Raw genomic sequence first — 57,671 nt, forward strand, 5'->3', positions numbered from 1 at the left:
CCCCCCCCCCCCCCCCCCCCCCCCCCCCCCCCCCCCCCCCCCCCCCCCCCCCCCCCGGTTCACTGTTGCACTTCCGGCGCTCTGCCGTTATCATCTTGTAAAACAACGCTGCGCGCCGAACGGGTTTTTGTTACATGTTACCGGTCTTTTGTGTCGAGGCGTCTTGCAATGACGTGAGCCTATGGTTAAATAGAGCGCGCTTTACAAACGAGTAACGGTTAGGGTACAAGTTTATGGGCTTTCCGGCTTCAACATATCGCTTCATCGATGAGCATGCAAGCTCGTCGACGGAGCAGTGCGCCCTGGCTCGCCCTGCTTCTGCAATCTGCGATGACATGCTGACCCAAAAACCGTCCGGGGGGGGGGCAGTCTGAGAAAGACTGTCGCGAGCCGCATCGAATAGGCGGCGTCGCTCGCGCCGCGTCCGTCGGATGCGTCGTTCGAGAACCCCGCGTCATCAGGATCTCTCCAACTGAATCGATCGAGCCGCCCGTGCCTTCGCGCGGTCGGGCTCGCTATGTGCTGCAGGTGGTGCCGGGCAGGGAGCGCGCCGTGGCCGAGCGCGTCAAGGCGCTTGCCGGTCCGGAGCTGGTGCGCGACTGCTTCGCGCTGAGCTACTGCATCCTCAAGAAGAACCAGGGCGTTTGGCGTCTGCTCACGGAGACCATGTTCCCGGGTTACCTGTTCGTAGCTTCCGACGACATCGAGGCTTTCGAGAAAACCATCAAACGTTCCACTGCGTTCGCGCGCCTTCTGGGCGCCGAGCGGCGCGCTTTCGCGCTGCGGCCCGAGGAGGCCTCGTTCGTGCATGATTTCGGCGGGCCGAGCCACGTGGTGGGCTTTTCCCGCGGCACGATAGACAACGGCCGCACCATCATCGACGAAGGGCCGCTACGCGGTCACGTCGACCGCATCAAGAAGATCGACCGTCACAAGCGCATCGCCTACCTGGACATCGGCCTGCTCGATCAGAAGCAGGTGAGGGTGGGACTTGAGATCGTGCGCAAAACCTGACCTCGCCCTTCGCAGCTTGAACCAGCTTGCTGCGAGGAGCTCGACGGATAGGCGCCGACGGCGAAACCCCTCCTTCGATCTCCCCGCAGGAAACTGCATGCGCCTTTACGGGCGCGACCGAACATACTTCGATGCGCGAAAACGATGCCGCGTGTGCGTTTCGCCAGCTTCGAAGGGATGAATACCCCCGTCATACGTGCGCGTCGGCGGCGCAGCCGAAGGGCGAAGCCATGCCGTCGCGCGTTGAGGAGCCGTGCATGTGGTACGTGGTGCAGACGGTGGCAGGGCGCGAGTTCGCCGTATGCCGCCTGATAGAGAGCTTGGTCGAGGACGATGTGCTGCAGGAGTGCTTCGTGCCGCGCTACGAGGTGCAAAAGCAGTTCCGCGGCCAGTGGCGCACCTGTACGGCCACGCTGTTCCCCGGCTACCTGATCGTGGTGACCGACCGCGTGGACGAGCTGGAATCGCAGCTTCGGCGCGTGCCGGCGTTCGCCTGGGTGCTGAGCAACGACGGGGGTTTCGTTCCTTTGGAGCGCGACGAGGTGGCGTGGATCGACGCGTTCACCGAGAAGGGGCATCGGACGGTGGGCGTGTCCGAGGGTGTGATCGAGGGCGACCGGATCATCGTGCTGAAGGGCCCGCTGGTGGGCCGCGAGGGCTGGATCAGGAAGATCAACCGTCGCAAGCGCACCGCGTATCTGGAGATCGATATGTTCGGGCGAACCATCCAAACGAAAATCGGATTGGGAATTGTCAGAAAACGAACTTGAAAACGGAATAACGGCAGTGGACGCCGGGGGAGCGGTTGCCCTGGACGACGGCTGCTGCCCTGAGCGTGGAGCTGCCGCCCCCGGTCATCCTAAAAAAGCGACCGGAGGGGTCCGCCAGGCTGTCATCCTGAGCGAAGCGACCGTAGGGAGCGAAGTCGAAGGATCCCGAGCGGCGCCGGCCGAAAGCGTACGCGAGTACGAACCGCTGGCTGTCGAGGGGCGGCTGGGGTACCACTTCGTGAAGCGGGCGTTCGATATCGTGTTCTCGGCGTGCGCGACGATCGTAGGGTTGATTCCGGTCGCTCTTCTTTGCCTGGTTATCCGCCTGGAATCCCCCGGCTCCCCAATATACCTCCAAGAGCGCGTCGGCTATCGCGGCAAGCCGCTTCGCATCCTCAAGCTGCGCACCATGGTGGCCGACTCCGACGACGTGGAGAAGCACCTGAGTCCCGAGCAGCTAACGCAATGGGAGCGCGAGCGCAAGGTGGACGACGACCCCCGCGTCACGCGTGTCGGGCGCTTTCTGCGCAAGACCTCCCTCGACGAGCTCCCTCAGTTTCTGAACGTACTCGCCGGCCAGATGAGCGTGATCGGCCCGCGCCCTGTCGTCGAGGAGGAGCTCGCGGCCTACGGCGACGATGCGGGCGAGCTCCTCTCCGCGAAGCCCGGCATCACCGGCTGGTGGCAGGTGCAGGCCCGAAACGACGCGACCTACGGGGACGGCAGCCGCCAGGAGCTGGAGCTGTCGCGAGGAGGGGTTTCCGGCGCTCCGCGACGTTTCGCCCAACCGCTCCGCGGGGAGGGGCTACCAGCACCTCGCCTAGCGGGAGCCTCCGGCACCTCGCGGCGCCTCGCAGCTCCTCCGGCGCCCCGAACCCCCGTCTCCTCAATCCCCACCGCCTCCATGTGGATTTACCGCGCAATCGCTTCGATCGTCAAAGTTTTACTTGCGACGTCGTGAAGCTGGAGTATACTTACCCGCAACAAGTTCATAGACGAAATGCGTTGACGAGGACAGTAGGGACGAACCCATCTTCAGAGAGCCGGCGGATGCTGCGAGCCGGCGGTGGGCGGCCTGAACGCCACCTCCGAGCAGTTCGGCTCGAACGCGACGGCACGCAGCGGACGACCTCCGCGTGCAGCCGGGGCAAGTAGGCTGAACCGGCGACTCCGTTATCAGTCCGATCGAGAGCGACCGCGGCGCGCAGGGATGCGTGCAGCCGGGCGCATCTCCCTTCCTTCTGAGGTCCTGGTGCAGCTTGCTTGCAACGGGATTTTTTTATGCCACGAAACCGGCAACGCCAGGAAGGAAGGGATCGGACATGCAGCTACGCAGCGATGCCGTGCGGTGCGGCACGGCGCGCGCCCCGCACCGCAGCCTGCTCAAGGCCGACGGCATCACCGACGAGGAGATGGAGCGGCCGCTCGTCGCCGTCTTCAACTCCCGCAACGACATCATCCCCGGCCACAACAACCTCGACAAGATCGCCGAAGCCGTGAAGGCGGGCATCTACATGGCCGGCGGCGTGCCGTTCGAGATATCCACCATCGGCGTGTGCGACGGCATCGCCATGAACCACGACGGCATGCACTACTCGCTCGTGTCGCGCGAAGCCATCGCCGACTCGCTGGAATGCGCGGTGCAGGGCCATGCCTTCGACGCGCTCGTGTGCATCCCGAACTGCGACAAGATCGTGCCGGGCATGCTGCTGGGCGCGCTGCGCGTGAACATCCCCACGGTGTTCGTGTCGGGCGGCCCCATGCTTCCCGGCAAGCAGCCGGGCGGGTGCGGGCCCACCACCGACCTCAACACGCTGTTCGACGGCGCGGCGCAGGTGATGAACGACGACATGTCCGAGGCCGAGCTCAAGTACTACGAGGACACCGCGTGCCCCACCTGCGGCAGCTGTTCGGGCATGTTCACGGCGAACTCCATGAACTGCCTGTGCGAGGCCCTGGGCATCGCGCTTCCCGGCAACGGCACCGTGCCCGCGGTGTACTCCGAGCGCATCCGCTTGGCGAAGCATGCGGGCATGAAGGTGATGGAGCTGCTGGAGAAGGGCATCTGCGCGCGCGACATCGTGAACGCGGCCGCCTTGCACAACGCCATGGAATGCGACATGGCCTTCGGCGGCTCCACGAACACGGTGCTGCACCTCACGGCCATCGCGCGCGAGGCGGGACACCCCATCACGATGGACGACTGGGACGCCGCGAGCGCGCGCACGCCGCACCTCGTGAAGCTGCAGCCCTCCGGCCCGCGCCCGCTGTCCGACCTGTACGAGGTCGGGGGCGTGCCCGTGGTCATGCACGAGCTGGCAGAGCTCGACCTGCTCGACCGCAGCGCCGTCACGTGCATGGGCACGCTCGACGAGTACCTGCAGGCCTGCACGAAACCGGCCGACGGCGAGGTGTGCCGCGCGCACGACAACCCCTTCTCCCCTTCAGGCGCGCTCAAGGTGCTGCACGGCAACATCGCGCCCGACGGCGCCATCGTGAAGAAGTCGGCCGTCGATCCGTCCATGCTCGTCCACACCGGCCCCGCGCGCTGCTTCGACAGCGAGGAGGAGGCCTGCGCGGCCATCAACGCCGGCAAGATCGCGGCGGGCGACGTGGTAGTCATCCGCTACGAGGGCCCCAAGGGCGGCCCGGGCATGCGCGAGATGCTGACGCCCACGTCCTCCATCGTGGGGATGGGTCTGTCCACCAGCGTGGCCCTGATCACCGACGGGCGCTTCTCGGGCGCCACGAAGGGCCCGGCCGTGGGGCACGTGAGCCCCGAGGCGGCGGCCGGCGGCCCCATCGCGCTCATCGAGGAAGGCGACCCGGTGACGGTCGATATCGAAGGCGGCGCGCTCACGCTGGGCGTGGACGACGCCGAACTGGAACGCCGTCGCGCGGCCTGGCGGCCGCCGGCGCCGAAGCACGACCACGGCGTGCTCGCGAAGTACGCGAAGCTCGTCTCGTCGGCAGACAAGGGGGCGTACGTATCATGACGAACGCACGGAGCACCGCAACCGACGGCCGCGCGCCGCGCCCGAACCAGGCGAACGCCACCGAGGCCGGCGCCCCGCGCGGCCTGGGCAGCAAGACGCCGAAGCAGGGCAAGACGATGAAGGGCGCCGAGGCCGTGGTGGCCTCGCTCGAAGCCGAGGGCGTCGACCTCGTGTTCGGCTATCCCGGCGGCCAAGCCATCAAAATATACGACGCGTTGTACGACTCGGACCAGATCAAGCACGTGCTGGCGCGCCACGAACAGGGCGCCGTGCACGAGGCCGACGGCTACGCGCGCGCCACGGGCAACGTGGGCGTGGTCATCGTCACCAGCGGCCCGGGCGCCACGAACACGGTGACGGGCATTGCGACGGCCTACATGGACAGCGTGCCGCTCGTGGTGATCACGGGCCAGGTGCCGCGCGGCGTCATCGGCACGGACTCGTTCCAGGAATCCGATATCGTGGGCATCACCATGCCGGTGGTGAAGCACAGCTACCTTTTGCAGTCCACCGACGAGTTGACGACTACGTTCCGCGAGGCGTTCCACATCGCCAAGACCGGCCGTCCCGGCCCCGTGCTCATCGACGTCCCGTCGGATCTGGCCAGCGAGCTCATGACGTTCGAGTACCCCGACGACGTGAACCTGCCGTCGTACAAGCCCACCTACCGCGGCAACGCCAAGCAGATCAAACAGGCCGTGTCCCGTATCAAGCAAGCAGAACGTCCCGTGCTGTACGTGGGCGGCGGCACCGTGTCCTCTGGCGCGTCCGAAGAGCTGAAGGCGCTGGCCGAGCTCATGCAGATTCCCGTGGTCACCACGCTCATGGGCAAGGGCGCGTTCCCCGCGTCCCACGAGCTGAACCTGGGGCCCGTCGGGATGCACGGCTCGAAGTACGCGAACCTCGCCATGACGGAAAGCGACCTTATCATCGCGGCGGGAGCGCGCTTCTCCGACCGCGTCACCGGCAAGCTGGACGAGTTCGCGCCGCACGCCGACGTCATCCACATCGACATCGACCCGGCCGAGATCGGCAAGGTGCGCGAGGTGCAGGTGCCCATCGTAGGCGACCTCAAGGGCGTGCTGGCCGGCATCGTGTCGACGTTGGAGAAGGAAGGCGCGCGCCCCGGCACGGGCACATGGGTGGAGCAGATCTCCGCCTGGCGCACGCGCTACCCGTTCTACCATCCCGGCGTGGGGGACGACCCCGACGAGATCGTCCCCGAGGTGGTGCTGAAGAAGCTGTCGGAGTCGCTCGATCCTCAGAACAGCGTCGTCGTGACCGAGGTGGGGCAGCACCAGATGTGGGCGGCCCAGAGCGTGGACCGTGAGGCGCCGCGCAGCTTCCTGTCGTCGGGCGGCCTGGGCACGATGGGCTTCGGCTTCCCGGCCGCCATCGGCGCGGCCATCGGCTGTCCGGAGAAGCAGGTGGTGTGCGTGGCGGGCGACGGGTCGTTCCAGATGAACAGCCAGGAGATGGCCACGGCCAGCATCCACCGCGTGCCGGTGAAGGTGCTCATCCTGGACAACCGCTGCCTCGGCATGGTGCACCAGTGGCAGAAGCTGTTCTACGACGAGCGCTACTCCTCGACGCTGCTGGACGCCAGCCCCGACTTCGTGAAGCTGGCCGAAGCGTACGGCTGGCGGGGCGAGCGGGTGGAGAAGCCCGCTGACGTGGACGCGGCGCTGGCGCGCATGCTGGCAAGCGACGGGCCGTACCTGCTGGACGTGGCCATCTCGCGCGATCAGAACGTGTATCCCATGGTGGCGCCGGGCCGCGCGCTCGACGAGGTGATCGGCGCCATCGACGTGGCCGTGGGAGCCGTGCGCACCGACGTGCCCGAAGGCGACGAAGCCGATGGAAGCGACGTGGAGGGGAGCGACCGATGAAGCACATCCTGTCCGTTCTGGTGGAGAACAAGCCCGGCGTGCTGTCGCGCGTCACCGGCCTCATCTCGCGGCGCGGCTTCAACATCGAGTCGCTGTCGGTGGGCCCCACCGAAGATCCCACCATGTCGCGCGTCACGGCCATCGTGAAGGCCGACGACGTGGCCTACGAGCAGATCACGAAGCAGCTGCACAAGCTGATCAGCGTGCACAAGATCACCGACCTCACCAACGACGCGGCCATCGAGCGCGAGCTGGTGCTGTTCAAGGTGAACGCCCAGCCCGACCGTCGCAACGAGATCATCGAGATCGCCAACGTGTTCCGTGCGAAGATCGTGGACGTGGGCCGCAGCTCGCTGACCATCGAGGCCACGGGCGACGAGAGCAAGCTCAAGGGCATGGAGGACCTCTTCCGCGCCTACGGCATCAAGGAGATCACCCGCACCGGCAAAATCGCCATGTCCCGCAATTCGAAGGACGTGTGAGGCTCGCGCGGCGCATCCCGAACACCAGGTAACCTCAGCCAATAGAAAGGAAAAACGAACATGGCTGTCACGATCTATCACGAGAAAGACGCGAACCCCCAGCTCATCCAGGACAAGAAGGTGGCCATCATCGGCTACGGCAGCCAGGGCCACGCCCATGCGCTCAACCTGCTGGACTCGGGCGTGGACGTGCGCGTGGGCCTGCGCGAGGACTCGCGCTCGCGGGCCAAGGCCGAGGAGGCGGGCCTCAAGGTGATGAGCGTCGCCGACGCTGCCGAGGAAGCCGACTTCATCATGATCCTCACGCCCGACGAGACCCAGGCCGCCACGTACGAAGCGGACATCGCCCCGCATCTCAAGGCCGGCGACACGCTGGCGTTCGCGCACGGCTTCAACATCCACTTCGGCTACATCGAGCCGCCCGCGGAGGTCGACGTGGTCATGATCGCGCCGAAGGGCCCGGGCCACATGGTGCGCCGCGTGTTCACCGAAGGCGCGGGCGTGCCGTGCCTCATCTGCGTGAACCAGGACGCGTCGGGCCAGGCCAAGGATGTGGCGCTGTCGTACGCGTGGGGCATCGGCGGCGCGCGCGCCGGCGTCATCGAGACCACGTTCAAGAACGAGACCGAAACCGACCTGTTCGGCGAGCAGGCCGTGCTGTGCGGCGGCGTGACGGCGCTCATCAACGCCGGCTTCGAGACGCTGGTGGAGGCGGGCTATCCGCCCGAGATGGCCTACTTCGAGTGCTTCCACGAGATGAAGCTCATCGTGGACCTCATGTACGAGGGCGGCATGTCGAACATGCGCTACTCCATCTCGAACACGGCCGAGTACGGCGACTACTACGCCGGCCCGCAGGTGATTACCGACGAGACGAAAGCCGCGATGAAGACCGTGCTGGCGCGCATCCAGGACGGCAGCTTCGCCCACGAGTTCATGGAGGACTCGAAGAACGGCCAGAAGTGGCTCAAAGAGCAGCGCATGGAGCATGGCAACGCCCAGATCGAGGAAGTGGGCGCCAACATCCGCTCGATGTTCAGCTTCGTGAGGAGGTAGGACTGCGGTCCGTCGCCCGCGCAGACGGAGAAGCGCGGGCAGACGGGTTCGATTCGCCGGAGACGGCTTCGCACAAAGAAGGGGCCCGACGTTGAACTGCGCCCCGGTTCTTGGACAAGGAAAATAAAGGTGGCTATGCTGCTAAGGACTGGTTCCGGAATTCCTCCGGGGTCAGTCCTTTCAGTTTAACCTGCCTTCGCCTCGTGTTCCAGTGGACGATGTACGCCTCGAGCCTCTCCTTGAACTCCTCGAAGCTCTCGAAGCTCTGCCCGCGGAAGAACTCGTCCTTGATATGGCCGAAGACCTGCTCGGTCGCGCCGTTGTCGATGCAGTTGCCCTTTCTCGACATGCTCTGGACGATGCCCGCCTCCTCGAGCGTCTTGCAATAACCGTCGTGCTGGTACTGCCATCCCATGTCGGAGTGCATGACCGGGCTCGCGGCCTCCGGCATCTTCGCCAGCAGGCCTTCCAGCATCTCCTTTTGCTGCGCCATGTTCGCAGACCGCGATATGCTCCAGGACACGATCTCCTTGCTGCCGAAGTCGTACGCTGGGGCAAAGTAGGCCCTGCCCCACGGGGCCTTGAACTCGGTGACGTCCGTGCCGAGCTTCTGCCAGGGTTCGTCGGCTGAGAAGTCCCTGTCCAGGACGTTGTCGAACGCCCTGCCGACAACGCCTTTGAACGAGTTGTACCTGTGGTAGTCGCTCTCGCGCCGGATGCCGCAGCTGATGCCCATCTCGTGCATGATCTTCAGTGCGGTCTTGTCGGCTATCGCCACGTCCTCCTCGGCGCGCAGGGCCATGGCGACCTGCCTGTGTCCGCAGCCGTTGGCCGTGCGGGAGAACACCTCCGCCACCTTCTCCCATAGCTCCGGCCTCGTCGGCCTCGGCGGGTGCGAGCGGGCGCGGTAGTAAGTCGATCTCGGGAGCCCGGCGGCTGCCAACAGGTCGGAAAGAGCGTGGCCTTGCCCTGAAAGCATCTCGATCACTTGGGACTTCTCCCAGCTCGAGACTTCTCCGCCTCCAGGGCGCGGACTTTTTTTAAGTAGGCGTTCTCGGCTTCGAGCCTGCGCACGCGCGCCTCGAGCTCTTGCTCGCGCGTCTTGGGCGCGCTTTGAGCCGCAGATCCCTTCGGCCTGCCCTTGGGCTTGGGCCTGAGAGCGTCGGCCCCGCCTTCGCGGTAGAGCCGGCACCAGGAGTCGAGCGGGGTCCTCGACGCGATGCCGAAGGCGGCCATGGCCTCGGGCTTGCCCATCCCCTCGTCCACGACGGCCCGAGCTGCGGCGACCTTCGTCTCCCAAGCGTATCTCGTTTTCCGGCTACCCATGCAGAGCAGCACCTCGCTTCCGACCGACCTGTACGTCAGAAGCCATTTTTCCACGATGCTGGCCGACATGCAAAGCCTCGCGGCGACGATGTCCCTGCCGTACCCCTCGTCGAACAGCTCGACCGCTAGTTCGCGCATCTTCCTGTCATGCTTCGGCGGCATAAAGAAGCCTCCCATCTCTCGAACTTTACTTTCTTGTCCAAGAAATGGGAGGCAGTTCACGTCGGGCCCCTTCTTTCACGTGCGGGAACGAAGCTGCGGGCCGCTACAGGTTGTTCTCCTTCTTGATGTTGTAGGCCAAAAGCACGCAGACGAGGGGCAGGACGAGGCCGAAGAGGGCGCTGGCGATGTCGCCGCCGTCCGCGCTGCCGCCGAAGAAGGTGCCGAGCGCGCTCAGCACGGCGAACGCGAGCCCGATGATGGCCAGCGCGTAGAACGCGCCGATCTTGCGCGGGTCGTTGGCTCCGCGCAGGCCGAAGATGCCGATGGCCAGGTTGATGGCGCCTCCGAGGAGGATGACGAAGCCGGCGACGGCTGCCACGCCTCCGACGAGGGCGGCGCTTCCGGCGTCGCCGATGCCCGCGCCCAGGATGCCGAGGGCTCCGCCGGTGACGATGCCGCCGATGCCGAGGAGCAGCGTGAGCGCCGCGAACACGATCATGATGATGGAGATGACCTTGAGGGCTTTCTGCGAGGTGGTCTTCTGCATGGCGTTCCCTTCTCTTTTCGGTACGTCGGAATAGGATACCCGACGGGAGGTGCGGGAACGTCTACAATACCGCACCAAAGCAGCCGTGCGGTCGCTTTTCGCCGTGCTTGCCGAGTCGGACGCGCGTTTTCGCAATTCATCGGGAATTTCGCAGCCCGTGCATCTATCCATGGGGTTTTTCCGTATCATAAGGACGTTTGCTCGATCGGCGTGAACGCGTGCGGCCGGCGCCGGGCGGGACTGTTTCCCTGACATCCATAAGGCAAGAGGTGGTTTTCGTTATGACGAAGAAGGTGCTGGTTACCGAAAGGCTGGCCGAGGCGGGTCTCGCAGTGCTCCGCGACAAGGGGTGCGAGGTCGACGTCAAGCTGAAGATGACGCCCGAGGAGCTGATCGAGACCGTTCCCGGCTACGATGCGCTCATCGTGCGCTCGGCCACGAAGGTCACGGCCGAGGTCGTCGAAGCCGCCGATCGTCTGCGCATCATCGGGCGCGCCGGCGTGGGCGTGGACAACGTAGACGTCGAAGCGGCCACCGAGCACGGCATCATCGTGTGCAACGCGCCCACGTCCAACATCGTGTCCGCCGCCGAGCACGCCATCGGCCTCATGCTTGCCTGCGCGCGCAAGGTTCCGCAGGCGAACGCGTCCATGCACGAGGGCGTTTGGGAGCGCGGGAAGTACACCGGCGTGGAGCTGTACGAGAAGACGCTCGCCATCTTCGGCCTCGGCCGCATCGGCGGCCTCGTGGCCGAGCGGGCACGCGCCTTCGGCATGAAACTGATCGGCTACGACCCGTACTGCAGCCCCGAGCGCGCCGAGCAGCTGGGCGTGACGCTGTACGACGACGTGGACGCCCTTGTGCCGTTGGCCGACTTCATCACCGTCCACCTTCCCAAGACGAAGGAGACCATCGGGATGTTCGGGCCCGACCAGTACGCGCGAATGAAGGACGGCGTGATCCTGGTGAACGCCGCGCGCGGCGGCATCTTCGACGAGAAGTCGCTCGCCGACTTCCTGGCCGCCGGCAAGATCGGCGCGGTCGGCATCGACGTGCACGAAAGCGAGCCCTGCACGGACAGCCCCCTGCGCGAGTTCGACAACGCCATCCTCACGCCGCATATCGCGGCGTCCACGCAGGAGGCGCAGCTGCGAGCCGGCGTGCAGACGGCCGAGTACGTGGCGGCGGGCCTCGAGGGATCCATCGTGCCCACGGCTTTGAACATGGCGCCCGTGCCGCCCGAGGTGATGGACGCGGTGGGACCGTACGTGCCCGCTTGCCAGATGATGGGCAGCATGCTCGCGCAGATCGACGGCGAGATCCCCCAGTTCCTGAAGCTGACGACGGCTGGCGCGCTGGCGCACGCCGACGCGTCCATCCTCGTTGCCGGCACGCTCAAGGGCATCCTGTCCTACCAGAGCACGGCCACGGTGACGCCGGTGAACGCCGACGCGGTGGCGAAGCGCCACGGCATCAAGGTGGAGACGCTTTCGTCGCCCGACGCCGGGGGCTACGCTTCCACCGTGTCGGTGGTGGCCGACGGCACCGAAGTGGCCTGCACGCTGGCGGGCGAAGCGCAGGCTGCGCGCCTCGTGTCGCTGTTCGGCTACCAGCTGGACATCGCTCCGGCCGGTCAGTCGCTCGTGTTCGAGTACGTGGACGCGCCGGGGCGCGTGGGCGCCATCGGCACCATCCTGGGCGAGGCGGGCATCAACATCACCACGATGCAGATCGGCACAAAGCCGGCCGAGCAATGCGCGCTCGTGTACATGAACGTGGAGGGCGACGTCGACGACGACGTGCTGTCCAAGCTGCGCGCGGGGCTGGGCGACCTCAAAAACCTCTGGTACGTGAAGCTGTAGCGGCGGCGCGATGTTCGGCCCGCTCATCGTCATCTACCTGTTCTTGGCGGGCGCGGGCTGCGGCACGTTCGTCGCGGCCGTGTACCTGTCGCAGCGGGCGCGCTCGTCCGCTGCGCTGAGGCGCTCGCTCGGGCGGGTGGCCTTGCCGTCGCTCGTCGTCTCGTGCGGCATGGTCGCAGTGGGCGCCGCGTGCCTCATGCTGGATCTGGGAAGGCCCGAGCTCGCGCTCGACGTGTTGGCGAACCCGGCTGGCAGCGTGCTGTCGGTCGGGGCGTGGGCGCTCGTGGCGTTCATGGCCGCCGTGGCGGCGCTCCTCGCGTGCAACCTGCGCGTGCTCGGGCTCGGCCACGGCGCCGTGCTGGCCGTGCAGGCCCTCGGCTGCGCGAGCGCGCTCGTGGTGATGGTGTACTCGGGGCTGTTCCTCTCCACCATCTGGACGCTGCCGCTTCTGGCGTCGCCGCTCGTGCCGGTGCTGTTCACCTGCTCGTCGCTGTCGTGCGGCGCGGCGGTGATGCTCGTGCTGCCGCTTCTGTGCGACGCCGATCCGCAGCCGTTGTTCGCGCGGCTCTCCCGCATCGACGGCGCGCTGCTGGCGCTCGAGGCCGTCGTGCTGACGGCCTTCATGGTTGCGGCGGCCGGTGACGTGCTGTCGAGCGCGGCCGCGCAGCGCCTGCTGACGGGCGATATGGCGCCCGCGTTCTGGGGCGCGCTCGCGGCGGTGGGCATCGCGGCCCCCTTCGCGCTGGAGGCGGCGCTGCGGCGTCCCGACGCGCGCGCCTGCGCCTGCATCGGCGTGCTGGTGCTGATAGGCGGCTTCTTCCTGCGGTACTGCCTGTGCACGGCTCCCTTCATGGACATCGCGTCGTACCTGTGAGACGAAGGGGCGGGGTCGGTGTCCCGCTTCGATCGCAGAATGAGGCAACAACCTCGTCCCCTCGTCTCGCTCCCTCGTCTCGTCGTCTCGCCCTGTCGTCGTTTCGTGCTTGCGAATGCGCGATTCTCGCCGGCGATGCCGACGAAGCGCGCTAGAATATACACGGTTGTATTTGGCTAGAGATGTAGGAAAATCCGCGCCAGCCGACGACGGCGCGAGGAAGCTCGGGGCATGGAGAATTTCAGCATAGACGAACGCAGCGGCGTGCCCATCTGGGTGCAGCTTCGCAACCGCCTCGTCTACCTTATCCAGACCGGGCGCTACCAGCCCGGCGACCAGCTTCCCACCGTGCACGAGATGGCCGTCAACCTCAACATCAACTACAACACCGTGAACAAGGTGTACCGCAGCATGGAGACGTCGGGTCTCATCATGTCGAAGCGCGGGCGCGGAACCTTCGTCGCCGAGAATCCCGCGTTCGACGACGAGGATTCCCTGGAGTCAACCATCGATGCGATGATGGGCGATTTCATCCGCCAGTGCGAGGAGCTGGGCATGACGCGCGAAGAGATAGCGGGTCGCCTTCAGGACAAGATTTCCCGGATGGGATAGGAGCGAGCTATGGTCAAGTTCGGCAAACGCGGCAACGAGCGTGCGAACGACGTGCTGTCAGGCGGGGAGGAGAGCGTCTCCGGCAGGCGCAAGGCATCGCGCCGCGGTGCGGTGGTGCTGGCCGTGACGCTGTTCCTCGTTGCGTTCGCCCTTGTCCTGGCTGCGACGTTCCCCTTCCGCTCGGCGTTCACCGTGGCGCTCGCCGTGGTCGCCGGCCTGGCGCTGGCAGGCAGCGTGCACATCGCCTACGAATGGGAGCGTGCCGTGGTGCTGCGCTTCGGCCGGTTCCACCGCCTCGCCGGGCCGGGTCTGTACGTCACCGTCCCCGTGGTGGATTCGGTGACCATCGTCATCGACCAGCGCATCTCGTCCATCTCGTGTTCGGCCGAGCAGGTGCTCACGGCCGATCTCGTGCCGGTGGATCTCGACGCCGTCGTGTTCTGGATGGTGTGGGATCCGAAGAAGGCGTGCCTGGCTGTGGAAGACTACGAGCACTCGGCGTCGCTCGTGGCGCAGACGGCGCTGCGCGACGCCATCGGCCAGGTGGAGATCGCCGAGCTGTCCATGCAGCGCGCGCATATCGACCACCAACTGAAGAAGAGCATCGAGGAGAAGACTGAGCAGTGGGGCGTCACCATCAACGACGTGGAGATCCGCGACATCCGCATGCCCCAGGAGCTGCAGAACGCCATGAGCGCCGAGGCCCAGGCGCAGCAGGAGCGCAACGCCCGCGTCGTGCTGGCCGAGGTTGAGAAGGACATCTCCGACATGTTCATCGAGGCCGCGCATGCCTACCGCGAGGACGACCTGGCGCTGCAGCTGCGCATGATGAGCCTCGTGAACGAGAGCGTGAAGGAGGGCGGCAACATGGTGGTGGTGCCGAGCCCCTACGCCCAGGGCTTCACAGGCGACATAGCCTCCGCCCTCAAGGGGAAGAAGTAGCCCCTTCTGCGGCAAGCAAGGGCGCCATCCTCTCGGCAGTGCCCGTAAACGTACAAATGTTTCACGTGAAACAATCGTTCGCGCAAACAAATGTTTCACGTGAAACATCAGGGCCGTCGGATGCGGGTCGCCGGCTTGCTGACAGCCCGCCTCTGCCCGCCGCAGGCGCCGCTGCTCTCCTGATCCGTATCTCGCCGATAGCCCGATCGGGCGTCTCCGCTTGTCCGACACCGTCGGCCGCTCGTTCGCGAACGGTTGGTTGCGGGATCGGAAAGGCCAGCTACGCGACGGCGGATTCTGCTATGGTGCGATAGGGGAGCGGACGCTTCCAATGACGGCGCGGCTGCGCTCGGTAAAACATTTTCCAAAAGGTAATATATGATAACTGACATGGGCATACGATGTCGACAAGGCGTCGTTTTCGCAAGGCGAAGGTCGCAAGGGCATCCCGCTCTCGCGACCTTCGCCGCGTTTTCCGCACCGTTCGCAGACGTCTAAATTATTCTTGAAATGAACATATTCAATTTCCTATTTAACTATATTACTATGAAAACAGTTAATTAGAGGTCGAGGAAACGGTCATGAGTCACTGAGAAAGGGGATGCAATGACCACAGACGAGATGAGCGTGACGCGTCGGGGTTTCGTCAAGGGAACCGCCGTCGCGGGCGCCGGCCTGGCGATGTTGGGCGCGGCGGGGGCGATGACCTCCGCTGACGGATGGCTGGTTCCGGCGCATGCCGAGACCGCCGAGGAGTACACGGCATTCACCTACCACCAGTCCCACTGCGGCGGCATGTGCCCGCTGGCGTGCACGGTGCGCGACGGGCGCATGGTGTCGGTTCAGCCGAACCACTGCTGCGACGACCGGTACGAAACCATCTGCGTGAAGGGCATTTCCGAGGTCCAGCACATCTACGGCGACCATCGCGTGCAGACCCCGCTTCGACGCACCGGAGAGCGCGGCGCGGGCGAGTTCGAGCCTATCTCGTGGGACGAAGCGCTCGACGAGGTGTGCGACAAGCTCAAGGAGCTCCAGGGCAAGTACGGAAACGACTGCGTGGCCATCTCGACGGGCGCCGAAGCGAACTTCCCGTGGCTGGCCGCCGTGCTGGGCGCGCAGGTGGATGCCAGCTCCGGCATCGACGTGGGCATCGGCAACGGTTTGGATCCTGCCATCGGTTTCGGCGGCGGCTACGCGATGGCCACCTGCGAGGCTCGCGACTGGGTGAATTCCAAGCTCGTGCTCAACGTGGGCAGCAACTTCCTGGAGTCCAGCCTGCCCAACGTGCGCCTGTTCTTCGAGGCGAAGGAAGCCGGCACCCGCATGGTGACGGTGGATCCCCACTTCTCCACGACGGCCGGCAAATCGGATCAGTGGGTGCCCATCACGCCGGGCACCGATGCCGCATTCTTCCTCGGCATGGCCAGCGTCATCCTCGACGAGCAGCTCTACGACGAGGACTTCGTGCTGAACCACACCTCGCTTCCGTTCCTCGTGGACGTCGCGACGGGCAAGCTCGTGCGCGACCACGCGGAGGATCCTGACGCCGAAGAGCCCGAGACCGGCGAGCAGAACCCCTTCTTCGTGTGGGACACGGCGACGAACGCGAAGGCGGCCTACGACGTCGCGGCCGTGAAGCCCGCTCTCGAGGGCACCTTCGACGTGGACGGCGCATCCTGCACCACGGTGTTCTCGCTCCTCAAGCAGAAGCAGGTCGAGTACACTCCCGAGTGGGCTGAAAGCGTAAGCGGCGTGCCCGCCGCCACCATCCGCCAACTTGCCCGCGAGTACGCCGAGGGTCCTGCCTGCCTGGCGCTGGGCTGGGGCGGCAACGACAAGATGGGCAACGCCGACATCGCCGGCCACGCTGCCGCAACGCTCGTGGCCCTCACGGGCAACGTGGGCAAGGTGGGCGCCGGCGTGGGCGTGTTCGTGGGCGGCAGCTACAACGGCCATGCGGGCACGCTGGGCGCCTGGGAGCTTCCCGAGGACATGACGGCCGGCACGCTGGAGATGCCGCTGTACGATGCCCGCGAGGGTAACGCCAAGGTGCGCGCCTGCATCTTCTGCGGCGATGTGCTCCAGCAGCACATCGGCAACATGAACAAGACCGCCGAGTTCGCGCGCGGCCTCGACTTCATCGTCACCATCGACCCGTACTTCACCGAGGGCGCGAAGTGGGCCGACGTCATCCTGCCCGCCACCACGCGCTTCGAGAACGACGCGGAGGTGGGGAGCGTGAAGATCGGCTACAGCAACATCGTGCTGCAGAACAAGATCATCGAGCCGTTGTTCGAGGCTCGCACCGACTTCTGGATCGGCAAGGAAATCGCCAAGCGTTTCGGCAAAGACCAGTACCTGCCCGCCACGTCCGAGGAATGGGTGGCGAAGGTGCTGTCCTCCTCTGAGGACCCGTACGTCTCCGCGCTCACCATCGACAAGATCAACGCTGCGAACGGCGTGTATCCCCTCGAGGGCATCGAGGAGCCGCGCCGAGAGTTCATGGACCGCGTGTTCGCCACCCCCTCCACGCGCATGGACGTCTACTACGACGCTCTTGTGGAATACGGTCAGGCGCTTCCCGCCTACGAGCCGCCGCTTGAGGCGCACGCCGGCAACAAGCTGGCCGAAACCTACCCGCTGCAGCTGGCGAACGTGCGCACGCGCTACCGCATCCACAACCAGTTCAACGATGCCAAGTGGATCCAGCAGTTCGCCGAGCCGCGCATCGAGCTGAACCCCTCTGAAATGGAGAAGCGCGGCCTGGCCACAGGAGATGCAGTGGAAGTGTTCAACGACCGCGGCTCCTTCAAGTGCCGCGTGAAGGCCAACGAGTCCATCCGTCCCGGAAGCGCGCGCATGTTCGAGGGGCAGACGGCCGACTTCCTCATCGAAGGCAACGTCCAGAACGTCACGAACGACGGCTACGTCGAGCGAGGCTCCGAGCTCATGTGCGGCCCGGTCATCCCGTTCTCCGATACCCTCGTCGAGATCAAGAAAGCGTAGGTGAGCGATCATGACCAAGCTTGGCATCGCCATCAACCTTGAGCGTTGCGTCGGGTGCAACACCTGCGCGAACGCCTGCAAGATGCAGAACAACATACCCATGAACATGCTGTACATCCGCGTGGAGACCGACGGCGTGGACACCGCCGACGGCGCGCAGGGGACGTACCCCGACCTCAGTCGCACCTACATCCCCGTGGCGTGCCAGCACTGCGAGAACCCCGCCTGTCTGAAGGTGTGCCCCGTGGGCGCCACGTACAAAGACGATATGGGTCGCGTGGAAATCCACTACGACAAGTGCATCGGCTGCCGCATCTGCATGGCCGCTTGCCCCTACAACGCCCGCGTGTTCAACTGGAGCGAGCCCGAGCGCGATCCCAACTGGAACTACGGCGACAAGGACGTGCCGGTTCGCCCGAAGGGCGTGGCGGAGAAGTGCACGCTGTGCAAGGAGCGCACCGACCGCGGCGACATCCCCATGTGCGTGCGCGTGTGCCCGGGCCGCGCCCGCGTGTACGGCGACTTGGACGATCCCGAGTCCGAGATCTCGAAGGTCGTGCGCGAGAACCATGCCTATCAGCTGCTCGAGGAGTTCGGCACCCGCCCGCAGCTCCGTTACTACAACGCGTAAGGGGGCCCAGATGGAAACGAAGCGAATCTCCCGTCCGGTCATGGTGGTTCTGGCCGTGATCGCCGCCGCGGGGGCGGCCGCCTGGATCTACCAGACCATGTTCGGTTTGGGCGTGACCGGCATGAACAACGGCACCTCCTGGGGCCTGTACATCGCCGCGTTCATGTTCTTCGTCGGCTTGTCCGCCGGCGGTTTGATCGTGGCCTCATCGGCATCGATCTTCCACGTCACCGAGTTCAAGAAGGTGGCGCTGCCGGCCGTGTGCGTGTCCACGGTGTGCATCTGCTGCGCGGGCCTGCTGGTCATCCTCGACCTCGGCGGCGTGGCGCGCATCTTCAACCTGATCATTTCCCCGAACTTCATCTCGCCTCTGTTCTGGGACATCTGCGTCATCTCGTGCTACCTGGTCATCAACCTGGTCTACCTGTACTTCATGACCTCGAAGAGGGCCGACAAGTCCAAGATCGCCATCGTGTCGCGCTTCGCCCTGCCCATCGCCATCCTCGTGCACACGGTGACGGCGTGGATCTTCGGCCTGCAGATCGCTCGCGAGGGCTGGCATTCGGCCATCATGGGCCCCTTGTTCGTGGCCTCGGCCATGGACTCCGGCCTGGCGCTTTTGCTCATCGCGCTGGCGTGGATGAACCGCCGCGGCATTTGGGAGACGTCGAAGAAGCTCATGGGCATGCTGGCGGGCCTTCTGGCCACCTGCATCGCGGTCGACGGCTACATGGTGGGCTGCGAGCTGCTGACCACGGGCTATCCCGGTTCCGAGGGCGGCTGGCACGTGCTGTCGCAGATGTTCTTCGGCGCCACGGCCCCGTACTTCTGGATCGAGATCATCGTGGGCGTGCTCATCCCGTTCACCATCCTCGTGTTCGCGAAGAACCGCCAGAAGACCGGCCTCATCGTGTTCTCCTCGGCGTGCGTGGTGGTGGGCGTGTTCTGCAAGCGCGTGTGGCTGCTGTTCAGCTCGTTCATCACGCCGAACACCTTCGGCGGCCCGGGTCTCATCGACGGCACGTCGGCCGCTACCTCCGGCATGGACGTGTGGGCGGCGACCAGCTGGTACGCGCCCTCCTGGGTGGAGTATGCGGTGCTTCTCGGCGTCATCGCGCTGGGCGCGCTGGCCTTCCTCATCCTCGTCGAGCGCTTCATCATGAAGGCGAAGCCGACCGACCTCATCGACGCCGACGCGGCTGCCCACGGCGTGGCCGACGCGAAAGCGAGCTCACCCTCCTGCTAGCGTGCGCGACCTCCTCTCCGAGCACGCTGCGGCATCACGGCCCGGCAAGCGATCCCCGCGCTTGCCGGGCCTTTTTCGCGCCAGGCATCTTCCCGTCGTTTTCCCGCTTTTGTTGGTGCGTTCGGGGCGAATTCCGAGAAGAGCGCTTGGGATATTTGCTATGATAGTCAAACTATATCGAGCCGAGAAGGAAGGAACACGCATATGACGCGCAAGATCAACATCTTCGATACGACGCTTCGCGACGGCGAGCAGTCGCCGGGCGCCTCCATGAACACCGAGGAGAAGCTGGTCGTGGCGCGTCAACTTCTCCGGCTCAACGTGGACGTCATCGAGGCGGGCTTCCCCATCTCGAGCCCCGGCGACTTCGAGTCCGTCCGCCGCATCGCGGAGCTCGCAGGCGACCAGGCAACGGTGTGCGGCCTCACGCGCGCGGTGGAGAAGGACATCGACGCCGCGGCCGACGCGCTCAAGTACGCCAAGCGTCCGCGCATCCATACCGGCATCGGCGTGAGCCCGAGCCACCTGCGCGACAAGCTGCGCATTACCGAGGACGAGTGCGTCGAGCGTGCGGTCAAGTGCGTGAAGTACGCCCGCAACTTCGTCGAGGACGTACAGTTCTACGCCGAGGACGCGGGCCGCTCCGACTACGACTTCCTCGTGCGCGTCATCGAAGCCGTCATCAAGGCCGGCGCCACGGTGGTGAACATCCCCGACACCACGGGCTACTCGCTGCCCGAGGAGTTCGGCGCGCGCATCAAGTACCTCATGGACCATGTGGACGGCATCGAGAAGGCCACGGTGTCGGTGCACTGCCACAACGACCTCGGCATGGCCACCGCGCTGTCGCTGGCGGGCGTGAAGAACGGTGCAACCCAGGTGGAATGCACCATCAACGGCTTGGGCGAGCGCGCGGGCAACACGGCCATGGAGGAAGTGGTCATGGGCATCAAGATGCACGGCGACGAGCTGGACGCCTGCACCGAGATCAACACGCGCGAGTTCATCAAGGCGAGCCGCCTCGTGTCGTCCATCACCGGCATGAACGTGCAGGCCAACAAGGCCATCGTGGGCGCGAACGCCTTCGCGCACTCCTCCGGCATCCACCAGGACGGCGTGCTGAAGAAGCGCGACACCTACGAGATCATCGACCCGGCCGACGTGGGCGCGGGCACGAGCCAGATCGTGCTCACGGCGCGCTCGGGGCATGCGGCCTTGAAGCACCGTCTGGAGGAGCTGGGCTACGAGCTGGAGGGCGAGGCGCTCGACCAGGTGTACGAGGCGTTCCTCAACCTGGCCGACAAGAAGAAGGAAGTGTACGACGAGGACCTCGAGAGCCTCGTGAACGAGCGCGACCGCAACGAGAGCGCCCTCTACGCGCTTGAGGGCGTGCAGGTGAGCACGGGCTTCCCGCTGACCCCGACGGCCACGGTCACGCTGCGCAACGCGGCCGACCAGGTGGTCACGGCCTGCGAGTACGGCACGGGCCCGATCGACGCGGTGTACAAGGCCGTGAACAAGATCGTGCAGGTGGACAACGAGCTGACCGAGTTCTCGGTGCAGTCCGTCACGCGCGGCATCGACGCGCTGGGCGAGGTGACCATCCGCGTGACCGCGCCCGACGGCGGCGTGTACACGGGCCGCGGCGCGGACAACGACATCATCGTCTCGTCCACGAAGGCCTACCTCAACGCGCTGAACCGCCTGCTCAACGACAAGCAGGAGCATCGTCGCTAGCGCGCGAAGCGAACCGGCAGCGGCGGCCCGTCCTCGGACGGGCCGCCGTCGTTTCCGGAGGAGCTCGGTGCGAAGCGGCCTTCCATTGAGCTCGGCGCTTGAAAACGGCGTGCGAGCGTGCCTCGGTGCGCTCGATGCTCTCCATGAGGAAGGGGCCTGAACGCGCTGTAACGTTCCTTTCGGGTTGAAGCCATCGCAGCGTGGAAGAAGGCCTGCGGAAGCCGGATGCCGCTTCGCCCGTCTGCTGCCCGTGTTTAACAGGAAAGCCCTTAGCGGAGTCACAAAAGTCACCGCTGTGAAGAGGGATCCGGGCTCTGAAGCGCCCAGGGATGGCATTCGGCATCCTTCCGATCTTGCATGTCGCGCGTTTGCGCAGGTCAGTGATCGCGACGGCGGCGGTTTCCCTTGCATCGAGCTTCACAGCGGTGACTTTTGTGAGTCGGTGTCCGATTCCGCTGCTGAAACGACGTTGGGCTCGCTTGGCGGTGCTCGATTCCGCTGCTGAAGCGAGGTCAGGATCGCACGGCGGCGCGCAACGGCCGATCCGGCGGGTTGCGTCGGCGCCTGCCGAGACGATTGCCGGGGGAGGGCGGCCTTTGGGCTCGATTCCGCTCAGGTACGTTGCGGACCCTCGTTCGACGTTTTCTCGTCTCTACCGTTCGCTCCCTTCCGAATGCCGCTCGCGAACGTCCTCTGTTCCGTAATTGTTACCCATGGTGCACCAATCGAGGAAACAGTACCGTTCGTGTAAACAGTTGGCAACGAGGACGGCGGTTCGACGCGCAAGGGTGTATCTTCATGGCAACGGCCTTAGGGGCCGCGCAGCGGGCATGCGATGCGTCGCCCGCCGCCGGATGCGCGTTGGGAGACGGTGCGAAGGCGGGGGCGGGAAGCGGCATGCAACACTCATGCGAAAGGAAGTACCCATGAACAACCCTGCTCAGAAATCCTATCAGCTCTACATCGGCGGCGAATGGGTCGACGCGTCGGACGGCGGCACGCTCGACGTGTACTGCCCCGCCAACGGTGAACAGCTTTCCGTTATTGCCGATGCCACCAAGGAAGACGTCGACCGCGCGGTCGACGCTGCTTGGGAGGCGTTCGAAACCTGGAGCAAGACCACGAAGGCCGAGCGCGCTATTATCTTGAACAAGGTGGCCGACCTCATCGAAGAGAACGCCGAGAAGCTCGCTTTGTTGGAGTCGCTGGACAACGGCAAGCCCATTCGCGAGACGCGCGCCATCGACGTGGCGTACTCGGTCGATCATTTCCGTTACTTCGCCGGCGTGCTGCTGGCCGATACGGGAGAGGCCGACATGCTTCCGGGCAACATGATGTCGCTCGTGCTGCACGAGCCCATCGGCGTCGTCGGTCAGATCGTGCCGTGGAACTTCCCGTTCCTTATGGCGGCTTGGAAGCTGGCCCCCGTGCTGGCCGCCGGCGACTGCACGGTGTTCAAGCCCTCGTCCACGACCTCGCTTACGGTGCTCGAGCTGGCGAAGCTCACCGAGGGCGTCATCCCGGCCGGCGTGTTCAACGTGGTCACGGGCCGCGGCTCGAAGTCGGGTCAGTACATCCTCGACAACCCGAAGATCAGCAAGCTGGCCTTCACCGGTTCCACCGAAGTGGGCCGCGATGTCGCTCGCGCAGCGGCCGAGCGCCTTATCCCGGCCACGCTGGAGCTGGGCGGCAAGTCCGCCAACATCATCTTCCCCGACGCCAAGTGGGACATGATGCTGGACGGCATCCAGTTGGGCATCCTGTTCAACCAGGGCCAGGTATGCTGCGCCGGCAGCCGCATCTTCGTGCACGAGGACATCTACGACAAGTTCGTGCAGGACGCGTGCGAGGCGTTCGGCAAGGTGAAGGTTGGCATGCCTTGGGAGGATGACACCCAGATGGGCAGCCAGATCGACCAAAACCAGATGAACAAGATTCTCGAGTACGTCGAGATCGCCAAGCAGGAGGGCGGCCGCGTTCTCTGCGGCGGGGAGCGTGCGACCGAGGGCGAGCTCGCCAAGGGCGCGTTCCTGAAGCCGACGCTCATCGAGGTGCCGAACAACTCCTGCCGCGTTGCCCAGGAAGAGATTTTCGGGCCCGTGGCCGTGGTCATCAAGTTCAAGGACGAGCAGGAGGTCATCGACCTGGCCAACGACTCGGTGTACGGTCTGGGCGGCGCTGTCTGGACCCGCGACATCAACCGCGCCTTCCGCGTTGCGCAGGGCGTCAAGACCGGGCGCATGTGGGTGAACACCTACAACCAGATTCCGTCCGGTGCGCCGTTCGGCGGCTACAAGGAGTCCGGCATCGGCCGCGAGACGCACAAGGTGATGCTCGAGCACTACACCCAGACGAAGAACATCATGATCAACCTGGGCGAAGAGCCGAGCGGCTTCTACCCGGCGAAGTAATGCGCATTCGATAGCTCTTACTGTATGCAGGCGGCCTTCGGGTCGCCTGCTTCACGTTCTGTCGTTTATTGCGTGTTCGGTCTACAGCATGCGTCTGAGTTGCTGCTCTTTGATCTCGTTCTCAAGCGATGAGTGAACGATATTGCAAAACGGCCCCACGCCTTCCATGATGTCGTGCTTCTTCGGATTGACCGTCTGGCCGATAAGATAGGACAAAAACGCTCCCGTGTAGAACTCGGCAAGGAAATCAACGCTCTCTTCCCTAAGGTGGCGGTTGCTTAAAATGAAACGCACGTCGTCTTTGAGGGCGGGCACGTAAAGCCGGTACAGGTAGTCTCGAAGGCTGTTCTGCCCGCTGTCGTGTAGCACTTTGGCGTAATAGCTCCTTCGGGCTTCGAAACAGTCGGCCAGCGTCTGAAAAAATCCTGCCTGATCAAGCGATCTCACGCCCTTCTTGTTGAACATATAGTAAGGATGCTGCGCGAGCGGGTCTTTCCCTGTTTCATCGTGTTCGTACACCAACAGGTTCTCGTCGAAGCGTTTACGGAGCAACATTCCTAAATCGCAACGGAATATCCAGGCGATGAGATGATTCTTGTCGACGAAATGATAGTAGAAGGTTTTGCGGTTCTTCCCCGAAGCGGCAACGATATCCGATACGGCTATCTTTTCGGGGGGCTCGTGCTCGGTAAGCGACACGAACGTTTCTGCGATGAGCGACATGGTGTTCATCGAGCCCATGACGACCTCCTTGTACGTGGAGCGCGGTTCTTCCGGTAGGCTCTCTGCGGATTTCCTCGCCGGTTGCCTGTTGTTGATTATACGAGGTTTTTGGTGAAGTGTTAGACAGAAACGACGATATGTTGGTATGCGATGAGTCGTGTTGTACGGGCTTTCTCTATGAATTAGCCGCCTCCCCATAGATTCTCTCTATGTCTCTTCCCTTGTAACTGCAGTTTCCCTTCGCAAAGTCGGACGAAAACGGGTCGATGTCCGTTACGCGACTAAATATTGCAACAGATCGAAGTATTTGGGTATCCATGACGAGTGATGGCGAGCGTATGCTTGCAGCAGGATCCGTCGGGAACGAGTCGACGGTTCAAGAGGCGCCTATGAAACCCTTACGAGGAGGATACCATGGACTTTGCTATGACCGACGAGCAAGAGCTGCTCCTGGAAAGCGTTCGCGAGTTCTGCGATCGGTATTTCACCGAGGACGTCATCAAAGAGATGTACGAGACTGGCGACATGCCTGACGAGATCGCCGAGGCGTATCGCGATGCGGGCTTCGGTCTTATGGGCATCCCCGAGGAATACGGTGGAATTCCCTGCGACAAGGTCACGCTCGGCATGATGATCGAGGAGCTGTATCACTCCAGCGGGTGCAACCATATCCTGTATCAGAACTCCCTCACGGCGTTCGATATCGTCGAATTCGGCACGCCGGAGCAGATTCAAAAGTACATGGACGCGTACATGGAAACCGGATGGCCGCTGTGCTCGCTTTCCATCTCCGAGCCCGGTGCCGGCTCTGACAACCGCAACATGTCGTGCACGGCCAAAAAGCAGGATGACGGGACGTATCGTCTGAACGGGCAGAAGACGTGGGTGACCATGGGGGCCAAGCTTCCGTACACCATCGTCGTGGCCAAAGACGAAGATCCGTCACGAGAGAACGACAAGATGTCGCTGTGGATGATCGAGATGGATCGTCAGGGCGTTTCCACGGCTGGCCTGCATAAGATCGGCCAGCAGTGCATCCCGTTCTGCGAGGTGTATTTCGACGACGTGGTGCTGACGGAAGAGGATCGCGTCGGCACGCCGGGCGAGGGCTTTATGATGGTCATGAAGAATTTCGAGGTGGAGCGTGCTCTGCTGGTTGCCGAGCAGCTTGGCCTCGCTCAGGCCGCCATGGAAGACGCGGTGACGTACGCCAACCAGCGCATCGCCTTCAACAAGCCCATTGCCAATTTCCAGATGACGCAGGAGAAGCTCACTGAAATGGAGATCCGCCTGCAGAACACCCGCAATATGCTGTACAAAACGCTGTGGGAGCTCGACAACGACATTTCAGTGCAGCTCGACTCTGCCCTGTTGAAGCGTTACGGCTGCACGGAGTGCTTTAACGTCGCTGACATGGCGCTGTCTATCTTCGGCGGTATCGGCTATACGACCGAAGTGCGCGTTGGGCGCATCTGGGCTGATTGCCGTGGCAACCTGTTCGGTGGCGGTACGCCTGAAATCATGGCGTACATTGCCGGTCGTCAGGTGGCGAAGAAATACCGCGCATAAGCGCCATCCTCTGAATGTAGAACGAAAGGAAGGTAAGCATGAACATCGTGGTTTGCTGCAAGGTCGTTCCCGACGACCAGGATATCCAGGTTGCCGCCGACGGCACACTGGACTACTCGAAGGCCAAGCCGATCGTGTCCGCCTACGACCTGAACGCCATCGAGGCCGCCGCCCAGCTGGCTGACGGCGGGCGCGTGGTGGCGGTGACGGCGGGCCCTGCCGACATCGACGACTCCAAGCTGAAGAAGAACATCCTCGCCCGCGGCGTCGACGAGCTGTACATGACGGCCGACGACGCGTGCAAGGGCCTTGACGCGCATGCCGCTGCCGCCGCGCTGGCCGACCTGGTGGCGAAGGCGGGCGAGTACGACCTGATCCTGTGCGGCGACGGTTCCGCCGACGACTACGCGCAGCAGGTGGACGTGCAGCTGGCCGCGCGTCTGGGGCTGCCCTCCGTCAACGGCGCGACGAAGATCGAGGCGGGCTCCGGCTCGGTCACGGTCGAGCGCACGCTCGAGGACGTGGTGGAGGTCGTCGAGGCGCCGCTGCCGTGCGTCGTGTCGGTCGCTCCCGACATCGCGCTGCCCCGCATCCCCGGCATGAAGGACATCCTCGCCGCCGGCAAGAAGCCGATGGGCGGGGCCGGCGCCGACGGCGCCTACGAGAGCGCCCTCGAGGTCCTGTCCTGCAAGGCCCCCGAGCAGGCCGAGCGCAAGCTCGAGGTCATGGACGCCTCCGAGGACGGGGCGATCGAGAAGTTCGCGGCGGCCCTCAAAGCGGCCCTGTAGTCGAAAGGTGGAACCACAATGAAAGCACTCGTTATCGCTGAACGCGCGGATGCCGCTCGGGAGCTTTGCGCCGGCGCCCGCACCATGGCCGACGAGGTCGTGCTCGTCTCCTTCGGCGAGGCCCCCGAGGCCGTCGCCGATAAGATCGCCCGCATCTCCGTGCCGGAAGGGACCGTCCTCGACGACGCCGCCGACACCGTGATATCGGTGTTCGACGCCGAGGCTCCGGCCGTGGTGCTCGTGGAACCCACGCGCCACATGAAGACGATCGCCGGCAAGCTGGCCGCCCATGCGAACGCCTCCGTCATCACCGACGTCATGTCCTTCGAGAACGGCGCCGTCAGCCTGTACTTCGGCGGCGTGGCCGAGCGCGTGCAGAAGGCCGCAGGCGACGTGGCCATCTACACGGTGGGCGCGGGCGCGTTCGAGGGTGCCGAGGCCTCCGGCGCGAACGCCGTCGAGGACGTCGCCTGGGTTGCTCCGGCGACGCCCGTGAAGCTGGTCTCCTCCAAGCCCATCGAGAAGAGCGGCGTGGACCTGAACAAGGCCGACGTCGTCGTGGCCGCCGGCCGCGGCTTCGCCGAGGAGTCCGAGCTCGACCTGGCGCGCGCCCTCTGCGACAAGCTGGGCGCAGGCCTTGCCTGCTCGCGTCCCCTCACCGAGGGCGTGAACTGGCTTCCCACCGAGCTGTACGTGGGCGTGTCCGGCCTCATGCTGTCCCCGAAGGCGTACGTCGCCTGCGGCATCTCCGGCCAGATGCAGCACATGGTGGGCTGCAACCGCGCGGGCACGATGTTCGCCATCAACAAGGACAAGAACGCTCCGGTGTTCAAGCAGTGCGACTACGGCATCGTGGGCGACGTCAAGGACGTCCTGCCGAAGCTGGTCGCGGCGCTGTAAGACCGTTAGACCCGCCCGGGAAGGGGTCGGCAACGCCCAGTCGCTCAGACAGTCCTCGCTTCGCTGCGGAACTCGCTTGGTGGGCGCCGCAGGCCCCTTCCCTTCTTCTGCGCCCTTCGACTCCGCGACATGGCGGCAGGGCGCCCTTACCGTGTTGATGAGAAAAGAGAGAGAGGAGAGGAACGTGTCTGAGACCGATTTCGACATCATCGTCGTGGGCTCGGGGTGCGCGGGCGCGGTGGCGGCCTACACGGCGGCCTCGGCGGGCAAGAGCGTGCTCGTGGTCGAGCGCGGCAACTTCGCCGGCGCGAAGAACATGACCGGCGGGCGCATCTACTCGCACAGCCTGAAGGAGGTGTTCCCGGACTTCGAGTCCGAGGCGCCGCTCGAGCGCAAGATCACCCACGAGCGCATCGCGCTCATGGACCCGGCCTCGCAGATGGCCGTCGACTTCACGAGCCCGGAGCTCGCAGAGGAGGGCAAGGACTCCTACAGCGTCCTGCGCGCGCCCTTCGACCAGTGGCTGGCCTCGAAGGCCGAGGACGCCGGCGCCGAGTACATCTGCGGCATCGCCGTCGAGGAGCTCATCCGCGACGAGAGCGGCAGGGTCGTCGGCGTGCGCGCCGGCGAGGACGAGATCACCGCGCAGGTGACGGTGCTCGCCGAGGGCGTGAACCCCATCCTGTCGGAGAAGTGCCTGGGCAACCCCCGCCCGAAGCCCTCGCAGATGGCCGTCGGCGTCAAGCAGGTGTTCGAGCTGCCCGCCTCCCAGATCGAGGACCGCTTCCTGGTCCCGCAAGGCGAGGGCGCCTCGATGTTGTTTGTCGGCGACTGCACGCACGGCAAGGTCGGCGGCGGCTTCCTGTACACGAACAAGGACTCCATCAGCCTGGGCCTCGTGGCCACGATCTCCACGGCCATGGACGCCTCCAACCCCCACCCCGTCTACCAGATGCTCGAGGACTTCAAGAACCATCCGGCGGTCGCGCCCATCATCCGCGGCGCGAAGGTGGTCGAGCACTCGGGCCACATGGTGCCCGAGGGCGGCTACAACATGATCCCGAAGTACGTGTTCGACGGCTGCCTGGTGGCCGGCGAGACGGCGGGCCTCTGCATGAACATGGGCTACCAGGTGCGCGGCATGGACTTCGCCGTGGCGTCGGGCCGCATGGCGGGCGAGGCCGCGGTCGAGGCCATCGACAAGGGCGACGTGAGCGAGGCGGGCCTGTCCTCCTACAGGACGAAGATGGAGGGCTCCTTCGTCATCCAGGACCTCAAGACCTTCTCCAAGTGGCCCCACGTCATGGAGGGCTGGGACCGCATGTTCACCGAGTACCCGGTCATGGTCAAGGACGTCTTCAACACCATGTTCAGCGTGGACGGAAAACCCCAGAAGCCGCTGATGAAGCGCATGATGCCCATCGTGAAGCAGCGCGGGCTGTTCAAGCTCGCCAAGGAAGTGAGAGGCGCGGTGAAGGCCCTATGAGCGGGATTTGCGACATCACGGTCAACGTCGACGAGTTCCTCGCCATCGACAAGTACGAGGTGGACGAGGAGAGCGCGCACATCGAGCTGGCCGACGACCCCGACATCGAGGAGTTCAAGAAGCTCGTGCGCGTGTGCCCGGCGGCGCTCTACAAGATCGACGAGAACGGGGCGACCAGCTTCGACTACGCCGGCTGCCTGGAGTGCGGCACCTGCCGCATAGCCTGCGGAGACACCATCGTGAAGAAGTGGGAGAACCCCCAGCCCACGATGGGCGTGGAGTACCGCTTCGGGTAAGGAACCGCACGCGCTCTGGACGGAGATCGCCTCAATCAGGGCGCTCCTGAGGGTTCCGGCGTTCAGCGTCGTCGGGGCCCTCAGGTAGGAATCGGCAAGATCGAGGAGTTGCAGTTTATGGAACGTTATCTTCGCGAGGGGTGCTTGAACCATCTCAGCGATCTGCGCGGATTCGATGCCGTGCGCAACGACGAGGTTCGCCCCGGGTTCGTGCGCAACGTGGTAACAGTGCCCGACGGTGCTTCAAATCTATACCGTTGCGCGCACGGGGGCTATCTCATGCAGCTCGTCGACGTGGCGGCGTGCATGGCGGCCTGGTCGCTGGGTAAGCGCGTGGTCACCCAGCAGGTCAGTCTTAATTTCACGCGCAGCGTGAAGCTGGGCGGCTCGATCCGTATAGAGGCTTCCGTCGTCCATGCCGGTGCGACCTCTGTGCTGGTGGAAACGTCCATCAAAGACGAGGATGGTCGCACGTGCCTGTTGTCGACCGCGCTTTTGCATGTGACGGGCACGATCGATCCTGGCGATCCTCTGCCTGAGCCTCTCCTTGGGCGCAATTCCGGTGTCGTGTAGTCGCATCCTCGGCGATGGTAATTCGATTCCATGCACCTCTTCTTTGCGTAGATGGCGAGACATTTACCCAATATGGGCTTTTTGATGGGCTTCTTTCGCTGCTTTTCTCTTGTTTCGTCGACGTGATTCAGCGCATAGGCTACACTCTGCCTGATGTGAACCATCATGGACAGCGAAAGGGGCCGCATCATGGATTTCGATCTCGCACCTGAATACGAGAAGCTTATTGCGACGGTGCGCGAATTCGGCGAGCAGCATTTTACATGTGAGGCTGTTCGCCAGTGGCAACACGATGCCGGTTTGCCCGACGAGGTGGTGCGTGATTTCGTGAACCTCGATTTCAATGGCTTCGGCGTTATTCATCGTCGCGACCATGTGACGTACGACACTATGGCGCAGACGCTTGTTCTGGAGGAGCTCGCCCGTGTTTCGGGGGCGGCTCTGCCGTTCCCGAACGACTTTCTGAACCTTCAAATCATGGAGGAGTTCGCCGGGTCCGGGCAGTTTGAGTTCGTTCGAACGGGGTACCAGACCGAAGGGCGGTTGGCGTTCGCCCTTGCTATATCCGAGCCCGAGGGCGGTTCGGACACCATGAGTATGCGCACGTCTGCTCGCACCATCGACGGACGGCTGGTTCTCAACGGAACGAAGACATTCGTGAACAACGGGGAGTACGCGCCTTATTTGCTCGTTGCGGCCATCGATCGGGATGCGTCGACGGGAAAGCATCCGGCGCTGTCGTTTTGGCTCGTTCCTCATGATCTGCCCGGTATCAAGGTGTATCCGGTTCAGAAGATTGGCCAATCCATACTGCCGTTTTCCACCGTCGTGTTCGAGAACGTCCGCTTGGACGAGCCGTACCGTTTGCACGGAAAGCAGGCCGGGTTTCCGCAGCTGTTCCATCTATTCGAGATCGGCAGGCTGTTCTCGTGCGCCACGGCGCTCGGTCTGGCGCAAGCCGCCATGGAGGATGCGGTAGCCTATGCGCGCACGCGCACGGCCTTCGGAACCCAGATCGCGAATTTCCAGCAGATCGAGCAGATGCTCACGGACATGGAGGTCAAGCTAGACAACATGCGCAACTCCGTGTACAAGAACGCGTGGAAACTCGACCGCGGTTGCGGTGACCGCCTGGGCGTGGCTTTGATGAAGCGTTACGTGCCCGAAGCCGCCACGGAGGTTGCGAGCGACGCGATGCAGATATTCGGAGGTCGCGGGTACACGCGAAACGAGCGCGTCTCGTCCATATGGCAGGACTGCCGAGGCTTCCAGATGGCCGAGGGGACCGACCAGATCATGGTGTACGTCGCGGCACCGCTCATCATGGAGAAGTACGCGTAGGGCGCGTTCGCGAAGTCGTTCTTGGCCCCTGCGTCGCAAAACCGAAAAAGAGCCCTGCCGATCACAAGACCCGAAGTCGGCGGGGCTCTTTTTCGTTCGGTCGTCTATCGACTCGCTCTGCACTCATGCAAAGTACGAATGTTTACCCATATAGGTCAAACTGTTGGTCCCATTTTCGTAACCAAGGTCTTATCTTGTGACTCAAGGGTTCGTTCTCAGTGCGTTCATTACCAGATCTCGTTCGGCTGTGTGCACCTGCTTATCGTGGACGTCGCGGAAAGCGATGGCGGGGTGCGGATAGCCGAGCGAACCAAGAAGGAGGATTTCCCTTGAGTACTGCAACGCAAAAGGCCAAGATGAGCTCACGGCATGTGCTGCTCATCATCACCGGCATCATGCTCACCTTCGGGTGCTCGGCGCTCACGTTTTCGACGTGGACGAACTTCCAGCCGGTCGTGTCGGAGGCCATGGGCATGGTTACCTCCACTGGCGCGATCGATACGGCTCCCTTCGCGCTCTACATCACCGTTCTGTATCTGACGATGACCGTGGTGTCCCCGATGGCGGGCAAGCTTATTCAGAAGATGGACATTCGCATCATACTGAGCGTGTCTGCCGCGTTGGTGGGCATCGCGTTCATCCTTATGAGCATTTACACCGAGATCTGGCAGTTCTACATCTCTGGCGTGCTTCTGGGCTTGGGCGAAATCTCCATCCTGTGGCTCGCTATCCCTACGCTCATGAACCGCTGGTTCAAGAAGAGCGCCGGTTTCTTCATCGGTATCTGCATGGCTATGACGGGCGTCGGTGGCGCTATCTGGAACTCGTTGTTCACCGCGCTGAACTCTAGCGGCACGTCGTATCAGACCATCTATCTGATTTGGGGAATCGTGGCGCTGGCTACTTCGCTTCCGTTCACCTTGTTCTGCATCCGCTCTACGCCCGAGGAAGTGGGCCTGCAGCCCTACGGCGCCGAGATCGCCGAGGACGGCACGGTAGAGAAGGCGAAGGGCCTGTCTGCTTCCAAAGCCATGAAGAGCCCCGTGTTCTACGCTGTGTTCATCTATGCGGGCATCATCAACTTCCTGACCATCATCGCGCCGCAGTTCCCGTCCTACATGCGCTCGCTGGGTGCGGCGGGCACTGTTGCCTACGACGTGGCCGTGGTCGGCGGCGTCATGTCCGTTGCCGTCATGGTCGCCCAGGCGATCTCCAAGGTGGCCATGGGCGGTTTCGCTGACAAGAATGCCAAGGTCACGATGATCACCGCGTTCGTCGCGGGCGTTGCGGGCATCTTGCTGGTGTGGCTGGGGGTTCAGTCCGAGATCGCTCTGTACGCCGGTGCCTGCATCTACGGCTTCTTCTTTGCCAGCGCCGTGGTGCTGTGCCCCATCGTGGTGCGCCAGGTGTTCGGCACTCGCGAATACTCCGAGATCTACTCTCGCGTGTCCGTGTTCGTCAACCTCATGGGCGCTTTCGGTGCCACTATCTGGGCGTTCCTCGGTTCGAATTTCGGTTACGACAGCGTGTTCATCGTCGGTATCGTCGGCCAGGTGGTCGTGCTGCTGTGCGGTCTGTACGCCTTCGGCAAGCAGAAGAGCGTCCAGGCTCAGTGGACCGAATAACGGTTCTTGCAATAGCGTGACTCAAGTGCTTCGATCCCGCCTGTCAACAGGCGGGATCGTTTTTTCGGTGATATAATACCGCCAAGGGGTTTTCTTGAATCATGGATACGGGGCCTACTACGGGGAGGTGCGTTTTCGTGTGCGATTTGCTAGGTAGAGCTGTCGGCCGACGAACGGAGCGCGCATGAACCTTTCTCAGCTGTATTACTTCGCCAAGCTGTCCGAGATGCAGCATTACGCGAACGCTGCCAAAGAGCTTTACATCACCCAGCCTTCGCTTTCTCACGCTATTAAATCGCTCGAGGCCGAATTGGGGGCTCCCTTGTTCGAGAGGGAAGGGCGTCGCATGAAGCTCACGCCGCTCGGTCGCGCTTTTGCCGAACACGTCAAGCGCGGCTTGCGCGAGATCGACAAAGGGGTGGCTCTGGCGCAGGAGTACAACGGCAAGTTGAGCGGTACGGTGAACATCGGCTCCATTTACACGGTGCAGGGCGATTATTTACCCATGTTGTTGCGCGACTACCATGCCCAATACGGGCAAACGGTGAAGTTCAACCTGTTTCAGGGGTTTTCGACGCCGTTGGTGGAGGCGCTCGAACGCGACGAATACGACGTGGCGTTCACGGCCAAGGTTCCCAACAAGCCCGATCTATGCTTCGAGCACGTGGTGTCCCATCAGCTGGTTGCCTTCGTTGCACCGTCGAATCCTATCGCTCATCTGAAAAGCGTCTCGCTGGGGGATTTGCGCGGGCGCTTGGTGTACACCTATCGCCGCGGAACGCCCATAGGCGAGAACGTCAACGACGCGTTGGAGGAGTTCGGCGTGTCGGCCGTGCAGGAATATGAGGATGAGATCTCGTTGGGGGGCATGGTTCAGGCCGATCCGCGCGCCGTTGGCTTGGCTACGCTGTCTATCGGCCTGAAGTCGTTCAGCGATATCGTTATCATTCCCATAGAGGACATCCCGCAGGATTTTCACCGCATCTATATGGTGTATAAACGCGATGCGTTCAGAAGCCGCGCTGTAGAGAGCTTCATCGAGTTCACGTCGGACTACGTGCCCCCTAAGGGCGCGATTCCCAGTACGGGGACATTCTCGTAAGGGGGAGGCGGACGATGAGGGACGTGAGGGGCGCGCCATTTTGATCGGACGTGCGGTGGGTTCCGTCTTGCATGTCCTCGACGCCTACGTAGAAGACGAACCCGCGTTTGCACATGAACGTGCATTCCAGGCAGACGTCCTTGTCGCAATACACGTACGCGTCCTCGTCGGCCAAGGCGAACAGCAAAGGAGAGCGCTTCTTCGGCAGGACGTACTTCAGCTGCGAACCGGTGAACGTCTTCAAAGCTATCCACTGAATGCGGAAGCGGTCGTCGCTGATGCGCCACGAGCATTCCACGGCGTTGCTGTTGAATCCCCCGAGGATGCGGTAATCGAACTCGATGCCCTCGGGCAGCGCATCGAGTTCCGTTAGCTCCATGCGCTCAAGCGCGCTCCCGCAGCATGTCGGGAGGGCCTGCATGTCGTGCGCATAGGGGGGCTCGGCCATCGGATTGCGCAGGCCGTCCGAAAACGATCCCGGGAGGCTGCCTGCGATTCCCTGAAGCACGCGCCCGCATTCGGGGCAGCGATAGAAGGGGAGGTCGTCGTCGGCGATGCGGGGCTTCCATGTGGCACGCGTGCGTGTGACGCTGTACTTTTGCTCGATCATCGTTCGTCCCTTTCAGGCTGCGTGCTTGCAAGCGAGCTGTCGCGTAGGGCGCGCTCGTTCGATAGCAGGCGTTCGGCGAGGATATCGGATAGCCAGTTGCGTTTGACTTTCCCGCTTTCGGTCATCGGGATGCGATCGACGTATTCGATGCGTTCTGGCCAAAGGCGTTTTTGCACGTTGCGGCCTTTTAGGAAGTCCGCAACGTCGGTCACGCTGGGACGCGCCTCGCCGGACGCGACGGCGAACAGGCAAATGCGCTCACCGAGTCGCGGATCGGGCATGCCGATGGTTGCATGGCTTCCGATGCCGGGACATCCGGTTACCGCTTCGTCCACTTCGGCGGCGCTGATGTTCTCACCGCCTCGGATGATGATCTCCTTGCGCCTGCCGTTGATTCGGATGCGTCCGCGATCGTCCATCGAGCACAGGTCGCCGCTTGCGAACCAGCCGTCCGAGCTGAGCGCTTCGTCGGTTGCTTCAGGATTGCCGAGGTAGCCCACGAACACGTTCGGTCCGCGCGAGAGCTCTTCGCCTTGCATGCCGGTCGGTACGTCGCGGCCCTGCTCGTCCACCACGCGCACTTCGATCCCTTTGAAGGGGCGTCCTGAGAACTTCCCGTTCCAGCCGAGCGCGTAGGCGGGCGGAACGTACACATGCGGGCAGCTTTCGGTGGACCCGTACACTTCACATAGTACGATGCCCTTCTCCCGTGCCCTGTGAACCATCGTTCCGGGGACGGGGGCTCCGCCGCACAGATAGAAGCGCAGCTTCGTCGGGCGCTTGCCCGTGCGCTCCATTGCTCCCAGCAAGTCGTAGATGAAAGGCGTGGCGCCCATGGACCAGGTGACACCTTCGACGTTCATGAGGTCGATCGCGCTTTCGGCGTCGAATTTTTCTTGCAGTACGGCTTTTCCTCCCAGCAGCAGGGGGGAAAGCAGGCCGTGGTTGAAGCCGGTGGCGTGATTGAGCGGCGCAGGCATGAACATGACATCGTCGGACGTGAGCTCCAGCTCTTCGGTGAACGCTCGTTCCGAGAACAGCAGGTTGTTGTGCGTGAGAAGGACGGCTTTCGGGTTGCCCGTCGTACCCGACGTAGCGAGGATGAGGGCGGCGTCGTCGGCTGTCGTGCGCTGAGGCTTCTCTTTGAGCGGCTCGTAGCTTTCCAGGATGCGCTCGACGAGGGGAAAGGTGGAGATGGCCGACCGGTCGCGATCGAATACAGCGACGCCTTTAAGCGAGGGGACGTCTGCTTCGACGGACTCGATCTGGGCGTCGAAACGGCATCCTCGCGAGAACGCCGGGCAGATGAACGCGGCGCTTTTCACCTGGTTGAGCACGTAGCGCAAGTCTCGTTCGTTGAATGCGCGCGACAGCGGGTGCATGACGGCCCCAGCCTTCAGGCATGCGACGTACACGATGCAGAACTCCGCCCATACGGGCATCTGGAAGCTGACCACGTCGCCCTCTTCGACGCCGACGTCCTTCAGCCAGGAAGCCAGGCGCGCCGCCGCGTCGTCCACGTAGGCGTAGGTGTAGCGGTTGCCGCGGTCGTCCACGACGTACTCGCGGTCGGCGCAGGCCCGGGCCTGCCGGTTCCAAACGTCGTAGAGCGTCTCTTCCGTCCAATACCCCTGCTGATAGTACAGCCGCTTGCGCTCTTCGTCGATCTTCAGGTTCGTTATCATTCCCGTCTCCTTGCGATTGCGCAGCCCGTCGTTCTCGGGTGGGCGCGCTCGCGCGCACCCGAGAACGAGCTGCGATGCGAGAAGGCCGGGCGCGCCTCGCAGCTCGTCCGGCCTTCTTGTCGGCCCCTTATGCGAAGATGGACGTGCTTCCGCGAACTTCGCCCGCCTCCACGGCGGCGGCGATCTGCTCGTCGGTGTAGCCGAGCTCCTTCATGATGTCGAAGGTCTGCTCGCCCATGTTCCCGTAGTTCTTGTACTCGGGCGCACCGGGCATGGAGTCGAAGTGGACGGGGCTCGTGGCCATGATACGGTCTCCCGAGGGGTAGGGGATCTTGACCAGCATGTCGTTGTCCCAGCAGTTCTGGTCCTCGTAGATGTCCGTCGGCGTGGCGGCGGGCTCGCAAGGCATGTCGTTGGCCTTGAACGTCTCGAGGATCTGGGCCTGCGTGTACTTCTTGAAGTTCGCGTCCAGCAGGTCGACGACCTGCTGGTTCAAAGACTTCTCGTTCACCTTGGCGCAGATGTTCGCCTCGGGATCGATGGCGAAGAACTCCTGCGGATCGATTTCGAGCGCCGTGCAGATCTTCTCGAAGTCGCGGTCGTACTCGGGGAGGCACACGCACACCCACTTGCCGTCCGCGCAGCAGTACATGTTGTTGAAGGGGTTGGGCACTTCGCGGCGGTTCTTGGGGTAGGCGTTGCCGTACTGCGCCGAGATGATGCCGGTGGACAGCGTGTACAGGCCGGCGTGCTGCAACGGCACGCTGACGCGGTCGCCCGTGCCCGTGGCGGTGCGGCCGTACAGGGCCGCGGCGATGCCGGCGGCGAGGAACAGGGAGACGCTGAAGTCGCCCAGCCCGTTGGTGGGGATGAGCGGGGCGTCGCCGCGGTTCACGGTGGTGCCGAACACGCCGCCGCGCGCCATGTAGCAGGTCACGTCGAATCCGGCGGCGTCCTTTTCGGGGCCCTTGTCGCCGTATCCGGTCACCTGGGCGTACACCAGCTTCGGGAACTTCTCGTGCAGCGTCTCGTAATCCAGCCCCATCTTGACGAGCGACTTGGTGCGGTTGCTGGTCAAGAAGACGTCGGCCTCGGCCAGAAGCTTCATCATGACGTCCATGCCCGTCTCGCTCTTCAAGTTGAGCGTCATGAACTTTTTGCCGAAGTTGGCGTAGTCGAACGCCAGGTTCTCGTCATCGGCCATGGGCATGTTGAACACGCCCGCCTGGCGACGCGCGGGATCTCCTCCGAACGACTCCACCTTCACGACGTCGGCTCCCCACTCCGCAAGCACGCGTCCGGTGGTGGGAGCGGCCAGGTAGCTGGTCAGATCGACGACTTTGATACCCTCCAATGGTTTCATTGCTATCCTCCATACTAAGAGCGATACAGAAGAAGGGTTATCCACCGGCGGCAGATAACCCTTCATGTAAGATAAGGTTCGTTCTCGTGCGCGGAGCGCTAAAGGGTTAGAGCTGGTACTCGACCTTGCCGCCGAACTTCTGGCAGTTGCGGGCGATGGTGATGCGCTGGACGTTCGGGGCGCCTTCCTCAAGCCACATGGCGCGTGCGTCGCGGTACATGCGCTCAACGGGGCCGTAGGGGGAGTCCTCGAAGTAGCCGTCGCCGCCGAAGATCTCGAGCATGCCGTCGGAGACGATGCGGGTGGAGTAGATCGAGAACAGCTTGCACATGGCGGCCTTCTCCTCGATGTACTTGCCGTTCGGATCCTTGTCGTACTCGCGGCCGAAGTCGTACACCATGCAGCGCAGGGCGTGCGTGTAGGTCTGCATCTCGGCGATCTCGCGCTTGATCATCTGGCGCGTGGCGATGGGCTTGCCGAACGTGACGCGATCGTTGGCGCGGGCGAGGCTCATCTCCAGCATGCGCTGGCACATGCCGAGGTTGGAAGCGGCGATGTGGGCGCGGGAGACGGAGAGGGAGTGGATGGCGATTTCCATGCCCTGGCCTTCTTCGCCCAGCAGGTACTTCTTGTCAAGCTTCATGTTCGTGAACTTGAGGCCGGTGTGGGCCGCGCCGCGAGCGCCCATCATGTGGGGCATCGGGGTGGTCTCGTAGCCGGGGGTGTCGCACGGCACGAAGAAGGCGGACAGGCGCTCGTCGCCCTGCTTCTCCGGGTCGGTCACGGCGATGACGTACGCGAACTCGCAGCAGTCGGTGTGGGAGATCAGCCACTTCTCGCCGTTGAGGATGTAGTCGCCGTTCTCGTCCTTCTCGGCCGTCGTGTGGATGTCGGCGCCGGTGCCGCCGGACTGCTCGGTCAGGGCGAAGCAGGTGAACACGGTCTTGTCCTGGAACTTGTCCATGTACTGGGCCTTGAGCTCGTCCGAGCCGTAGTCGTCAAGGATGCGCCAGTTCAGGTCGGCAGCGTAGTGCAGGTGCATGCGCATGCCGCCCGGGCCGCGGGAGAACTCCTCCTGGACCCTGAGGATGTCGAGCTCCGACAGATCCCATCCGCCGTACTGCGAGGGCAGCGCGAAGCGGTACAGGTCGTTCTTGATCGCCAGATCGTAGAACTCCTGGGGGAACTTGTTGGTCACCTCGATCTCCGGCTGCATCTCCTCGAGCGGCCCCTCGACCAACTCGCGGATCTGCTTGAGGTAGGCCTCGAACTGCTCTTCGGTCAACTTGCTCATGTGACCCTCCTTTTCCTAAGGTTTCGAGCCTTGCATTCCGATGGCGGCGCCATCTGATGAGGTCATTCTGCGCCCTCGGCAGGCCCGCGTCTAATGCCCGGTTCCTTCGTTTGAAGGGCGATTTCGATAGATGCGGTCTATCGATCGCGTCGTTTTTCGGAAACCCCACGTGAAACGGGGCCGAATCGGGCGGGTTGCAGGCAGATGCGATGTCGATTAACGGTACAAAAACGAGATACTGTGTGGTTTTCGCGTCCTTGTGATCACCCTCTTGCAGCGCGAAAAGATTTGTGCACCTGCACAAATATGGATCGATCGATGACTGTCAAACAACAACCTGCCACAAGAACGGGAATATGGGTAACAAACGACAAGCTCAGCCTTGCCCAGATCCGCGTTTCTGACCGTCACAATCATGCGCGCCATGTCGGATACTGAGGGCGATGTCTCGTCCTGCGCTATGGGAAACGGCGCGGAGGCGGTTCGGGTTCGCGCGGGGAGACGCGCGGGCAGGTCGATCTATATATAGAGGGGGAGTGTTGCGCATGAACGCCGTTGCAACCCAGAGGATGACGATGCGGCACTGGGGAGTGCTCGCGACCTGCGTGTTCTGCACGTTCGGATGCGCAGCGGTCGCGTTCAGCGTTCCGGGCCTATGCTACAGGCCCGTGTCCCAGTACCTAGGGGTGGACGTGTTCGACGTGTCCCTGTACATGACCATCGTGTATTTGACCGAGGTCGTGCTGTCGGCTCCGGTCGGAAGGCTGCTGCAGCGTTTCGACATGCGCATCGTCTGCACGGCCGCGGCGTGTTCGACCAGCCTGGGTTTCGCGGCCATGTCGTTCTACACCGAGCTGTGGCAGTGGTACCTTTCGGGCGTGCTGATAGGCTTCGGCGAAATCACGCTGCTTTGGCTGATGGTGGCCAGCTTGCTGAACCGCTGGTTCAGCAAGAGGCTCGGGCTGGTCATCGGCCTGTCCTACGCGATGACCGGCGTGGGCGGCGCCGTGCTCAACCTGGTGGGGCAGTTCCTGCTGGGCGCGGACCTCTCCGGATGGCGCGAGGTGTACCTCGTGCTCGGCCTCGTGGCCTTCGCGCTGTCCGTCCCGTTCACGCTGTTCGCCATCCGATCGCATCCGGAGGACGTCGGGCTGAAGGCGTACGGCGCAGTGCTCGAGCCTTCGGTCGCGCAGGTCGACGGCGCCGGCGACGCGCTGCCCGGCATTCCCGCCAAGCAGGCGTTTCGGAAGTGGTACTTCTTCGCGCTCGTCTTCGCCGGGTGCATGGCGAACATCGGCGGCATCTTCCCGCAGCACTTCACGACGTACTACCAAAGCTTCGTCGCCGTCGACCGCGAGACGCTGCAAGCCGTCGGCGCCCTCATGGTCATGTCGGGGACGTTGGAGGCTTTCACGATGGCGGGCATGGCCGGCGGCAAGGTGCTGATCGGCGCGTTGGAGTCGCGCTCCATCCAGCTGGCGCTCGTCATAGGATGCGTCGGCGGGTTCCTGGGCCTCTCCGGAATCTGGATCGGCGGCGAGGCGGTGATCCTGCCGGTGCTGTTCGGCGGCGGCATGCTGTACGGCCTGATCTACCCGTTCGTCACCACGCTCCTGCCGTACCTCACGCGTTTGATCTTCGGCAGCAAGGACTACGATAGGATCTACTCGGTCGTGTTGATTCCCGTGAACCTGGTGGGAGCCTTCGCCGCGTCGGGCTTGGCGCTGATCTACCAGAACGCCGGATGGGACGCGTTCTTCATCGTGGGGCTGGCCAGCATCGTGGTCATCTACTTGGGATTCAACGTGGCATACTACGCCGGGCGAAGGGTGTATTTGGAGAAGCTGTAGGCGGCGCCCGAAGCTGCCGCGAACGACGGAGGGGCCGACGGACGATCCGTCGGCCCCTCCGTCGTGTTCGAGGTCGCGCCCCTAGAGGTCGAAAAGCAGCTCGGAGTCGTCCTCGTCATCGAAGGCGCACCAGCAGTTCGAGTCAGAGAACAGCAAGAACGCCTCCGGCCCGATGTCCATGCGAAGGCCGTCTTCGGAGAACGTCGAGCCGAACACGGCTTCGAACTTCTCGCGCACGCCGTCGTCGACGGCTTCGGCGAGCCACGCCCACGCGCTCACCGGGTCGCCCGGACCGTCGAACATCGCCTCGAAGCCGCCTTCCACGGGTTCGCCTCGTCGGTCGAGGAGCATGTCGCCGTTGATGGAGAAGCATCCGGAGAGCACGATGCGGGCGACATCGCATCCTTCGTCATGCGAGATGTTCGATCGCTCGAAGAAGAGGATGCGCGTCCCGTCGGGCGCTTCGACGTAGCGGGGCCCCTCCGCGCCGGCCATCGCGGCCGCCAAGCCGGCGGCCATCGCCAAACCGGCGCTGCTTTCGTCTGGGAGCATGGTTTCGGGATCCTTTCTATCGGTCGCCGGCGCCCTGAAGCACCTGCCTCTTCAGGGCGCTTTTATGCGACGAGCTTCGGAGACCTCAAATCTACCAGCTGTGAAAGCGTCCTGCGACGGATAATTGTCCTGATCTATCCGGTTCGCGTCCGGGCCTTCTAGAAATCGCTGCGCTGCATGTTGAGGTAGTTCAGCAGCTCGCTGCGCTTGTGGATCTGCATCTTCTCGTAGATGTGCCGCACGTGGGTGTTCACGGTGTACGGCGATATCACCAGCTTCTCGGCCATGTTGTTCGTGGTGTAGCCGCGCGCGATGAGCACGAGGATCTCGGCCTCGCGCCCCGACAGGCTGAACTCCTTGGCCACCTCGGAGCAGATCTCGTCGATCTCGGCCTTCGTGGGCGGCGCGGCCGTCAGCGCCACGATGTTGAACTCCTGGCGCACCAGCGGCACCAGCAGCACGGCCAGCACGCACATGAGCCCCAGGCACGTCTCGGGCGTGATGGCGAAGGCCAGCTCGGGGGCGTGCTCGTAGCCTACGGCCCACGTATTGCCTACGGCGATGCCCGCGCGCACGAACGCGCCGGAGAAGGCGAACGCTACGGCCGGCGTCACGTAACCTTTCGAGGTGAGGATGCCGAAGTACATGATGAGCAGGATTTCCAGCAGCGACGAGATGCCGGTCGCCATGATGAAGGCGGGGAAGAACGCCACCTCGTCGGCCAGGAACAGCGCGAACGCCGCGATCAGCAGCACCAGCAGCCAGGGGAACATCTTGAATATGTTGGCCTTGTCCTTCGACGCGATGCTGATGCCGGCGATGCCCAGCATGATGGCCGCCCCTCCGAGGATGCCCAGCGTGAAGCTGACGTCTCCGGTGGGCAGCACCTCCCAGGGGATGATGGCCACGAGGAAATAGCACGCGACGCTGGCCAGGAAGGTGATGATGCTCACCGCGACCATGTTCTTGAGACCGCCCTGGGCCGCGCTCTTCGGCAGCAGCACCGGAAACGCCCGCGAGCCGTCGCGGCGAGCGGCCACCAGCAGTATGCCGGAGGCGATGGGCAGCAGTGAGACGAACGCCGTCGTCACGTACGAGGGCAGCACCCACGCCAGGATGATGGTTCCGAGCAGCGTCAGGCCGAACGTCGTGCCGATGTGGCGGAGGGTGAAGTTCGCCTTCACGCAGGCGTAGCGCTCGCCCCAGAGGATCCACATGACCGATTCGGTGATGCCGAGAAAGAAGGACAGCGCGTAGGCGAGGCCGGGCACCGTGAACACTTGAGGAATCAGGCATATCGCCAACGTTGCAAGGCAGGTGAGCGCCGGCGCGGCCACGTAGAGCCAACGGTAGGCCGAGAGGTGCCGCTTGCGCCCCAGCGCGAACGCGATGAGCAGCAGCGAGACCACGGTGGCGCCCAAGTTCACCAGCCAGGAGATGGTGACGCGCTCGTCCAGCAGTTCGGTCTGCGTGAACATGTGCGGGACGAACCATAGAGCGTAGTGCCATGCTAAAAGCAACGCGAATCCCACGTATTTCAGCGCAGGACGAGTCGCAAGATCCGTCAAGTACCCCTCTTTTCCCGTTTTCCGGTCCGACGGTGCTGCCGATTGGAGCGTCATAAAGCCGACCACCCTTCCTATCTCCCGTTAGCGATGGATGATGATGCCGTTGAGCTGCCCTTTCGCAGGGTGGCTCCCAATGCCTCCGCCTTATTCATCACGGCGAGAATCTATCACTAATTCTTCGGTAACGCCTCGCAAGAAAGTAAGTATTAGGCCAATTAGTGGGGATTTTGCGATGGCAAAACCACAGTCTGCGAACAGAATGCACCCAACGGCTCGGTTCACCGCCGGTCGCCGCCATGAACGTGCCGGCGACCGACTGAGAGACCGGGCGCAGACAAGGAGAAAGGAAGTAAGGATGTCACTGCTTGCCAAGAGCAAGGGAGAGGTTACCTACAAGGAGCTCTCCACCCTGCACAAGTGGGCGCTCGTCGTGCTCATCTCCATGGGCTCGTCGATCATCTACGCGCCGATGTATCTGAAGAACGTCTTCTACGATCCGCTGATGCAGGCGCTCGGCGCCACCAACGCCGACCTCGGCCTCATGGTGTCGGCCTACGGCATCGCCGCCATGATCTGCTACCTGCCCTCTGGCATCGTGGCCGACAAGTTCCGCATGCGCACGCTGGCATGGGTCGGTTTCATCGCCACCGCCGTTCTCGTGTTCGTGTACGCCATGCTGCCTTCCGTGCAGATCTGCCTGATCCTGTTCGTGCTCATGGGCGTCACCTCCATCCTCGTGTGGTGGGGCACGCGCTTCAAGGTCATCCGCCTGTGCTGCGAGGAGAACGAGTACGCCTCCAAGATCGGCATCAGCTACTCCATCTACGGCGTCACCGGCCTCGTTATCGGCCTCATCAACGCCGGCATCATCGCGGCCATCTCCGGCTCCGCGGGCGTGCAGGCCATGCTCATCTTCCTGGGCGTCGTCATCGCCGTCCTGGGCGTCGTCTCCTTCTTCATCATCCCCGACTTCAAGGGCGAGATCAACAAGGACGCCAAGCTGTTCAGCGTCAAGGAGGCCATCCAGGCCATCAAGCACCCCGGCGTCATCTGGGCCTGCGTCGCATACTTCGCCTGCTACGCCGTGTACCAGGGCGCTACCTACACCACGCCGTACCTCACGCAGTGCTTCAACGCCGACGGCAACCTCGTGAACATCGTCGGCCTCATCCGCACCTACGGCATCGGCCTCATCGCCGGCCCCATCGTCGGCTTCATCGCCACGAAGATCAAGAGCCCCTCGAAGACCATCCTGGGCGGCTTCATCCTGTCCATCGCGGTGCTCGTCGGCTTCATTCTGTTCCCGCAGGATCCCTCCGGCGCCATGGTCGCCTCCATCCTCGTGGTCGTGTTCGGCTTCACCACCTACGGCGCCTTCTCCATCGGCTCCTCGCCGCTGTCCGAGGTCAAGATCCCCATGGCCATCTTCGGCACCGCCTCCGGCCTGCTGTCCGTCATCGGCTTCCTGCCTGACGTGTTCATCCACACCTGGTACGGCGGCATGATCGACGCCCAGGGCACGGCAGCGTTCTCCAGCATCTTCGGCTTCGAGATCATGTTCGGCGTCATCGGCTGCATCGCGCTGGTCATGCTGCTCCGCTCCATCAAGAAGCACTTCGGCGCCTCCGACGCGGTCGCGGCCGCAGAGGACGGCGAGTCCGCCAAGGCGTAACGCGCCGCCAGCGAGCGCGGGGGCGCGCCGCTGCAAGCAGCGTCCCCGCGTCTCGATCCCGTTGTTCCACCGGATCCACCATCCCGCATCGATCGGTTCGCGAAAGAAGGTTGCAATGAACAAGCTCGACGTGCTCTCGAAGATCAACCCGCAGATGAAGGCCGTGCTCGCCAAAGAGGATGAGCTGGCGGGCGACGCGAACGATACCAGCGTGGGCTTCGAGAAAATGCGCGAGAACTACGTGGCCGGCCGCGCGTTCTGGTGCGAGGGCGGACCGGTCATGGCCGAGAAGCTCGATGCCGAGGTGGACGGCCCCTACGGCGCCATTCCGGTGCGCTACTACTATCCCACGGCTGCAGCCGCTGCTGGCCGTGCGGCAGGGGAGCCCGCCATGCCGGCCATCGTGTACGTGCACGGCGGCGGGTTCGTGCTGGGCAACCTCGACACGCACGACCGCGTGTGCCGCGTCCTGGCAAGCCATGCCGGCGTGCCGGTGGTGGCCGTCGACTACCGTCTGTCGCCCGAGGCCAAGTTCCCCAGCGCGGTGGAGGAGGTGGCCGCCGTGGCCTCCTACCTGCACGAGCAGGGCGCCCGTCACGGCATCGACGGCGAGCGCCTGTCCTTCGCCGGAGACTCCGGCGGCGCGCATCTGGGCCTTGCGGCCACGATGTACCTGCGCGAGGAGAAGGGCGCAAGCGACTTCGTGAAGTGCTGCCTTCTGTACTACGGCTGGTTCGGCCTGACCGACTCGTCCTCGATGCGCCTTCTGGGCGGTCCGTGGGACGGGCTTACCGAGGCCGACTGGCAGTTCTACATGCAGATGTACGCGAACGACCCCGCCGAGCTGGCGGCCAGCCCCTACGCGAACCTGTTCCTGAACGACCTGGAGCGCGACATGCCGGCCTGCTACATCGCGGCGGCCGAGTACGACCCGCTGCGCGACGACAGCGCCACGCTGGCAGCCATCTGCGAGCAGTACGGCACGCCCGTCCGCTACGAGGTGTTCGAAGGCGTCATCCACGCGTTTCTGCACTACACCAAGATGCTCGATGCGGCAAACGACGCCCTCGAGCACGGCGCGACCTTCTACCGCGAGCAGCTGGGGCTGTAGGCGCCGCGGCCGGAAGACCAATCAAGGCTACAGCGGGGGATCAGCCCCGTTGCACAAACACTAAAAGGAGGATCGTCATGGATTTCAAGTTGACGGACGAGCAGGAGCTTATCGTCGATAGCTACCGCGAGTACATGGAGAGCGAGAACTGGGAGACTTACTTCCACGAGTGCGACGAGAAGCACGAGTACCCGCTGCGCTGGGTGAAGGGCCTCTGCGAGCTGGGCTTCGACCAGATCATGCTCCCCGAGAGCCACGGCGGCCTGGGCCTGGAGCAGCCCTGCGTGACGCTGATGGCCGTGTACGAGATCCTGGGCAAGTACGGCGCCCCCACCTACGTGCTGTACCAGCTGCCCGGCTTCGAGACCATCATCCGCGAGGGCACCGAAGAGCAGATCGAGGCCGTCATGAGCACGCTGGGCTCCGGCGAGCAGATCTGGAACTCGGCCTGCACCGAGCCGGGCGCCGGTTCCGACGTGGGCGCGCTGGCCACCACCTACAAGCGCGAGAACGGCAAGATCTACCTCAACGGCACCAAGACCTTCATCACCTCCTCGGCCGGTGTGAAGTACCTCGTCATCATGGCGAAGAACGCCGACGACCCGACCATGTTCACCGAGTTCTTCCTCGATATGTCCAAGCCGGGCGTGAAGCTGTCCCCGCTGACCAAGCTGGGCCTGCGCATGGACAGCTGCTGCGAGGTCTACATGGACAACGTGGAGCTCGAGGAGAAGGACATCTTCGGCAAAGAGGGCAACGGCTTCATGCGCGGCGTGTCCGACTTCAACTTCGAGCGCTGGCTCGTGGGCGCCTGCGACTACGGCACCGCCATCTGCGCCTTCGAGGACGCTATGGCGCACGCGAACAGCCGCATCGCCTTCGGGAAGCCCATCAGCCGCTTCCAGCTCAACCAGATCAAGATCACCGATATGTGCATCAAGCTGACGAACATGAAGAACATGCTGTACGAGGCCGCCTGGAACGCAGACAACAACGACGGCAACTTCGACCCGGCCGCTGCCGCCATGTGCAAGTACTACTGCGCCAACGCCTCCTTCGAAGTGACCGATGACGCCATGCAGATCATGGGCGGCATCGCCGTGGCTTCTGAGCATCGCATCAACCGCATCTGGCGCGACCTGCGCGTCGACCGCGTCTCCGGCGGCACCGACGAGATGATGATCCTCGCCACCTCCAAGGGCGCCTCCATCAAGTACAAGCAGAAGTAAGCAGGAGCTCCGTTTAGTCAGTATTGGACAGGGCTGTCGTGGCGAGTCGGATAGCGGTGAAGGTTCCGAGGTCAATGAGGTAAGCGGCCTATCGGCCGTGTCCGAATGACCTCGGGTTCTGAACCGCTAGCCGGCAGCCACGGCAAGCCGTCACCAACCAAGGAGGATTCAACCATGGCAATTCCTACCGAAAAGCCCTCGTACGGCCCGCTCGACGGCGTCAAGGTCGTGTACGCGGCAGTGGAGCTGGCCTGCCCGAAGGCCGCCGACCTCATGGCCGACTGGGGTGCCGACGTCGTCTGGCTCGAGAACACGGGCGCGGGCGACACTATCCGCGACACCGCGTACGTGAAGCAGGCCGAGCGCCGCAACCAGCGCTCGGTGGCCCTGAACTACTTCTCCGAAGAGGGCAAGAAGGTGTTCTTCGACCTCGTGAAGGACGCCGACATCTTCATGGAGGCCTCCAAGGGCGGCACGTGGGCTCGCAAGGGCATCACCGACGACGTGCTGTGGGAGCTCAACCCCAAGATGGTCATCGTACACGTCTCCGGCTTCGGCCAGGAGGGCGACCCCAAGATGGTGAAGCGCGCCGCCTACGACCTGACGGTGATGGCCTACTCCGGCATCATCATGCAGAACGGCACGGAGGAGCAGCCCATGCTCCCCGGACCCTACGCGGGCGACTACTTCAATACGCTGATGATCGCCTCCTCGGCGCTGGCGGCTCTGTACAAGGCCGAGAAGTCCGGCAAGGGCGAGAGCATCGACCTGGCCATGTACGAGACGCTTCTGGCCATCGGCCAGTACTACCTGGTCGACTACCTTAACGAGGGCATCAAGTGGCCTCGTCCGGGCGCCCGCAACCAAAACCTCTGCGGCATCGGCGAGTTCAAGTGCAAGGACGGCTTCCTGGGCGTGTGCCTGTACGGCGTCGACCAGAACAAGTACTTCCTCGAGACCATCGGCCTGGGGCATCTCTGGGGCACCGAGGACATCCCCGAGGACACGAGCGGCCTGTGGCTGTCCAACCCGCACGCCGACGAGATCCAGAAGGCGTTCGAAGAGTACTGCCTGGCCAACTCGAAGTACGACATCGAAGAGGACTTCGCCGCGCACCGCATTGCCGCGCAGGTGGTCAACGACATGGAAGACCTCGTGGAAGAAGAGCACCTGAAGCTGCGCAACACGTGGGTCGACTGGGAGACGGTCGACGGCGAGACCTTCCACGGCCTCGGCGTGTTCCCGAAGTTCAAGAACAACCCGGGCCAGATCTGGCGTCCGATGCCGCATCAGGGCGGCGACACCGTCGACGTCATGACGAAGCTGGGCTACACGCAGGAGCAGATCGACGAGCTGGCCGCGGCCGGCGTCGTGAAGATCGGCTAACGCGGTACCTCGCGCCCGGGAATCGCTTCCCGGGCGCCACGTCGGATGCGCGGCCGGCAGAACTCGCCGCGCATCCGCACGATGCCGCCCTTGCGGGCGAGGGCCCTCGACGACGGCATCGTGCGGATTACCAGGGGATCGACGGATGGAAAAGGTGAGACGATTGACCGACATCGTGGGAAACGAAACGGTGCGCAGCCTGTGGGACGGCCTCGTGGCCGCGTGCGGCGAGCGCGAGTTCCTCCTCTTCCGCGATCGCACGGGTTCGACCAGCTCGTACACGTACCGCGCGTTCAACGAGGAGATCGACCGCGCGGCCAACGTGTTCCTCTCGATGGGGGTCGCGGCCGGCGAGCGCGTGGCCGTGCAGCTGTGCACGTGCCCCGAGTTCATGATGTGCCTGTTCGGGTTGGCGAAGATCGGCGCCGTCATGGTGCCCATGAACGAGCAGTACCTGGTGGAGGAAGCCGCGTTCGTGCTCGAGCGTACCGAGGCCTCGTGCGCGGTGGTTGAGCCGAAGTTCCTCGACCTGTACCGCGCCGTGCGCGACAGCGGCCCGTATTGCCCCAAGGGCGTGCTGGTGGCGCGCACGCACGACGACAAGGTCGAGGGCGTCGAAGAAGCGCGCGCCGCCCTCGAGCGCGACGGGTCCCTGCACGACTTCTCGCGGCTGCGCGCCGAGGCGGCGGCCGAGCTCGACGAGGTGCGCCCGCTGAGCGCCGACGACCCGGCCGAGATCATCTTCACGTCCGGCACCACCTCGCGCCCGAAGGGCGTGGTGCTCACGCATGCGAACATCCTGTTCAGCGGCTTGTATGGCGACTGGGAGGTCGCGCTGACGAAGAACGACCGCCTGCTCACCACCATGCCCGCCTGCCATTCCAACTTCCAGCTGGCCGCGCTCATGCCGGTGCTCACTGTGGGCGCCACGCTCATCGTGGTGGAGAAGTACAGCGCCAGCCGCTTCTGGTCGCAGATCCGCGAGTTCAAGGCAACCGTCACGCAGTGTGTGGCCATGATGCTGCGCACGCTCATGCTGCAGCCCGCCTCGCCCGACGACCGCAACCACGAGCTGCGCGAGATCCTCTACTTCCTGCCGGTGTCCGACGCCGAGAAGGAGGCGTTCGAGCAGCGCTTCGGCGTGTCGCTCATGAACACGTACGGCTCCACCGAGTCCATCGGCTGGGTGCTCACCGACCCGCCCACCGGCGCGCGCCGGGGGCCTTCCGTGGGACGCGCGGGACTTGGCTACGAGGTGCGCATCACGCGCGAGGACGGCACGCAGGCCGACCCGGGCGAGGTAGGCGAAATCCAGGTGAGGGGCGTGCGCGGCCGCACCATCATGAAGGAGTACTTCAACGACCCCGAGGCCACGGCGCGCACGTTCACCGAGGACGGCTGGCTGAAGACCGGCGACAAGGGGTACGTGGACGAGGACGGCTGGTTCTTCTTCGTCGACCGCAAGGTGAACATGATCAAGCGGGCGGGGGAGAACATCTCCACCACCGAGCTGGAGAACGTGCTGGCAGGCCACCCGCGCATCGCCGAGGCCGCGGTCATCGGCGTGCCCGATCCCATCCGCGACCAGGCCGTGAAGGCCTTCGTGCTGCCGGCCGCAGGCGCGCGGATCACCGAGGAGGAGGTGCTCGCGTACTGCGAGGAGCACATGGCGGGGTTCAAGGTCCCCTCGTACGTGGAGATCGTCGACAGCTTCCCCCGCACGTGCTCCATGAAAATCGAGAAGAAGCTGCTGCAGTAACAAGCGACCGAAGGAGAGGGATTATGGCTATCAGCACCGAGATCGTGGGCAAGGAGTTCGGGCCGTTCGTGAGGGAGTACACGTTCAAGGACCTGGAGATCTGCGCGCTGGGCTGCAACGCGGGCTACGACGGGAAGACGGACCTCGAGTACGTGAACGAGGGGGACGCCGCGAACCCCGACCTCAAGGTGCTGCCCATCTTCGGCGTGCCGCTGACCGTGCACGAGGAGATGACGCGCACGCTGGACTACGGCTACGACTACGACGGCTCGCTGCACTACGGCTTCGAGATCAAGCTGCACGCGCCCTTCAAGATGAACGACCGCATCGAGACGTTCGTCACCCAGGACGCGCTGTACGACCGCGGCGAGGGCCGCGGGTGCCTGTCGAAGCAGACCGGACGCTCCTACTCCTCCGACGGCACGCTTCTGTGCGAGACCGAGACCTGGGACGTGTGCATCTACGACGGCGGCTGGGGAGGCCCCAAGCCCCCGAAGGACATCGTGGAGATGCCCGATCGTGCGCCTGATGCCGTGGTGGAGGAGACGATGCCGCTCAACATGCCGCTGATCTACCGTCTCATGGGCGACTGGCACCAGCAGCACATCGACTTCGCCTACACCGAGCAGACGGGGCTTGCTCGTCCCATCGCCCACGGCGTGAGCTTGGGCGGCTTCACGATGCGCCACATTATCAGCTCGTTCTTCCCGGGCGAGCCGGAGCGCATGAAGCGCTTTAAGACCCGCATCACCTCGCCGGTGCTGCCGGGCACCACGCTGCAGACCCGCATGTGGAAGGTGGGCGACAACGAGATCCGCTTCCAGCTGGTCGACGCCGACGCCGACGAGACCGGCGCCAAGCCGCACCTGAACTTCGGCATCTGCGAGTGGGAGTAAGCCGCAGGTTGCCATCCTGAGCGCCGGTCGCAGGCCGTAGTCGAAGGATTCCGTGCGGCGCAAGCGGGAAACGTCACGGCTGGTGCCGCCGGGACCTTCGACTCGCTTGCGCTCGCTCGGGGTGACGGTAAGGGGAGCTTTCGCTCCGCTCAGGATGTATCGCAAGAGGAACGCATAGCACAGGAGGAGACGAGAGCATGAGCAACGTAAAGCATATGACCCAGGTAACGAGCCCTCCCATGGGCGAGGTCGCCGACAGCGCCAAGCAGATCGGCGGGGACGTGGTCCACAAGGTGAAGAAGTCGGCCAAGAAGACCATGGACGACGTTGCCATGACGCCCTTCTTGCGCAAGATCACGTTCTTCTCAAGCGGAGGCTCGTTTTTGGACGGCTACGTGCTCTCGCTCATCGGCGTGGCGCTCACGCAGATCACACCGCTGTTCAGCCTCGACGAGGCGTGGAGCGCGGCCATCGGGGCGTCGGTTTTGCTGGGCATCTTCGTGGGCACGATCGCGGGCGGCTACCTCACCGACCGCATCGGGCGCAAGAAGATGTTCATCGTCGACATCGTGGCCATCGGAACGTTCTCCATCCTGAGCGTGTTCTGCGCCGACCCGCTCCAGCTCGTGGCGGCGCGCTTCTTCATCGGCGTGTTCGTAGGCGCCGACTACCCGATAGCCACCTCGCTCATCGCCGAGTTCACGCCCAAGCAGCACCGCTCCATCTCCATGGGCATGGTGTCGGCCGCCTGGTACCTCGGCGCCACGGTGGCGGCGTTCGTGGGGTACTTCCTGTACAGCGTGGCAGGCGGCTGGCAGTGGATGCTCGGCTCGGCCGTCATCCCCTGCATCATCCTGCTGGTCGGGCGGCACGACATCCCCGAGTCGCCCATGTGGCTGGCTCAGAAAGGCCGCACCGAGGAGGCCGACGCCGTCATGCGGCGCGTGTTCGGCGAAGGCGTGGAGCTCGAGCTGGAGGATCCGGGCGAGAAGACCAGCCTGCGCAAGGTGTTCGCGGGCGGCTACGCCAAGCGCATCGTGTTCTTGGGCATCCTGACGCTGTGCCAGGTGGTGCCGATGTACGCCATCTACACGTTCGGCCCCGAGATCATGACGGCCTTCGGGCTGGGGGAGGGTCACGAGGCCATCCTGGGCGAGAGCGTGGTCAGCCTGTTCTTCCTGATCGGTTCCATCCCGGCCATGTTCTGGCTGAACTCGATGGGCCGCCGTCCGCTGCTCATCCGCTCGCTCGCCCTCATGGCGGTGGGCCTCGTCATCCTGGGCGTGTTCCCGGACGCCCCCATCTACGTGATCATCCTGGGGTTCGGCCTGTACGCGTTCTTCAGCGGCGGCCCGGGCATCCTGCAATGGCTGTACCCCAACGAGCTGTTCCCCACCGAGGTGCGCGCCTCTGCGGTGGGCATCGCCATCGCGTTCTCGCGCATCGGCACCATCATCGCCACGTACGGCACGCCGCTGTTCCTGGCCGCCTACGGCATCGGCCCCACCATGCTGATCGCGGCGGGCCTCGTGATCCTGGGTCTCGTGCTGTCGGCGTTCATGGCGCCCGAGACGAAGGGCAAGTCGCTTCTGGAGACGAGCTCGCTCGACGAGGGGGGCGCGCACCCGCGCGGGGCGTAGGGGAGGCGCCGCGCCATAACCTCGCGCGCCCGGCAACCGCCCGGGCGCGCGACGGCATCTCGCACGCCCCGTGCGCCCGCGTCGCCCGCATCCTGCGACCTCCGTGCGCGCCCGCACCTCGCGGTCCCAGTGCCCGTTCGACTTCCTTCGTCACGCGATCATCGCGCCGCCCGCACCTTGCGACCTTCGCGCCCGTCCGCGTCGCTTGCTCTTTGCGATCCCCGCATGCGCCCGACCGTCAGCGCCGTCCTCGCCTCGCCACCCTCGTGCCGCCCTCGCTTCGCGCGCCGCTCCTCGCGGCCTCCGCGCACGTTCGATCTCATCGATGTGCAGCAAAAACGAGGTTTTGGCAGTCTTTCGACGTTTCGGAAGCGGTTGGACGCCGTCGGAGCGAACGCAACCAGGCGAAACCCCTGGTCGCGACTTCTCCGTTTCGCATTCCTTGTGGTCAGGACTGCCAAAACCTCGTTTTTGCTGCACATCGCGACGCGGAAACGTGCGCGAAGCCCTGCTGCGCATGTTGGGAAGCCGATTATACGAGCGGAAAGCTCATCGTTCATCGAAGAAAGACCCCGTCAGCATCCCGTGAAGCTCGTGCTGGGCTTTTCGCCAGCCGACTCCGTTCGTGGAAAGCCGCTTGCCCATGCGCCTTGCAAGAAGCCGTGCGATCTCGTCGAGTTCGATGAGGTTCCACACTGTTCTGCCCGTGATCGATACCACCGTGGTGCCTCGCGCCAGCAGGTCGTTCCTTCTTCTTGCGTCGTCGGCCATCTTCGCGCGGCTGCCGTGATGCAGGAAGCTGTCGTATTCCACGGCGATGTCGGCGGCCGGCCACAAGAGGTCGCAACGGTAGCGTCGGTCGGAGGGCTTGCGGCAGGCTTGCTTCTTGAGGCTCGCCCTTCCGTTCATTACGGGGCGCGGCAAGCCGTACCCGCCGAGCCGCGGGGGCAGGCAGAGCAGCAGGACGATGGCCGTTTCCATGGGCGAAGCCGAACCCGGCGCGATGTGTCGCACTGCTTTCCGGGCTTTCACCAGGCCGGGCATGCACTCTGCCTTGAGCAGGAACCGCCCTAGCCGCTTGACGGTGGTGAAAGGGCTCGTTCGGTCGAAGTCGACGATGCCGACGGTTTCTATGCCGTAGATGCCGCACAGCTCGTCCCCCAGCTTGACAAGCCGGGGGCAGTCCAGGACTTCCGCCATCTGAACGAAGGCGAGCTCCGGGGAGGACGAGAACGTCCCTTCGTCGATCGGCAGGAACGAACGGGCGGGGAACGGGCCTGATCGCACGTGGCAACGGGCGTCGGCGCATCGTATCCTGCACTCGCTGCTCGGCACGAGAAGGTGCACGGGCTTCGCGAGGTACCCGAGGCCGAAGCTGGCGAGCCCGTCGACGTCCGCACGCGTCGTCTTACCGGCAGGCGGAAGCGGGGTTCCGTCGTGTCGAGGAAGCCGTTCCCGACGATCGGCTGCGGCCGGCGCGAGCGGATCGGCCTTCGCGTATGCAAGCCATTCCAATGCGGAAGTATGACTGAGATATCTGTTCATGACGTGAGGGTAGCATGGGGCTTCGATGTGTTACGAGCGTGCAGACCAGCTGTTTACCAGGTGTTATGGCACGTGGAATCCGCGTTGGAACGACGTTGGATCCGTAGGTGATCCACGTGGAAACGGCGTTGGATCCGTGGGTGATCCGCGTTGGAGCCGCGTGGAATTCCCGTTATATCGAACGGCTTCCTTGCTCCTCTCGCGCGGGGTTGCGCAGCCGTTGCTTGTCCGGCGGGCGGGGCGATCGTACACTGGATGCATGATGAGAAGCCTTCCCGACAGCAAGCAGGCCGTTCGTTCGGCCGCCCGGCGGTTGGGCGCCTGGACGCGCCGGCCTTTCGACACGGGGTACCGCTGGGGTCTGCCGCTCGCGCTTTACGCGGGGCTCTGCCTTGCGCTGCCGGCGGGCGCGGGGCTCGCGCTGTTCCTGCCGCCTGCGCTCGCGCTCGCCGTGAAGGCGGTGCGCGTATCGCAGCGCATCCACCGCCTGGACTTCGTGCGGCTCGTCGACGAGAACGGCACGGCGCGCCTCGACACCGAGACCGATCGGCTGCAGCGCGCCTGGGTGCTCGGCTGCATCGCGCTCGTGGGTCTGTCGGCGGCGTTGCTCGTCTCGCGCGCTGCGCTCGCGCTTCTGCCGGGTGCGGAGCTGTCGGGTTCCATCGCGCTGTACCTGGGATTCGCCGCCGTGCTGCTGGGAGGCTTTCTGCTGCTCTACTACGTGGCGCTGCGCTTCGACAACGGGCTCGCGCGCGGCCTGGCCAGCATCCGGTCACCCTGCCGGCGTTCTTCGTCATCGTCGCGGTTCTCGGCATGGCGCTCTCATGGATCTCGACGCTCGCGGGCTCCATCGGCCGGCCTGCCGAGGCGGCCGTCGCTGACGGGTTCTCCTGGGTCTACGACGTCCAGCGCGTGCTCGGATCGGCGACGGACTACTTCGTGCGCCAGGACGCCGTGATCATCGGCGGTTCGGTGGTGTTCGCCGCCGTGCTCCTGCTGCTGTACGCCTATACGGTACCGTACTACTGGATGAGCAGCGTTGCGCGCTGGTTCAAAGGGCTCGGCCTTGCGGCGGTGGCGTTCTCCGGTGCAGCCATCGTGTTCGCGGGCGCGTGGCTGGTGGACGTGCAGCGCTGGGCGGCGCAGGGCGAAAGCGGGCAGCTCGCGCACGTCGTCGACCCCGACCTTGTGGGCGACAAGGCTCGGGCGCTGGCCGACTATCGCACCGACGACCTGGTGGCGCTCGTGAAGGCCTTCGTTCTGCCCTATACCGTGGGGGTGTTCGTGGCGAACGCCGTGGTGGCGTACCGTCGGGCGAAGGCGAAGCGCGAGAGCGACGCGATCCTCGACGGCTTCGCCCAAAGCGGCGCGGCGGACGAGGAGGCCCTTCCCGAGCTCGAGAAGCGCTACCTGTTCTTCGGCGGGCGCCGCACGCTGTGGGACATCGCCTTGCGCTCCATCGGCCACGACGTGCCCCTGCCAAGCCCCTTCGCGCCACGCAAGCTCACCTGGAAGGAACGTCTGACGGGGGAGTTGGAGGAATGAGACGTTGGCCCCGTCCCATCGCCTCGCTTTTTTGACGCGAGGAGGGATGCGCATCTCGCGCGACCCGTCCGCGCCGATTCGCGATGGATGCGACCCGTCCGCGCCGATCGCACGCCTCTGCCGCGCTGGAAAAAGCGAAAACCCCCGGACGCGCGTCCGGGGGTTTCAAGGACGAAAGCCAAGAAGGAGCTACTTGCCCTGCCAGTTCGGCGTGCGCTTCTCGACGAAGGCGGCCGGGCCCTCGATGCCGTCGGCGGTCTTCTCCAGGAAGCGGTAGGCGGCGTCGCTGTAGCGCATGGCGTCCTCTTCGGACATCTGGTCGGCGGCGTGCACGATGTACTTCGTCCACTTCAGGGCCAGAGGCGCGTTCTTCAGGCACTCTTCGGCCAGCTCGATGGCCTTGTCCATGACTTCCTCGGCCGGCACGACGTAGTTGATGAGGCCCAGCGCCTTGGCCTCGTCGGCCTTGATCTTCTTGCCGGTGAGCAGCAGCTCCATGCAGTCCTTGCGGTTGATGTCGCGGGCGAGGCGCACGAGGCCGCCGGTGGAGGCGATGATGCCCAGGCCCACCTCGGTGCAGCCGAACTTGGCGCGCTCGGAGGCCACCACCATGTCGCAGGACAGCGCGATCTCCATGCCGCCGCCGGCCGCGGAGCCGTTGCAGGCCGCGATGACGGGCTTGGAGCACAGGCGCGCGGTCAGGCCGCCGAAGCCGTGCTCGGTCACGGTCTGGCACTCGCCGCCTTCGCTGAGCTCGGAGAGGTCCTCGCCCGCGCAGAACACCTTGCCCGTGCCGGTGACGATGATCGCGCGCACCGCGGGATCGGTCTCGGCGTTGTTCATGATGTTCTCCATGGCCTTGGACGTGACTCCGTTGAGGGCGTTCGCCACCTCGGGACGGTTGATGCGGATGATCAGCAGGCCGTCCTCGCGAAGTTCGGATACGACGGTGTCGGTGCCATAGTAATCTGCCATTGCTCCTCCTTGGATCGTTGCGATTCTCACGCTGGCTTCCCAAGCGCCTTCGCCTCGGCCGCGGCATGCGCAGCACGTCCCGGCGAGAGGTTCGACGCGCCTGAAATCTGTTTCCATCATAGGGATCGTCAGGTATGCGCCGCATCGCAAGCAGCGCAGTAATTCGACGATACTGCGCATTCGGGGCATCGCAAAAAAAGCAGTAGGCACGGGTAAACGGGGGTGGTGATGACGGGCGGGCGCCTCCGTGCGCCTCCTTCTTCGGGCAAGCTCCGACCCGTCCCCGCATGCTGCCCCGCGAGCCCCGCATCGGCATAGTCAAAATCTAAGTAATGAGGGTTTCACAGCGATTTTGCGATGACGGGAGGGCGTCCTGACGGCAAACTGCGATCAACGCGCAGGGGAAGGCCCGAGACGCACCCTGCGAGCGCATCGCGTACATAAGCAATAAGGCACACGAGAAGGGAAAGGTACAGGATGAACATCGTTGCTGCTTTCAAGGTGGTTCCCGACGATCAGGATATCCAGGTGTCGGCCGACCGCACGCTCGACTACTCCAAGGCTAAGAACACCGTGTCCGCGTACGACCTGAACGCCATCGAGGCCGCCGCCCAGCTGGCTTCCGGCACCGAAGGCTCGAAGGTCGTCGCCGTCACCGTGGGAGGCGCCGACATCGACGACTCCAAGCTCAAGAAGAACGTGCTCGCCCGCGGCGTCGACGAGCTGTACATGACGGCCGACGACGCGTGCAAGGGCCTCGACGCCCACGGCACCGCCGCCGCCCTGGCCGACCTCGTGGGCAAGGTGGGCGGCTTCGACGTCATCCTGTGCGGCGACGGCTCGGCCGACGACTACGCGCAGCAGGTGGACGTGCAGCTGGCCGCGAAGCTGGGCCTGCCCGTGGTGAACGCCGCCACGAAGATCACCGCCAAGGACGGCGCGCTCGAGGTGGAGCGCACGCTCGAGGACGTGGTCGAGGTCGTCGAGGTGCCGCTGCCGGCCGTCGTTTCCGTCGCTCCCGA

Annotated in this window: 46 protein-coding genes and 1 pseudogene (1 of these 47 running past the window's edge); 35 read left to right on the forward strand and 12 right to left on the reverse strand. The window is 64.2% G+C overall.

Annotation, left to right across the window (positions count from 1 at the left end):
* Positions 1-492 precede the first annotated feature (492 nt).
* The 7 genes from GT590_RS08640 (at position 493) to ilvC (ending at position 8,207) form a co-directional block, all read left to right on the forward strand.
* Complete coding sequence (locus GT590_RS08640; RefSeq protein WP_015760826.1) at positions 493-1,014, forward strand: transcription termination/antitermination NusG family protein; 522 nt, start codon at positions 493-495, stop codon at positions 1,012-1,014.
* Positions 1,015-1,271: 257 nt separating this feature from the next.
* Complete coding sequence (loaP, locus tag GT590_RS08645; protein ID WP_015760825.1) at positions 1,272-1,784, forward strand: antiterminator LoaP; 513 nt, start codon at positions 1,272-1,274, stop codon at positions 1,782-1,784.
* Between the two features lie 16 nt (positions 1,785-1,800).
* On the forward strand, positions 1,801-2,745 hold the full coding sequence (locus tag GT590_RS14315; RefSeq protein WP_015760824.1) for a sugar transferase: 945 nt from the start codon (positions 1,801-1,803) through the stop codon (positions 2,743-2,745).
* 361 nt (positions 2,746-3,106) lie between these two features.
* Positions 3,107-4,780, forward strand: coding sequence for a dihydroxy-acid dehydratase (ilvD, locus tag GT590_RS08655; RefSeq protein ID WP_114518432.1), 1,674 nt, complete (start codon positions 3,107-3,109; stop codon positions 4,778-4,780).
* Positions 4,777-6,669, forward strand: coding sequence for a biosynthetic-type acetolactate synthase large subunit (gene ilvB / locus GT590_RS08660; protein ID WP_114516476.1), 1,893 nt, complete (start codon positions 4,777-4,779; stop codon positions 6,667-6,669). The genes ilvD and ilvB overlap by 4 nt, the downstream gene beginning before the upstream one ends.
* Positions 6,666-7,151: an acetolactate synthase small subunit gene (gene ilvN, locus GT590_RS08665; RefSeq protein WP_009304310.1), complete on the forward strand. Its 486-nt coding sequence runs from the start codon at positions 6,666-6,668 to the stop codon at positions 7,149-7,151. Before ilvB ends, ilvN begins: the two co-directional genes overlap by 4 nt.
* A 60-nt stretch (positions 7,152-7,211) precedes the next feature.
* Complete coding sequence (gene ilvC / locus GT590_RS08670; protein WP_021410263.1) at positions 7,212-8,207, forward strand: ketol-acid reductoisomerase; 996 nt, start codon at positions 7,212-7,214, stop codon at positions 8,205-8,207.
* A gap of 133 nt (positions 8,208-8,340) precedes the next feature.
* Here ilvC and GT590_RS08675 read toward each other — a convergent pair whose 3' ends face one another.
* The 3 genes and pseudogenes from GT590_RS08675 to GT590_RS08685 form a co-directional block, all read right to left on the reverse strand.
* A complete protein-coding gene (locus tag GT590_RS08675) occupies positions 8,341-9,399 on the reverse strand; it encodes an IS3 family transposase (RefSeq protein WP_227791323.1) in 1,059 nt (352 codons plus the stop codon).
* A pseudogene (locus tag GT590_RS14765) lies at positions 9,348-9,710 on the reverse strand (helix-turn-helix domain-containing protein); the annotation flags it as partial. The pseudogene GT590_RS14765 and the gene GT590_RS08675, both read right to left, overlap by 52 nt.
* Positions 9,711-9,798: 88 nt before the next feature.
* Positions 9,799-10,242: a hypothetical protein gene (locus tag GT590_RS08685; RefSeq protein WP_009609247.1), complete on the reverse strand. Its 444-nt coding sequence runs from the start codon at positions 10,240-10,242 to the stop codon at positions 9,799-9,801.
* A 281-nt stretch (positions 10,243-10,523) separates the two neighbouring features.
* Here GT590_RS08685 and serA point away from each other — a divergent pair, with 281 nt between their 5' ends.
* The 9 genes from serA to GT590_RS08730 all read left to right on the forward strand — a co-directional run bounded on the left by serA (position 10,524) and on the right by GT590_RS08730 (position 23,566).
* On the forward strand, positions 10,524-12,104 hold the full coding sequence (gene serA, locus GT590_RS08690; RefSeq protein WP_021410264.1) for a phosphoglycerate dehydrogenase: 1,581 nt from the start codon (positions 10,524-10,526) through the stop codon (positions 12,102-12,104).
* 10 nt (positions 12,105-12,114) lie between these two features.
* Complete coding sequence (gene nrfD, locus GT590_RS08695) at positions 12,115-12,978, forward strand: NrfD/PsrC family molybdoenzyme membrane anchor subunit (RefSeq protein WP_114513572.1); 864 nt, start codon at positions 12,115-12,117, stop codon at positions 12,976-12,978.
* 231 nt (positions 12,979-13,209) lie between these two features.
* Positions 13,210-13,590, forward strand: coding sequence for a GntR family transcriptional regulator (locus tag GT590_RS08700; RefSeq protein WP_009304315.1), 381 nt, complete (start codon positions 13,210-13,212; stop codon positions 13,588-13,590).
* A gap of 9 nt (positions 13,591-13,599) precedes the next feature.
* Entirely contained in the window at positions 13,600-14,532 is a 933-nt protein-coding gene (locus tag GT590_RS08705) for an SPFH domain-containing protein (protein WP_009304316.1), read from the forward strand.
* A 606-nt stretch (positions 14,533-15,138) separates the two neighbouring features.
* Positions 15,139-17,541, forward strand: coding sequence for a molybdopterin-dependent oxidoreductase (locus GT590_RS08710; RefSeq protein WP_161171009.1), 2,403 nt, complete (start codon positions 15,139-15,141; stop codon positions 17,539-17,541).
* Between the two features lie 10 nt (positions 17,542-17,551).
* Positions 17,552-18,172, forward strand: a complete 621-nt coding sequence (locus tag GT590_RS08715) for a 4Fe-4S dicluster domain-containing protein (RefSeq protein WP_009304318.1) — start codon at positions 17,552-17,554, stop codon at positions 18,170-18,172.
* A 10-nt stretch (positions 18,173-18,182) separates the two neighbouring features.
* Positions 18,183-19,418 carry an NrfD/PsrC family molybdoenzyme membrane anchor subunit gene (gene nrfD / locus GT590_RS08720; protein ID WP_009304319.1) on the forward strand — a complete coding sequence of 412 codons (1,236 nt, stop codon included), beginning with the start codon at positions 18,183-18,185 and terminating at the stop codon, positions 19,416-19,418.
* Between the two features lie 204 nt (positions 19,419-19,622).
* Complete coding sequence (locus GT590_RS08725) at positions 19,623-21,155, forward strand: 2-isopropylmalate synthase (RefSeq protein WP_009304320.1); 1,533 nt, start codon at positions 19,623-19,625, stop codon at positions 21,153-21,155.
* Between the two features lie 926 nt (positions 21,156-22,081).
* A complete protein-coding gene (locus tag GT590_RS08730) occupies positions 22,082-23,566 on the forward strand; it encodes an aldehyde dehydrogenase family protein (protein ID WP_086414522.1) in 1,485 nt (494 codons plus the stop codon).
* Positions 23,567-23,647: 81 nt separating this feature from the next.
* On the opposite strand, the gene GT590_RS08735 is transcribed toward GT590_RS08730, so the two are convergent.
* Positions 23,648-24,307: a TetR/AcrR family transcriptional regulator C-terminal domain-containing protein gene (locus tag GT590_RS08735; protein ID WP_009609254.1), complete on the reverse strand. Its 660-nt coding sequence runs from the start codon at positions 24,305-24,307 to the stop codon at positions 23,648-23,650.
* 396 nt (positions 24,308-24,703) lie between these two features.
* Here GT590_RS08735 and GT590_RS08740 point away from each other — a divergent pair, with 396 nt between their 5' ends.
* From GT590_RS08740 to GT590_RS08780, 9 genes are all read left to right on the forward strand, one after another.
* A complete protein-coding gene (locus GT590_RS08740) occupies positions 24,704-25,858 on the forward strand; it encodes an acyl-CoA dehydrogenase family protein (protein WP_009609293.1) in 1,155 nt (384 codons plus the stop codon).
* A 38-nt stretch (positions 25,859-25,896) separates the two neighbouring features.
* Complete coding sequence (locus GT590_RS08745; RefSeq protein ID WP_161171010.1) at positions 25,897-26,646, forward strand: electron transfer flavoprotein; 750 nt, start codon at positions 25,897-25,899, stop codon at positions 26,644-26,646.
* Positions 26,647-26,664: 18 nt separating this feature from the next.
* Positions 26,665-27,546 (forward strand): electron transfer flavoprotein subunit alpha/FixB family protein, encoded by an 882-nt coding sequence (locus tag GT590_RS08750; protein ID WP_161171011.1) that lies wholly within the window; start codon positions 26,665-26,667, stop codon positions 27,544-27,546.
* Between the two features lie 157 nt (positions 27,547-27,703).
* Complete coding sequence (locus GT590_RS08755) at positions 27,704-29,032, forward strand: FAD-dependent oxidoreductase (protein WP_050792434.1); 1,329 nt, start codon at positions 27,704-27,706, stop codon at positions 29,030-29,032.
* On the forward strand, positions 29,029-29,328 hold the full coding sequence (locus GT590_RS08760; RefSeq protein ID WP_009609249.1) for a 4Fe-4S dicluster domain-containing protein: 300 nt from the start codon (positions 29,029-29,031) through the stop codon (positions 29,326-29,328). Before GT590_RS08755 ends, GT590_RS08760 begins: the two co-directional genes overlap by 4 nt.
* Before the next feature lie 117 nt (positions 29,329-29,445).
* Positions 29,446-29,901, forward strand: a complete 456-nt coding sequence (locus GT590_RS08765) for a PaaI family thioesterase (RefSeq protein WP_009609263.1) — start codon at positions 29,446-29,448, stop codon at positions 29,899-29,901.
* A 189-nt stretch (positions 29,902-30,090) separates the two neighbouring features.
* On the forward strand, positions 30,091-31,242 hold the full coding sequence (locus tag GT590_RS08770; RefSeq protein WP_086414524.1) for an acyl-CoA dehydrogenase family protein: 1,152 nt from the start codon (positions 30,091-30,093) through the stop codon (positions 31,240-31,242).
* Between the two features lie 329 nt (positions 31,243-31,571).
* The gene (locus tag GT590_RS08775) at positions 31,572-32,867 is read left to right on the forward strand and encodes a CynX/NimT family MFS transporter (protein WP_009609246.1); all 1,296 of its coding nucleotides are present in this window, start codon (positions 31,572-31,574) and stop codon (positions 32,865-32,867) included.
* Between the two features lie 184 nt (positions 32,868-33,051).
* Positions 33,052-33,969: a LysR family transcriptional regulator gene (locus GT590_RS08780; protein ID WP_161171012.1), complete on the forward strand. Its 918-nt coding sequence runs from the start codon at positions 33,052-33,054 to the stop codon at positions 33,967-33,969.
* Here the strand turns inward: GT590_RS08780 and GT590_RS08785 are convergent.
* The 4 genes from GT590_RS08785 to GT590_RS08800 form a co-directional block, all read right to left on the reverse strand.
* A complete protein-coding gene (locus tag GT590_RS08785) occupies positions 33,932-34,579 on the reverse strand; it encodes a hypothetical protein (protein ID WP_009609295.1) in 648 nt (215 codons plus the stop codon). The two genes, GT590_RS08780 and GT590_RS08785, sit on opposite strands and share 38 nt — an antisense overlap.
* A complete protein-coding gene (fadK, locus tag GT590_RS08790; RefSeq protein ID WP_009609297.1) occupies positions 34,576-36,264 on the reverse strand; it encodes a medium-chain fatty-acid--CoA ligase in 1,689 nt (562 codons plus the stop codon). Before fadK ends, GT590_RS08785 begins: the two co-directional genes overlap by 4 nt.
* 127 nt (positions 36,265-36,391) lie before the next feature.
* The gene (locus GT590_RS08795) at positions 36,392-37,627 is read right to left on the reverse strand and encodes a CaiB/BaiF CoA-transferase family protein (protein WP_086414525.1); all 1,236 of its coding nucleotides are present in this window, start codon (positions 37,625-37,627) and stop codon (positions 36,392-36,394) included.
* A gap of 106 nt (positions 37,628-37,733) precedes the next feature.
* Entirely contained in the window at positions 37,734-38,921 is a 1,188-nt protein-coding gene (locus GT590_RS08800; RefSeq protein WP_009609281.1) for an acyl-CoA dehydrogenase family protein, read from the reverse strand.
* 545 nt (positions 38,922-39,466) lie between these two features.
* Here GT590_RS08800 and GT590_RS08805 point away from each other — a divergent pair.
* Positions 39,467-40,771 (forward strand): MFS transporter, encoded by a 1,305-nt coding sequence (locus GT590_RS08805; protein WP_157666221.1) that lies wholly within the window; start codon positions 39,467-39,469, stop codon positions 40,769-40,771.
* A gap of 81 nt (positions 40,772-40,852) precedes the next feature.
* Here the strand turns inward: GT590_RS08805 and GT590_RS08810 are convergent, their stop codons facing one another.
* Both GT590_RS08810 and GT590_RS08815 read right to left on the reverse strand, forming a co-directional pair.
* Positions 40,853-41,323 (reverse strand): hypothetical protein, encoded by a 471-nt coding sequence (locus GT590_RS08810; protein WP_009609283.1) that lies wholly within the window; start codon positions 41,321-41,323, stop codon positions 40,853-40,855.
* 158 nt (positions 41,324-41,481) lie between these two features.
* Positions 41,482-42,891 (reverse strand): LuxR C-terminal-related transcriptional regulator, encoded by a 1,410-nt coding sequence (locus tag GT590_RS08815; protein ID WP_227111453.1) that lies wholly within the window; start codon positions 42,889-42,891, stop codon positions 41,482-41,484.
* 355 nt (positions 42,892-43,246) lie between these two features.
* On the opposite strand from GT590_RS08815, the gene GT590_RS08820 reads away from it, so the two are divergent.
* From GT590_RS08820 to GT590_RS08850, 7 genes are all read left to right on the forward strand, one after another.
* Positions 43,247-44,563, forward strand: a complete 1,317-nt coding sequence (locus tag GT590_RS08820) for an MFS transporter (protein WP_009304352.1) — start codon at positions 43,247-43,249, stop codon at positions 44,561-44,563.
* 115 nt (positions 44,564-44,678) lie between these two features.
* Positions 44,679-45,674 carry an acetyl esterase gene (aes, locus tag GT590_RS08825; protein WP_009609243.1) on the forward strand — a complete coding sequence of 332 codons (996 nt, stop codon included), beginning with the start codon at positions 44,679-44,681 and terminating at the stop codon, positions 45,672-45,674.
* A gap of 77 nt (positions 45,675-45,751) precedes the next feature.
* Entirely contained in the window at positions 45,752-46,903 is a 1,152-nt protein-coding gene (gene caiA / locus GT590_RS08830) for a crotonobetainyl-CoA dehydrogenase (RefSeq protein ID WP_009304354.1), read from the forward strand.
* A gap of 174 nt (positions 46,904-47,077) precedes the next feature.
* Positions 47,078-48,289, forward strand: a complete 1,212-nt coding sequence (gene caiB / locus GT590_RS08835) for an L-carnitine CoA-transferase (RefSeq protein WP_009609240.1) — start codon at positions 47,078-47,080, stop codon at positions 48,287-48,289.
* A gap of 145 nt (positions 48,290-48,434) precedes the next feature.
* Positions 48,435-50,048, forward strand: coding sequence for a crotonobetaine/carnitine-CoA ligase (gene caiC, locus GT590_RS08840; RefSeq protein ID WP_240133630.1), 1,614 nt, complete (start codon positions 48,435-48,437; stop codon positions 50,046-50,048).
* Positions 50,049-50,071: 23 nt separating this feature from the next.
* Positions 50,072-50,944 (forward strand): MaoC/PaaZ C-terminal domain-containing protein, encoded by an 873-nt coding sequence (locus GT590_RS08845; RefSeq protein WP_086414529.1) that lies wholly within the window; start codon positions 50,072-50,074, stop codon positions 50,942-50,944.
* Positions 50,945-51,141: 197 nt separating this feature from the next.
* Positions 51,142-52,584: an MFS transporter gene (locus GT590_RS08850; RefSeq protein ID WP_114548073.1), complete on the forward strand. Its 1,443-nt coding sequence runs from the start codon at positions 51,142-51,144 to the stop codon at positions 52,582-52,584.
* Between the two features lie 549 nt (positions 52,585-53,133).
* Here the strand turns inward: GT590_RS08850 and GT590_RS08855 are convergent.
* Positions 53,134-54,129 carry a hypothetical protein gene (locus GT590_RS08855; RefSeq protein ID WP_015760803.1) on the reverse strand — a complete coding sequence of 332 codons (996 nt, stop codon included), beginning with the start codon at positions 54,127-54,129 and terminating at the stop codon, positions 53,134-53,136.
* A gap of 813 nt (positions 54,130-54,942) precedes the next feature.
* On the opposite strand from GT590_RS08855, the gene GT590_RS14545 reads away from it, so the two are divergent.
* Entirely contained in the window at positions 54,943-55,674 is a 732-nt protein-coding gene (locus GT590_RS14545) for a hypothetical protein (protein WP_240129907.1), read from the forward strand.
* Between the two features lie 189 nt (positions 55,675-55,863).
* On the opposite strand, the gene GT590_RS08865 is transcribed toward GT590_RS14545, so the two are convergent.
* Positions 55,864-56,649 carry an enoyl-CoA hydratase/isomerase family protein gene (locus GT590_RS08865; RefSeq protein WP_161171013.1) on the reverse strand — a complete coding sequence of 262 codons (786 nt, stop codon included), beginning with the start codon at positions 56,647-56,649 and terminating at the stop codon, positions 55,864-55,866.
* A 477-nt stretch (positions 56,650-57,126) separates the two neighbouring features.
* On the opposite strand from GT590_RS08865, the gene fixA reads away from it, so the two are divergent.
* A protein-coding gene (gene fixA / locus GT590_RS08870; RefSeq protein WP_161171014.1) for a putative electron transfer flavoprotein FixA crosses the window boundary here: on the forward strand, positions 57,127-57,671 show its 5' portion. Its footprint extends 214 nt past the window's final position; only the first 545 of its 759 coding nucleotides appear in the window; it begins with the start codon at positions 57,127-57,129; the stop codon falls past the right edge of the window.

It is taken from the genome of Eggerthella sp. BIOML-A1, assembly GCF_009875595.1.
GTDB classification, from domain to species: domain Bacteria; phylum Actinomycetota; class Coriobacteriia; order Coriobacteriales; family Eggerthellaceae; genus Eggerthella; species Eggerthella lenta.

Bases quoted from the DNA above. Each gene is read 5' to 3' on its own strand.
- loaP (WP_015760825.1), top strand. From the start codon at position 1,272: ATGTGGTACGTGGTGCAGACGGTGGCAGGGCGCGAGTTCGCCGTATGC.
- ilvD (WP_114518432.1), top strand. From the start codon at position 3,107: ATGCAGCTACGCAGCGATGCCGTGCGGTGCGGCACGGCGCGCGCCCCG.
- ilvB (WP_114516476.1), top strand. From the start codon at position 4,777: ATGACGAACGCACGGAGCACCGCAACCGACGGCCGCGCGCCGCGCCCG.
- ilvN (WP_009304310.1), top strand. From the start codon at position 6,666: ATGAAGCACATCCTGTCCGTTCTGGTGGAGAACAAGCCCGGCGTGCTG.
- ilvC (WP_021410263.1), top strand. From the start codon at position 7,212: ATGGCTGTCACGATCTATCACGAGAAAGACGCGAACCCCCAGCTCATC.
- GT590_RS08685 (WP_009609247.1), bottom strand. From the start codon at position 10,242: ATGCAGAAGACCACCTCGCAGAAAGCCCTCAAGGTCATCTCCATCATC.
- serA (WP_021410264.1), top strand. From the start codon at position 10,524: ATGACGAAGAAGGTGCTGGTTACCGAAAGGCTGGCCGAGGCGGGTCTC.
- nrfD (WP_114513572.1), top strand. From the start codon at position 12,115: ATGTTCGGCCCGCTCATCGTCATCTACCTGTTCTTGGCGGGCGCGGGC.
- GT590_RS08700 (WP_009304315.1), top strand. From the start codon at position 13,210: ATGGAGAATTTCAGCATAGACGAACGCAGCGGCGTGCCCATCTGGGTG.
- GT590_RS08705 (WP_009304316.1), top strand. From the start codon at position 13,600: ATGGTCAAGTTCGGCAAACGCGGCAACGAGCGTGCGAACGACGTGCTG.
- GT590_RS08710 (WP_161171009.1), top strand. From the start codon at position 15,139: ATGACCACAGACGAGATGAGCGTGACGCGTCGGGGTTTCGTCAAGGGA.
- GT590_RS08715 (WP_009304318.1), top strand. From the start codon at position 17,552: ATGACCAAGCTTGGCATCGCCATCAACCTTGAGCGTTGCGTCGGGTGC.
- nrfD (WP_009304319.1), top strand. From the start codon at position 18,183: ATGGAAACGAAGCGAATCTCCCGTCCGGTCATGGTGGTTCTGGCCGTG.
- GT590_RS08725 (WP_009304320.1), top strand. From the start codon at position 19,623: ATGACGCGCAAGATCAACATCTTCGATACGACGCTTCGCGACGGCGAG.
- GT590_RS08730 (WP_086414522.1), top strand. From the start codon at position 22,082: ATGAACAACCCTGCTCAGAAATCCTATCAGCTCTACATCGGCGGCGAA.
- GT590_RS08735 (WP_009609254.1), bottom strand. From the start codon at position 24,307: ATGGGCTCGATGAACACCATGTCGCTCATCGCAGAAACGTTCGTGTCG.
- GT590_RS08740 (WP_009609293.1), top strand. From the start codon at position 24,704: ATGGACTTTGCTATGACCGACGAGCAAGAGCTGCTCCTGGAAAGCGTT.
- GT590_RS08745 (WP_161171010.1), top strand. From the start codon at position 25,897: ATGAACATCGTGGTTTGCTGCAAGGTCGTTCCCGACGACCAGGATATC.
- GT590_RS08750 (WP_161171011.1), top strand. From the start codon at position 26,665: ATGAAAGCACTCGTTATCGCTGAACGCGCGGATGCCGCTCGGGAGCTT.
- GT590_RS08755 (WP_050792434.1), top strand. From the start codon at position 27,704: ATGAGAAAAGAGAGAGAGGAGAGGAACGTGTCTGAGACCGATTTCGAC.
- GT590_RS08760 (WP_009609249.1), top strand. From the start codon at position 29,029: ATGAGCGGGATTTGCGACATCACGGTCAACGTCGACGAGTTCCTCGCC.
- GT590_RS08765 (WP_009609263.1), top strand. From the start codon at position 29,446: ATGGAACGTTATCTTCGCGAGGGGTGCTTGAACCATCTCAGCGATCTG.
- GT590_RS08770 (WP_086414524.1), top strand. From the start codon at position 30,091: ATGGATTTCGATCTCGCACCTGAATACGAGAAGCTTATTGCGACGGTG.
- GT590_RS08780 (WP_161171012.1), top strand. From the start codon at position 33,052: ATGAACCTTTCTCAGCTGTATTACTTCGCCAAGCTGTCCGAGATGCAG.
- GT590_RS08785 (WP_009609295.1), bottom strand. From the start codon at position 34,579: ATGATCGAGCAAAAGTACAGCGTCACACGCACGCGTGCCACATGGAAG.
- fadK (WP_009609297.1), bottom strand. From the start codon at position 36,264: ATGATAACGAACCTGAAGATCGACGAAGAGCGCAAGCGGCTGTACTAT.
- GT590_RS08795 (WP_086414525.1), bottom strand. From the start codon at position 37,627: ATGAAACCATTGGAGGGTATCAAAGTCGTCGATCTGACCAGCTACCTG.
- GT590_RS08800 (WP_009609281.1), bottom strand. From the start codon at position 38,921: ATGAGCAAGTTGACCGAAGAGCAGTTCGAGGCCTACCTCAAGCAGATC.
- GT590_RS08805 (WP_157666221.1), top strand. From the start codon at position 39,467: ATGAACGCCGTTGCAACCCAGAGGATGACGATGCGGCACTGGGGAGTG.
- GT590_RS08810 (WP_009609283.1), bottom strand. From the start codon at position 41,323: ATGCTCCCAGACGAAAGCAGCGCCGGTTTGGCGATGGCCGCCGGCTTG.
- GT590_RS08820 (WP_009304352.1), top strand. From the start codon at position 43,247: ATGTCACTGCTTGCCAAGAGCAAGGGAGAGGTTACCTACAAGGAGCTC.
- aes (WP_009609243.1), top strand. From the start codon at position 44,679: ATGAACAAGCTCGACGTGCTCTCGAAGATCAACCCGCAGATGAAGGCC.
- caiA (WP_009304354.1), top strand. From the start codon at position 45,752: ATGGATTTCAAGTTGACGGACGAGCAGGAGCTTATCGTCGATAGCTAC.
- caiB (WP_009609240.1), top strand. From the start codon at position 47,078: ATGGCAATTCCTACCGAAAAGCCCTCGTACGGCCCGCTCGACGGCGTC.
- caiC (WP_240133630.1), top strand. From the start codon at position 48,435: ATGGAAAAGGTGAGACGATTGACCGACATCGTGGGAAACGAAACGGTG.
- GT590_RS08845 (WP_086414529.1), top strand. From the start codon at position 50,072: ATGGCTATCAGCACCGAGATCGTGGGCAAGGAGTTCGGGCCGTTCGTG.
- GT590_RS08850 (WP_114548073.1), top strand. From the start codon at position 51,142: ATGAGCAACGTAAAGCATATGACCCAGGTAACGAGCCCTCCCATGGGC.
- GT590_RS08855 (WP_015760803.1), bottom strand. From the start codon at position 54,129: ATGAACAGATATCTCAGTCATACTTCCGCATTGGAATGGCTTGCATAC.
- GT590_RS14545 (WP_240129907.1), top strand. From the start codon at position 54,943: ATGGCGCTCTCATGGATCTCGACGCTCGCGGGCTCCATCGGCCGGCCT.
- GT590_RS08865 (WP_161171013.1), bottom strand. From the start codon at position 56,649: ATGGCAGATTACTATGGCACCGACACCGTCGTATCCGAACTTCGCGAG.